Here is a 57,671-nt window from a genome sequence, read left to right as displayed (position 1 = left end):
CCGGTACTGGGAGTTATATATGGAAAGACTAAGGAACTATCTTATACAGTAACAATAAAAACGGAATCGTAAATTAATAAAAGACTAAAAATAAGAAACAGAGGGGTACAATTACCATGAAGAGAATTTATTTGATTGCACTTATAAGTGCATTGGTTGCAGGAATCGCAACATATATGTTTGCACAATCAGTTATAAGCAATAATGATCCAAATAAAGATAAGACAGAGATTGTGTATGCTATAGCAGATGTTCCAGCTGGAACACAGGTTACAGCTAATAATGTAAATAATTTTTTTAGTACTAGAATGATTGATAATGGTGCAATTGTAGATGGCGCAGTAAGAAGTCTTGATGAAGTTATAGGAAATACATCATCGGGTTATATTTATGCAGGTGAGCAGGTATCAATAAAACGATTTGGAACTGAACAGGAATCGAATGCCGGACTATCTTATAATCTTGCGGATGGAATGGTTGCATACAGTATGACAGCAGATGGTGTTACGGGTGTAGATGGATATATCCTCCCAGGAGATACAGTAAATGTTTTGGCAATGAAGACAGGCGATGGTAAGGCTACTGTAGATACAGTTTTGAGCGATGTTAAAGTATTGAAAATATCAACAAATGATGTAAATACAGATACAGCAAATGCAATAGTAACATATTCATCAATTACATTTGAACTGTCATATGATGATGCTAATATTTTATACGAAGTAGAAAATTCAGGAGAATATTCAGGTTATAAACTTATATTAAATAAGAGAACTGCGGAGGACGGAGAATAATATGGAAAGTATAAAAGTTGTTATTATTTCAGAAGATACATCAATTCGTGTTAATTTGAAAAAAAAGTTAGCGGATAGAGATATTCAAATTGTTGGTTATGCAGATTTTAAAGACGAGTCAAGATTGAAAGTAGATGGATTATTTCCGGATGTAGTTATTGTTGGTGTTAAAGTACCAATTGACCCGGAAGTATTTTCATTCGTTGAGAGTATGAAGTTCCAGAGTAAAGGATGTGCAGCAGTTGTAGCTACAGATGACGTAACCGTTGATTTAGTAAACTATGCAGCAAGATTTGGAATAAGACAGGTATTACCTTTGGATATGAAGGATAATGAATTTTATTCAAGAGTAGTACAGGTTAATGAATACGAAAAAGTAATTCAGGCACAGCTAAATATTCAGAAAAGAGTAAGATCAAAAGTAATTGCATTTTTCGGATGTAAAGGTGGTACAGGAAAGTCCGTAATGGCAACAAACCTTGCAGTTGCATTATCTAAGAGAGGAAGTAATGTTATTCTTTTAGATATGGACTTAAGATTTGGAGATCAGAATATTCTTTTAGATTTGGAACCAAAAGATACAATTGTGGAATTGGCACAGGATCCGGAAGGAATATCAATTGAAAGAGTTAATGCATTTAGTATAATGCATTCTTCAGGTGTAGTATTGCTTGCAGCACCAAAAAGTCCTGAATATGCCGAATATATTAAACCGGAACATGTTACAAAGGTTATACGTAGTGTAAGACCATATTATGAATATGTAATAGTTGATTTAGGAACGAATTTTAGTGATGAAACAATAGCTGCATTACAGGAATGTGATGAGATTATGATTGTGAACAATCCTGACATTTTATCACTTAAAGCAGCAAAAGCAGCTGTAAGTATATTAGAGCAATTAGGAATTAAAGAAAAAGCAAGGCTGGTAATGAATAAGAATGTTAATAGTTTAATCCGAATGAAGGATTTCGAATCAATGTTGGAGATACCATTTTACGCTTCAATATCATCGGATAAGATGTTTAACAGTAGTGTAAATAAAGGAGAACCGTTTGTATTAAGAACAAGTAGAACGGTGGCAGCAAAAGAATTCTCAAGTTTTATACAAAGGGTTATTGCGGATAAAGGTGAGTAAATAGTCGGAGGTTAATCGTATATGGGATTACTTGACATAATAGAAAAGAATAAGGAAGAAAATGGGGAAGAAACAACTACTCAACAACAGAAAAAGGTTGAAGAGGTAAAGGAAATAAAGGTTGAAGACCCATATGACGCTGTAAAGAAAAAAATTCACGGAAGAATTATTTTGACATTAAACAGAGCGGGAAAGGCTACTGTTGATAGGGATGAAATGGAAAAACTTCTTACGGAAGAAGTTGATAAGGATGAGTACAATATTCCGAGAGTTGAAAGAAAACCGATAGTAAAGACTTTATTAGATGATATATTAGGATATGGTCCAATTCAGGATTTAATTGATAGCGATAATTGTAGTGAAATAATGGTTAATGGACCAGATCATGTATATATTGAACAAAAAGGGAAATTGGTTCTTACAGATATAAAATTTAGAGATGAAGAACATCTTATGAATATTATTGACAGAATCGTTACTCAGGTTGGACGACATGTAGACGAGGCCAGCCCTATGGTTGATGCAAGACTTCCGGACGGTTCCCGTGTAAATGCTATTATTCCACCGATTTCACTTATTGGAGCAGTACTTACAATTCGTAAATTTAGCTCTACACCAGTAACAGCAGCACAGTTAGTTGAATGGGGATCATTAAACCCGGTAATGCTTTCATTTTTAGAAGCGTGTGTTAAAGGAAAATTAAATATAGTAGTATCTGGTGGTACCGGTTCAGGTAAAACAACATTGTTGAATGTATTATCATCGTATATTCCTGAAGACGAACGTATTGTAACAATCGAAGATGCAGCGGAAGTTCAGTTACATCAGGAACATGTTATTACACTTGAATGTAGACCGGCAAACCTTGAAGGAAAAGGAGCAATAACAATTAGAGCTCTTGTAAAGAATGCATTGAGAATGAGACCTGACCGTATTATTGTCGGGGAAGTTCGTTCTGAAGAAACATTGGACATGCTTCAGGCTATGAATACAGGTCATGACGGATCATTAACTACGACTCATGCAAACTCTCCGAGAGATGCTATGTCTCGTATTGAAACAATGGTTATGATGTCTGGTATGGAATTGCCGGTAAAGGCAATTAGAGATCAGGCTTCCTCAGCTATAGATTTAATAATACAGCAGAGCAGACTTAGAGATGGATCCAGAAAAGTAACATCTATTACTGAGGTTGTTGGTATGGAAGGTGATGTTGTAAGTTTGCAGGATATATTTGTATTTGAGACAGACGGAACAACAGATTCCAGAGGAAAGTTCAAAGGACAATTTAGAGCAACAGGTGTAGTTCCAAAATGTATTGAAAAGATTAGAGGAAATGGGGTTGTTGTAAAAAATGAATGGTTTGCTAATTAGTATGATTTTCTTAGTTGTGGTCATGATGGGAGTTACATTTGTGCTTGTTACAACTATAGTTGGTAAAATAACTGAAAACAGCAGAAATGTAAAACGAAGAGAAGATTACATCGTAGGAAAGAAAAAGGAAGAAAAAAAAGTTGCAAAAGTTGAGAAACAAAAAAATAACAAAAAGCAGTCTGTAAATAATAATGGAAGTGCATTTGCCAAAATTAATAAAATTTTAGCTGAAGAATTGGAAAAAAGTGATATTTCGAAAAAAACCGAAGATTTTATTATAATATGGATAGTAGTAACATTTGTTCCGGGATTATTGTTTATACTTATTTTTAAAAATCAGTTAATAGCACCGATGCTTATGATAATAGGAGCTATAGCACCAATCCTATATATGAAAAATAAACAAAAAAAGAGACGAGATATGTTTGAATCTCAATTGAGTGATGCTTTAATGATTGCAAGTAACTGCTTAAAATCCGGATTAACATTCAATCAGGCGATGGACACAATTTCAAATGAATGTGATGATCCTATAAAGTCAGAGTTTAAGAGAACTGTTAACGAAATAACTTTTGGTAGTTCGCAGGATGAAGCATTAGAGGCGATGGCTGAAAGAGTAAAGAGTGAAGATTTTAATCTCGTTGTTTCTGCGGTTAGTGTCCAGAGACAAACAGGTGGTAATTTGTCAGAGATACTTGATACGATAGCTGGAACAATTCGTGAACGATATAAGATTAAAGGCGAAATAAAAACAATGACAGGGCAAGGAAGAGTATCAGGAATGATAATTGGTATATTGCCTATTGCATTACTGCTAATAATGAGTTTAATAAATAAAGAATTGATAATGACTTTGTTTACTACAACGATAGGAAAAACTTTGATAATTATATCTGTTTGTTTAGAAACTGTAGGTGCAATTGTTATTAATAAAATTGTAACGATTAAGTTCTAAAGGAGAATAAGCATATGGAATTTATGGTATTAGCAATTAGTGCGTTAGTATTCTTTGTTGTTTCATCTATTGGATATAATAAAGGAAAAGAAGATGATGCAAAAGAAAGAAAAATAGAGTACATAAGTGGTAAAAAGAAAGTACAGAATGAAAAAGAAGGAGAGAAGTCTTCAAAAAGATTTCTCTCATCTCAAATACAGGCACTTAACAATATGGCAAATAGAAGTGCAGCAAATGTTAAGAAAAATGCTAAGTACAAACTTGTTGAAAAACAATTAAGATTAGCAGGACTTTCTATAAGCCCTGAAAATTTTTTGTTTTACAAAAAAGCGATTATGGTTTTAATAATAGTTGTGAGTGCATTTATAGCTATAATTACAAAGACGATATTTCTTATATTAATTGGATTATTAATAGCTTTGTTAATTCCAAATTTATATTTGAATAGTAAAGTGAAAAGTCACCAACAGGGGATAAGAGATCAGTTGCCAGATGCTATGGATCTTTTAGGAGTTTGTATTGAATCAGGATTAAGCTTTGATGCATCTTTATTGAAGGTGTCAGAAAGAATGGAAGGCCCATTTATTGAGGAATTGTTGAAATTATACAGGCAGATTCAGATGGGTGTTCCTAGAGGAGACGCATTAAAAAATATGGCAAATTCATCAGAAATACCAGAATTAAAGACATTTATCGCTGCTTTGGCACAGGCAACCCAGTTAGGTATTCCAATGAATAATATTATGAAGGTACAATCTGAAACATTAAGAGAAACAAGAATGCAGATGGCAAGAGAAAAAGGGCAGAAAGCACCAGTTAAGATGCTTTTACCTATGGTAGGTCTTATTTTCCCAGTACTATTTATTGTAATTTTAGGACCTGTTGTAATTAATATTATGAGTATGGGAGTTTTTTAAAGAAAAAGTAAAAATAATTTGAATTAATAATGCAAATTTATAAAAAAAGTGATAGAATCGAGGTATGGATATGGTTATAACGTGTGATAGTCAGATTATATGCACGAAAGCTGAATATGCAAATACATTTTTTAAGAGATTTAAAGGACTTATGGGTCGTAAATCTTTAGCGGAAGGAGCAGGACTTTTAATAGAACCGTGTAATCAGATACATACATTCGGTATGAAGTTTGCTATAGACACATTGACATTGGATAAAGATAATGTGATTTTGTATATAGACCATGAAATTCAACCGGGAAAAATAAGAAAAATGGTTTCGAAGGGCAGAAGGGTGTTAGAATTGCCAAGCGGAACTGCAAATAAATATATGTTACAGGTTGGACAAGTTATTTCAGTGGAGTAGGAAACATTGAAATTGGACTCCAGCATTTATACATTTCAATTGAAATGTAAAAAATCTAGGAAAAGGAGTTGAGAAGTATGGCTAAGTTGTCAAGAATAGCTAGACCACAGACCAGGTTTATGCAGAGCAACGAAATTGGGGAGGTTGCAGCAGAAGAGAATGCTTATGGATTTAATCATGCGGTAAGAGGATATGATCCTGAAGAAGTAGATGATTATATTAATAACCTTTTCGGCAACTACAAAAACACACAGAATGTTTTAAATAAACAGAAAGAAGAGTTTGAAACAGAACGAGAAATGCTTCAATGTGAAATCAATGATTTACATGGGAAAAATGGTGCTCTTCAAGAAGAGAATGATGAACTTAAAGCAACAATAGAGGAACTTAGAGAAGAAATATTAGCATTAGCAGAAGGAGCAGGAGATTCACAGCAGAGTGTAGCACCTGCCGCTCCAGTAGAAAAACCGGAACCTGAAATTGTATACGTTGAAGTGCCGGTAGAAAAACCATCTACAGACGATGGAAGTGCTGAGTATGAAGTTCTTTATGCCGAGAATAATGAATTAATTGGAAAGAACAGGACTTTAAGTATTGAGAATGCTAAATTGCAAAAGAGTGTAGCTACAAGTGCTATGGAAGCTAAAGAAGCAACGGACAAATTAGGTGAAATTCAAAGTAGATTAGACGAAAGCGAAAATAAATTAGCAGATAATCAGAATAAACTTGAAGAATGTCAGGCTCAATTAGAAGACAGTCAGGTTCAGTTATTGGAAACTCAGGAAAAGGTTGAAGAAGGTCAGACAAGAATTCAGAGCATGGAAGAAGAAATGACTAAGATGCGTAAGAAGATGGAAATTGTTGATAGTAAAGAATTAATTGATTCACTTATTTCATCTATGGGAAGTCTTGAATCTGTACTTAAACAAAGACAGGAATAATTAGTGGGGGTATGAATTTTTGTATAGAAAAGATCGACAAAAATTTTGTCGGTCTTTTTTTATGTAGATTAAAAATAGTGTATAAGAGGGAGGTACAGTGCATATTAAGCACATTGTGTTTAGAAAATCTAAATGCAAAAAAATAAAATGAATAAATTTAGAAAAATAATAAGTATATATATAACAATCACATTAATAATAACTAGCATACAAGTGTTTGCTACTAAAGCAGATACAGTTGACGAAATATTTGTGACGGGTGGAGTCAAGTATAAGATTACTTCAATTGAGAAAAAAGAGGTAGTGGTTGTAGGTGGACAAGATTCAAATACAAAACAGTTGTACATACCAGGGAAAATAAAAAATGGCGGAATTGAATATAATGTAAGGCAGATAGCAGATAATGCATTTAAGAACTGTAATGAGTTGGAAGAGGTAAGTCTGCCGGACACAATGGAAACAATAGGAGCAAATGCGTTTCAGAATGATAAAAAACTAACAGGATTAAAACTACCGAAGAATATTAAAACCATGGGGTATGGAGCATTTGGAGAATGTACAGGATTGACGGAAATAGAGATACCAAAAACATTGGAGAAAGTATGGTGTGCATACTATGATTCAAAAAGCGATGGAGCGTTCAGAGGCTGTAGCAATCTTAAAGATGTAAGGTTCGAGGAAGGAACAAAGACAGTAACAGAGTATGTATTTAAAAACTGTACGGGACTTGAAAAGATTACAATACCGGAGGGAATAGAAACAATAGGAAACGGAGCATTTGCCGGTTGCAGTAACTTAACAGACATAATAATGTCGGAAAGTGTAACTAAAATAGGAGAATGGGCATTTTCAGAATGTAAAGGTAATGAAGAAATTGTAATATCTGGAAAAATAGAGACAATAGGAAATGGAGCATTTGCAGGCACAAGAGAACTAAAAAGAATAGAAATAGGCGATGGAGTAAAAATAATAGGAGACAATGTATTTGAAAATTGTGAAAAGTTGGAAGAGGTAAGTCTGCCGGACACAATAGAAACAATAGGAGCAAATGCGTTTCAGAATGATAAAAAACTAACAGGATTAAAACTACCGAAGAATATTAAAACTATGGGGTATGGAGCATTTGGAGAATGTACAGGATTGACGGAAATAGAGATACCAAAAACATTGGAGAAAGTATGGTGTGCATACTATGATTCAAAAAGCGATGGAGCGTTCAGAGGCTGCAGCAATCTTAAAGATGTAAGGTTCGAGGAAGGAACAAAGACAGTAACAGAGTATGTATTTAAAAACTGTACGGGACTTGAAAAGATTACAATACCGGAGGGAATAGAAACAATAGGAAACGGAGCATTTGCCGGTTGCAGTAACTTAACAGACATAATAATGTCGGAAAGTGTAACTAAAATAGGAGAATGGGCATTTTCAGAATGTAAAGGTAATGAAGAAATTGTAATATCTGGAAAAATAGAGACAATAGGAAATGGAGCATTTGCAGGCACAAGAGAACTAAAAAGAATAGAAATAGGCGATGGAGTAAAAATAATAGGAGACAATGTATTTGAAAATTGTGAAAAGTTGGAAGAGGTAAGTCTGCCGGACACAATAGAAACAATAGGAGCAAATGCGTTTCAGAATGATAAAAAACTAACAGGATTAAAACTACCGAAGAATATTAAAACTATGGGGTATGGAGCATTTGGAGAATGTACAGGATTGACGGAAATAGAGATACCAAAAACATTGGAGAAAGTATGGTGTGCATACTATGATTCAAAAAGCGATGGAGCGTTCAGAGGCTGCAGCAATCTTAAAGATGTAAGGTTCGAGGAAGGAACAAAGACAGTAACAGAGTATGTATTTAAAAACTGTACGGGACTTGAAAAGATTACAATACCGGAGGGAATAGAAACAATAGGAAACGGAGCATTTGCCGGTTGCAGTAACTTAACAGACATAATAATGCCGGGAAGTGTGACAACAATAGGAAACAGTGCGTTTGAAAATACAGGAAAAGTTAAGAAAATAGAAATAGAAAGAGGAACAGTAACAATAGCAGATAATGCATTTAAGAACTGTAATGAGTTGGAAGAGGTAAGTCTGCCGGACACAATGGAAACAATAGGAGCAAATGCGTTTCAGAATGATAAAAAACTAACAGGATTAAAACTACCGAAGAATATTAAAACCATGGGGTATGGAGCATTTGGAGAATGTACAGGATTGACGGAAATAGAGATACCAAAAACATTGGAGAAAGTATGGTGTGCATACTATGATTCAAAAAGCGATGGAGCGTTCAGAGGCTGCAGCAATCTTAAAGATGTAAGGTTCGAGGAAGGAACAAAGACAGTAACAGAGTATGTATTTAAAAACTGTACGGGACTTGAAAAGATTACAATACCAGAGGGAATAGAAACAATAGGAAACGGAGCATTTTCTGATTGCGGTAACTTAACAGAGATAATAATACCGGAAAGCGTAATGAAAATAGGAGAGTGGGCATTTTCAGGGTGCAAAAATTTAAAGTCTGTAAATATTATGTCAGAAGTTAATGAACTAAAAAGAGGAGTTTTTGCTGATTGTACAGAATTATCGAAATTGAATATTGGTGATTCTATTGAAAAAATTAATGGTGAAGCTTTTAAAAATGTAAATGATGTAGTTGCATATGTTAATAAATATTCAAAATCTATGTTTACTTTTATAGATAAGAATATAAATGTTCAATTTAAGAATACAATAGATCAAAGTAATAATGATAGTATATTAAGAAAAGAAAAAACTACATATTTTGTAAACAGTGTGACTTCTGATGGACAAGTAGCATTAAATATAGATTTTTACTTAAAAAATAATGCATTAGAAAATAGTGAAGAAAGACAGCTTAAAGTAAAATTACCATTAAAATATTCAATAAAAGGAATAAAATACAATAATAAGATACTAGATACTAGTGAATTTACAATTTCAACAGATAATGTAGTGACGTTGCCAATAGAAGAGGAAAATGGAAGATATACTATATATACAAATTTAGGTAAAAGCTGTTTAATATCAAGCTATGCAAAATTAGAATACAAAAAGCAAAATAAGTTATATAACGAAAATATAGGGGCTATAAGTGAAAAATGTTTTAATATTTCTTTTGATACAAGTGATGAAATTAATTTCTCAGAAGGTGAAAGTAAAGTAAAAACTTTAATCAGAGGAGAAGGGCCTAAAAATGAAAATGTAGATGTATATGTGGATGGTAAGTTGGATAAGTCAATAAATATATCTAAAACAGGTCGATTTGAAACAAATGTTGAGTTGCTTAACCCAGAAGCTTATAAGGAATATGATATAGAAATAAAATCAACAAGTGCTGATGGTAAACAAAAGGTTGTTTCGAAAAAAGTGACAACTTTATTAGATTGTCCTAAATTAATAGAGGCATCTTTATATATTGAAGCACATGAATATAAAAATGGTTACAATGAATTTAATATACTTAATGCAGACAAAATAAAATATATTACATTTCAACCTGGGAAAAATTACAATTTTAAAATTAAGTATAAAAACAGAGAAAAAATAAGTCATGTATATGTTATAAGCAATAGGGATGGAGAAGAAAAAAAATTAGAAGCTAAATGGAACGAAAAAGAAAAAGCATATATTACAGAAGGATTTTTTGGTGATGATGCAAGGTATGTACCAGGTAATTTATCGATAATTTATACAAATAAATTAGAGGAAAAAACAAAAGTAAATAGTGATAGTAGTATTGAATTATCTAAATTTGATAAATTAAATATACCTGAACAATGGAAAAATGCTGAAGCAAAACAGGTAAAAGATTCTGATAGTGACTATGAGGCTAATATTACATTAGGTAGTGGTGATGAAATTAACTATAAATTTGATAAATTATCATTTGATGATTATGCGGAAGAGTTACAAGGTGAATTAAATAAATCTCCAAGCAATAGCTTGATATCAATGTATAGTAATGATGAAAATGAAATAAATACTCATTTAAGTGATAAAGATATTAAAGCAATAGGAGATATAATTAAGACTATAAATATGCATTCAGGGGATTCTGCATCATATACAAATGATGTATATGATGCTTTAACTAAATATGGATTTGAAAAATATGTAACGGGAGAAAGAGATTTTGTCAAGGATTTACTTATGATGAAAACAGAAGTCACTCCAGAAAGTATTATTACATATATGATAGATCCTTCTAGTAATGATAATTGCATTTATAAATATGTAGTGAAACAAGCAAACAAAAATGCAACAAGTTCAGTTTGTAAGGCAATAGGAATAGATAAAACATTAGTGGGATATGCAGCAAATGATATGTTTGCAACAGCTACTTTTGGAGTTGATTGTTTTGATTTAATGACAACCAAAATGGATATATATATGAATCCAAATTTAACATTAGCCCAAAAACAGGCAAAAAGTGCCCAACTACAAAAAATGGCAGCTATAAGTTTTGAAAAATTAATGTTTACATATTTATCAAATGCAATTGGAATTACTGCGTATATGTGTGCTGGAACCGGAGTTGGTGTAGGTTTATCATTAGCATTGTTAGCATTAAATTATTATGTACTTCCGTCTATAGAATCAGGAGATTTTGATGACTATTTGCAAGGGAAAATCAGTTTGAGTGATTTATTCCTGAAATGGATTATTGATCCAAGTGGATATGTGTATGAGGGAGTTACAAATAATAGAATTTCAGGGGTAAAGACCACTATTTATTATAAAAATAATTTGAAGGATGAGAAACCAATATTATGGAATGCAGACGAATATGATCAGTATAATCCAATAGTTACAGATGATTCAGGGTCATATGCATGGGATGTCCCGGAGGGATATTGGCAGGTTAAGGCAGAGAAAGCAGGATATGAAACTACATATTCGGAATGGTTGCAGGTACCACCAATACAAACAAATGTATTACTTAAAATGAAAAATTTAAATAAACCAAGTGTTATAAATTTTAAGGCATATGAAACCTTTGCTATAATAGAATTTGATCAATATATGAACCCTGAAACTGTAAAAAATATGACAATTACAGATAAGGAAGGAAAAGTAATAGAATCTAATTTATCATATGATACAGAAGAAAAGGATTCGATTGGAAATGTATATGCAAAAGAGTATAGAGTGGATTATTCGAGTACAAAAATACAAAAAGGAGATGAAATTAATCTATATGCCTCTGATGAAATTTTAAATAGCGATGGCATTGCTATAAATGAAAGGCATTTAAGAGATAATGCAAAAAGTGACATAATGTTAGAATGTATAGATTATTTATATCTTGGATTAAATACGGAACATGTTATAAAACTAAATACAAATGGTTCAACAAGAGATAATATAAAGATTTATGCTGAAAACAATAATATTGTTGCTATTGGAGAGTTATTAGAAGCAAATGATAAAAATAATTATGAAATACAAGTATTTGGTAAGATAAATGGAGATACAAATTTACATATTGAAATAGAAGGAACAAATATTGAAAAGATAGTACCTATATATGTTGGAAGTTCAACAGAAGAGGGAAAATTAAAAAAAGAAACAATTGTTGTTCCAATTAAAAATGACAGTAAATATATCATTAATGATAATAGTAATGATAGTAATCAGGTAACTAGTGAAGAAACAAATGTTAATAAAAGAAAAGATGATAGAAATAAAGCAGAAAATCAAGTGATTAATAGTGAACACAATAATGAACAAGTTTCTATAGAAACAGAAAAAAAGTTATGTGATATACAGAATACAAGTATAGTAAAAATATCTAGAAGAAAGAAATCATTGATAATATATTGGAAGAAAGCGAAAAATGTATCAGGATATCAAATACAGTATGGTTTAACTAAAAAATGTAAAGGCAAGAGAGTAAATGTTAAAGTAGGTAAGAAATGTTCAAAGAAAATAAATAAGTTGCGACCAAATATAAGATACTATTTTAGAATAAGAACATATGTAGTTAAAAATAATATTACATATTATTCAAAATGGTCTAAAGTTAAAAAGAAAAAAACAAAATAAAATATAAACAGGGTTGTCATTATGACAACCCTGTTTATATTTTTCTAATATTTAGATTCTAAATATTAATCGTCCGATTTTAAATTAGTCTAAAACGATTGAGTCTGTTGGGCAAGCTGCTGTGCAAGCACCACATTCGATGCACTGATCAGCGTTGATTACGCAAGCACTACCGTCGTTTGAGATTGCTCCAACTGGACAAGCTCCTTCACAAGCACCACATCCGATGCAACCATCTGTAATTTTGTAAGCCATTATGTATGCCTCCTTTATAGTTTTATACAGTAATAATAATACAAATAATTACATATTGCAACATCTAAGTGATGAGAAAAATAAACATTTTAGGTAAAAAATGGACCTATAAAATATATGAAAAAATGTGCATATATTAAAAATAATATTCATATCCGGATAGAAGTAAAAGAATACTCATTTATTGTTATAAATCTGGGAATTACTGCTTGTATTTAATTTATTTGCAATTATAAAAACCTACCTTATAACCGTTAGTACGCGTCCGAATACATACCATTCAGATGGGTCAGTAGCAACAATATCTTTTCCAAAACCATTTACAGGTTTAAGCACGGAAGGAGTGCCATACTCATATTTTCTGATATAAACATGACGTCCTTTAAGAAAAATACCGGTTTCTCCGTAGGCAGGAGAACGGTCATTTGCAATAATCAAAACATCGTCTTTAAGGTATGCCGGATGAAGTGATTTATTAGTGACTTTTATTCCGCACATCATAGATGAACCGAATTCCTCCTCATAAGATGAAACATCTATGTAATCGGCATAAAAACTGTCAAATAACATTTCGTCTCCCATGCAACCGGTTGGAACAATGACAGGAATATAGGTTTTGCCCTGAAGTTGATTTAAGTTGTACAATTTTGTTTCAAAATTTGCTATTTCAGAAATTAGATTACATGCTCTTTCAGGGAGCTTTGTGTAATCTATATTTAGATGTCTGTCAAGTCCTAATAGATAATCTATTGAGACACCTAATGCTTGAGATAATTTTATTAAGTTATATGTTGTAGGACATCCGGTATGACCGCTCATCAGTTTTTTTAGAGTGTCATATGAAATGTTGGAAACATCAGATAATTTCTTTAAAGTCCAATTTCTTTCATTGAGAATCTGATTAATTGTCTCTACAACAGTGTTAGTATATTGTAATAAGTCAAATTGTTTAAGATTCATTTTGGTTCCTTCGATGGCACTTTTTAAAATTTTAGAAAATTAAAATAGTGCAATTTAAGTTCTTTTAAATAACTTTGGTTACAGTTATATTTTATTATAAGAATTAAATAAATTCAAGTTAGCTGTAGGTGACAAGCTTGGGGTGTGGCTTATCATATAGCAGAATAAGGCGAAAATACGACTTATTCATTAATAAAATATTATGAGAGCAAGGGGTGTTTTAATGAGTAAAACCAAGATTGTAGTAATTGACAATGACAAGAAGGCAGTATGGGAGCTTAGTAAAAGCTTAGAGTGTGAAGAAAACATTGAGGTAGTATCAGTTGAAGAAAATGGAATAGACGGATTGGAAGCAATTAATAAATATAATCCGGATATAGTCATAATGGAACTACTGCTAACAGGAATAGATGGATTTAGTATTATTGATTATATAAAAGAATGCAAATATGATATAAAAATAATTCTTACATCTGTAATTAATCAACAAAATATAGTTAGGGAGGCCTTTGATAAGGGAATAGATTATTTTGCTGTTAAGCCATATGATGTAAACACAATAGTGAACAGAGTTAAGCGTATAATCGGAGAAAATAAAAATAGTGAAACATTTAGTGCAATTTATAGTGTAGATTCTATAATTGCAAATTCACTGATTCAGTTAGGTATTCCAGCAAGTTTAAAAGGATACAGATATGTAGCGACAGGAATAAAAAGAGCAACAGAAGATCAGGGAGTGCTAGAGGGAGTTACAAAAATATTATATCCTGACATTGCAAAGGAATATGATTCAACACCGCAACGAGTTGAAAAGGCAATTAGACATGCAATTGAAGTTGCTTGGAATAAAAATAGTGACTGTGATTTAAAAAACAAATTTTGCGTTAATTTAGATAAAGGAAGAAAAAGACCAACAAATTCAGAATTTATTGCAACAATGTCACAATACATAATTAATTCATATAGGTAGTTAGGCAAAACTCTATATGGGGAATGCTTTAAGCTATATTGGGGTAAAAGACAAAAAAGAACTGCTATTATTAAAAAGAAATGCGATGTATGTGTAGCATATTTGATAAATTACTTTGTAAATTTACACCGAAGTAATTTATCAATTCTTTAAAATAATAGTGGTTCTTTTTTTATATAATTATTAGGTAATTATGTCTGTTTTTATAATTAAAATTATTTTTTTGCGAGTGATAATGAGAAAATAAATTCTGTTCCCACTCCTTCGGTGCTTATAACATCAATAGTTTCATTGTGCGCTGAAATAATTTCTTTTACAATGGAAAGCCCAATCCCGGAACCGGTTTTATCCATACCTCTTGAAGAGTCTGTCTTATAAAAACGCTGCCAGATTTTATTAATATTATCATGGGAAATACCAATTCCATTGTCTTTGATAACGCAGAATAATTTACCGCGATTGTTGTATAGTCTGATAATAATTTCAGAATCATTAAAACTAAATTTAATGGCGTTATCAATGAGATTATATATAACCTGTTCAATCTTACCTTTATCGGCAGTGACAATAGTTTTCTTTGCTTCATTAACAATAGTTAATTTTATATTTTTCTTTGAACTTACAGCTTCGAGAGTTTCAATAGAACTATGTATAAGCTCAAGTATATCAAAATCTTCTAAAATAAGTTCAGGACCTTTATTGCTCCAAACATTTAAATCTCTTAGACCGTTAGTTAAATGCTCTAGTCGGTTTGCTTCAGATAAAACAATTCCAAGGTATTTATTTTGCATTTCAGGTGGAATGGTTCCATCCATAATAGCCTCAATATAACCTTTTATAGAAGTAAGAGGAGAACGAAAGTCATGCGAAATATTTGATATAAATTTTTGCTGATATTCGTTGCTGTCTCTTAATTGGCTTGCCATATAATTTAATGAGTTGGCAACATCACCAATTTCATCATCTGAATATATTTTTATAGGATCAAAATCAAAATTACCTTGAGCATATTGCATTGCTGCAGTTCTTATATCCTTTAAAGGTGCATATATAAACCAAACAAAATTGAAGAAAATAATTAACGACAATAATAAAATTATAAAATATGTTAAATAAAAAATCTTTGTTATGGTGTAACTTGAAGATTTTATTGATGCTGTGGAAACATGTACAAGCATATAACCGTAAGGGCTTGATGAACCGGATTTAATCGGGTGGACAACATGAAGCATGTCGGTTTTAAAAATGTTGTACATATTGCTAATCTGATAATGACCTCCGTTCTGGTAATCTGAAGGGTCAAAGTTTGAAATAATAATTGACTTTGAAGAGTCAGAATTTAAATCAGAGCCATCACTTGAATACTTTAAGTTAAAATCAGAGCCTAAAATCCAAACTTCTGCATTTAAAACTTTATTAAAATCTTCTACATATGGTTCAAAATCAGTAATATCTGAAATTGAATATTTGCAATCGTCTGCAATATTTTTGGAGGCAACAGTAGCGTAGTTGTATAATTGAGACGCTGTAGTTTCAACCAAATGATTGTAGGTTATATTTGTTGACCAATAGGTAATAATAAGCATACCTAAAATCGCAAATGAAATATAACCAATAAAAAATTTCTCAAGAATAGAATCTTTCATAGTAATCTCCAATTTGTAAATAGCAACATAATCTTTATTTGTTATAATGGCGGGTCACAATGTCCTTTACCCACTCATGAGCAAGCTCATGTGGGCTTAGACCTTTTGACCCTAGCATCTTGATAAATTATGCTTTGCTGTGTACTTCAAATTTGTAGCCGATACCCCATACAGTGGAAAGAGCCCATGTGTCGCTGTCGTGAATTTTTTCACGAATTCTTTTAATGTGTACATCGACAGTTCTGGTGTCTCCGGCATATTCATATCCCCAGATATTGTCTAATAACTGTTCTCTTGTAAATACCTGATTTGGAGAGGAAGCAAGGAAATATAAAAGTTCAATTTCCTTAGGTGCCATTTCAAGAGTTTCACCTTTATAAACTACTTCATAATTAGAAAGGTTAACTGTAAGGTCTGGGAATTTAACGACTTCAGCTCCACCGGTAGTAGTAGAAGTTGTCTGGTTTGCGCGACGTAAAAGAGCTTTGACTCTTGCGACGAGTTCCTTAGAATCGAATGGTTTAATCATATAGTCATCTGCTCCAAGTTCCAATCCAAGAACCTTATCAAAAACTTCTGTTTTGGCAGAAAGCATAATAATTGGTACATTTGACTCCATTCTTATTTCACGGCATACCTGATAACCGTCTTTTCCGGGAAGCATAATGTCTAACAAAACAACATCAGGCATATATTCCTTAAATGCTGTGATTGCAGACTGTCCGTCATGCTCAATACGGGTATCAAAACACTCTTTTGTCAAATAAAGAGAGATTAATTCTGCAATATGTTCATCATCATCTACTATTAAAATTTTCTGTTTACTAACCATAATATCCTCCAATTATATTCACATAAATATTTGAAATTATTTATACATATACGGTTGCTTTCGCAAAGAAGCAACATTTTCATATGCATAAATTAACATAATAAAGTGTAACATACATAAATGAACAAACATTGTATATATTTTTATTTAAATGTAACGGCAGAAACTTAAAAAATAATATTCATTGTTACATTCGATTATTGTTATTATTTAAATGTAACAACAGTAGCTCCGGCACCGCCTTCGCCATGCTCGCCGTTTCTGTATGATTTTACATAACTCAGATTTTTCAAATGATTCTGGATAGCACTTCTAAGAGCACCGGTTCCCTTTCCGTGAATTATGTAAACCTGAGGCAAATGTGCTATATAAGCGTCATCTAAATATTTGTCTAATTCAAATATAGCTTCATCTACAGTTTTGCCAATTAAATTTAATTCCATTTTTACGTTTTTAGCCTTGTCCATTTTTATCTTACCTGTGTTGCTTCGGACAAGACCAGGTGCTTTTACATCAGGCTCATCTAGAATCTCTAAATCAGAAATGTTAACCTTGGAATTTAAAATACCCATTTGTACATTAACGTCTCCATTGGCATTTGGTAAAGTAGAAATCGTTCCTTTTAAATTAAGACTAAGAACCTTAACTCCTGTTCCGATTTTAAATTCAGAAGGCTTGTGCTTTTTCTTTGCAGCGGAAGCTTTCATGGAAAGACCGCTTTGGTTTTCCTTTAATTTGCTGCCGAGTTTGCTTCTGGATTTTTCCATAGCCTTTGTATTATGAGATTTAGAGCCCTGATTAATTGTTCTTATTGACTCGTCAGCTAATTCTTTTGCATCCTTTAAAATATCAACCGCTTCTTCACGGGCTTTAGTAATAATTTTTTCACGTTGTTCATCTAAACGTTTATTTTTTAATTCATAATCCCGCTTTAATGATTTAATTTGCGATTTATAGGCTGCAATTTCCTCACGGTCTTTTTCAATTGTAAGTTTGCTCTCTTCTAATTTTGCAATGACATCTTCAAATTTTTCATTTTCTGAATCAATACGTTTCTTTGCATCATCAATAATGTAATCAGGAAGTCCGAGCTTTGAAGAAATGGCAAAAGCATTACTTTTTCCGGGAATTCCAATTAACAGTTTATATGTTGGACGAAGAGTCTCAACATTAAATTCGCAGCAGGCATTTTCTACACCGTCAGTAGAAAGGGCAAATAACTTCAATTCACTATAATGTGTTGTTGCCATTGTGCGTGTTCCGATATTTTTTAAGAATGACAAAATGGAAATTCCAAGAGCAGCACCTTCTACAGGGTCAGTTCCCGCGCCTAATTCATCAAACAAAACGAGAGAATTTTCGTCAGCTTCGTTTAAAATATTTACAGTATTTACCATGTGGGCAGAGAAAGTACTAAGACTTTGTTCAATACTTTGTTCATCACCGATGTCGGCAAATACATCATTAAATACAGCTAACATACTTCCTTCAAATGCAGGAATGTGAAGACCGGACTGTCCCATTAATGTAAGTAAACCTACAGTTTTTAAAGAAACTGTCTTACCACCGGTATTTGGTCCGGTTACTATTAATAAAGTAAAATCTTTTCCTAAATGTATATCAATAGGAACTACTTTATGTGGGTCAAGCAATGGATGACGTCCCTGTTTAATATTAATTTGCTTATTATTACTAAATATAGGTTCACTTGCTTTCATATTCTTAGCAAGTATAGCCCTTGCAAATATAAAATCGAGTTCAGCAAGAGTATCCATATCTGTTTTTAATTCGTATAAATGCTCAGCACATAAAATGCTTAAATTTGCTAAAATAACCTGAATTTCATCAGCTTCTTTTGATGCAAGTTCACGAAGTGTATTATTCAAATTGACAACCGCCATAGGCTCAATAAAAAGAGTAGAGCCTGTTGAAGACTGGTCATGTATCATGCCGGGAATTGCACTGCGGTATTCCTGCTTGACCGGTACACAGTAACGACCGTCACGCATTGTAATTAATGCATCCTGCAAATAAGTACGCCCTGACTGAGAATTAATTATTGAATTCAATTGAGAATGAATTCTATCATTAGTAATCTTTATCTGTCGACGGATATTTTTCAAATTAGCTGAAGCGTCATCGGCTATCTCATCTTCTGAAAGAATACAACCTGTAATTTCAGAATTTAAGTTTGACAAAGGTTCAATGCTGTCAAATAATTGGTCAAGACTGTTGGGTTCACCATCTGCATCTTCTTTACGTGCAAATGTTTTTACGCGCAAGGCAATTTTTAACAAAGAACTAATTTTTAAAAGTTCTCCGACACCAAGTGCACTGCCAATTTCAAGTCTTTTAAGACTTGCACTTATATCATGTAATCCGGAAAATGATACGCTTCCCTTTTGCCACACGAGTGATAGAGCGTCAGCAGTTTCCTTTTGTAATTTTTTTATTTTATTTAAATCTGATATCGGCTCAAGCTTGCGACATTTTTCTTTTCCAAGCTCAGAGCACGCACAATCTGAAAGTCTGTCTATAATTTTGTTATATTCAAGAGTTTTTAAGACCTTTTTGTTCATGATAATACTCCAATTCTTGTATTTAAATTCATAATCAATTATAATAAAGAACAGTTGCAAGGTAAAGGGAAAAATGCCTTAGTAAAATTAGTGTAGTGGCCATTTGGCTTAGAAAGAGGAAGAAATGAAATATATTGAAGCATTGAGAGAAGGCGAAAGGATTCAGGAAATCTATTTATGTAAACAAAAGAATGTCGCAATGACAAAGACAGGTAAAGAATATGAGAATGTAATCCTTCAGGATAAGACAGGTTCTTTGGATGCCAAAATATGGGATCCAAGATCAATGGGAATAGATGATTTTGATGCATTAGATTACGTCGAAGTAAGTGGTGACGTAACTGTATTTAATGGTCAGACACAGTTATCGATTAAAAGAGCAAGAAAGGCAAAAGAGGGAGAATATGATCCTTCTGATTATTTGCCTGTTTCAGATAAGAATCTTGAGGATATGTTTAATGAATTATTAGGATTTATTTCAAAAGTTGAGAATACATACTATAAGCAGTTGCTTAGCAAATTATTTATAGAAAATCAGGAATTTGCTAAAGCATTTAAAAATCATTCAGCAGCAAAAAGTGTTCATCATGGATTTATTGGTGGCTTACTTGAGCATACAGTTTCAGTAACAAGATTGTGTGAATTCTACACAAAGCAGTATCCAATGTTAAATAAGGATTTGCTTATAACTGCAGCAATTTGTCATGATATTGGAAAAGTATATGAATTATCTTCATTCCCATTAAATGACTACACAGATGTAGGACAACTTTTAGGTCACATAGTTATGGGCTCAGAAATGGTAGGAGATATTGCCAGAACAATTAGTGGATTTCCAAAAACTCAGTTAGTGGAATTAAAGCACTGTATTTTGGCTCATCACGGAGAACTTGAATATGGTTCACCAAAGAAACCGGCATTAGTTGAAGCTATGGCTCTTAATTTCGCAGATAATACAGATGCTAAGATGGAAACAATGGCAGAATTGTTTAAGGCTAATGCAAATAAGTCTTCAGATGAATGGTTAGGTTATAACCGCTTACTGGAAACAAATATCAGAAAGACAAGCGAGTAAAGGAATATTCATGGTTAAAAAGAACGACATTATAGATTTAACAATTGAAGATTTAGGAGTAAACGGAGAGGGTATAGGCAAGGTTGATGGCTATACTCTCTTTGTTAAAGATGGGGTAATTGGTGATGAAGTTACTGTCAAAGTAATGAAGGCGAATAAAAATTTTGGATTTGCAAGACTTATGGAGATTAATAAACCATCAAAAGATAGGGTGACTCCACGTTGTAGTGTGGCAAGACAGTGTGGTGGATGTCAGATTCAATGTTTAAGCTATGAAGAACAGCTTAAGTTTAAACAGAATAAAGTGTATAACAATCTTGTGCGAATTGGTGGGCAGAATGATTTTGTAATGCAAGATATAATTGGAATGGAGGAACCGTTTAATTATAGAAATAAAGCACAGTTTCCTGTGGGCATAGATAAAGAAGGAAATATTGTTTCAGGATTTTATGCCGGAAGGACACATTCAATTATTGGAATTGACAGTTGTGATTTAGGACTTAAATTAGATGGCAGAGACATTAATAAAGAAGTTATGGATATTGTAAAAAAATTCATGACTAAATATCAGATTGAACCATACAACGAGGTTACGCATAAAGGATTAGTGCGTCATGTCCTTATAAGAATAGGTGCAAAAACAAAACAGATAATGGTATGCATCATTATAAATGGTAGAAAGTTACCAAATAAAGATGAATTAGTAGAAAAGTTATGTAAACTAGAAGGTATGCACAGTGTGTCCTTAAATATTAATACAAATAAGAGTAATGTAATTTTAGGTAACAAAATTATAAATTTGTATGGACCGGGATATATCGAAGATTATATTGGAGATGTAAAATTTAGAATTTCACCATTATCATTTTTTCAGGTAAATCCTGTTCAGACAGAAAAGTTATATAATAAGGCTTTGGAATATGCTGATTTGTCAGGAAATGAAATTGTATGGGATTTATACTGTGGAATTGGAAGCATTTCCTTATTCCTCGCAAAGAAGGCAAAGAAAGTGCTAGGTGTAGAAATTGTACCTGAAGCAATTGAAGATGCAAGATTAAATGCAAAAATAAATAAAATAGATAATTCGGAATTTTTCGTAGGAGCAGCGGAAGATGTTGTTACAGAGTATTTTTCTAAACACGAAAATGAAGCTGAGTGTAAACCGGATGTTATAGTTGTTGACCCTCCGCGAAAAGGGTGTGATGATAAATTATTGTCTACAATTGTAAAAATGAATCCAAAGCGTGTTGTGTATGTAAGTTGCGACAGTGCAACACTTGCAAGAGATGTAAAATGGCTTAGCGAGAATGGATATAAATTAAAGGAAGCAACGCCATGCGATATGTTTGGTCAAACCGTTCATGTGGAGACGGTCTGCTTGCTCAGCCGAAAAGAACCTAACTAAGGGGCAGGTAATGCTAGATAAAGATTTGGCAGAAATATATGGCTATAAAGGCCAAAAGTTAGAGGCTGACATTTTGATATGTACCCCTTTTACTGGACATCCAATGAAAGGGATATATATCATTTTGTACAGTTGCTAAATAAAAACAGAATCTAAAATACATAGGTGTTCATTGAGAAAGATTTAGTGCTACAATAAAAGAAAAACTGAAAGGCTGAAAAATGAAAATAAAACTATTACATACTTTAAAAAATTATGATAGAAAAAATCTTATAAAAGATATAATTGCCGGAATTATAATAATGGCCGTGTCTATTCCTATATCAATGGGATATGCTCAGATTGCGGGATTGCCGGCAGTTTATGGAATATATGGTTCAGTATTTCCGATACTTGCATTTGCACTTTTTTCCACATCACCACAATTTATATTTGGAGTCGATGCGGCTCCAGCGGCTCTTGTTGGCTCTGCTTTATTAAGCCTTAATATAGAGTTAGGTTCAGACGAGGCAATTGCAGCAGTTCCGGTAATGACATTTTTTGTGGCAGTATGGTTGCTTGCATTCTATTTTATGAAGGCAGGAAAGCTGGTAAATTATATTTCAGCACCTGTAATGGGTGGATTTATAACAGGAATATGTACAACGATTATATTAATGCAGATTCCGAAAATAATGGGTGGCAGCTCCGGAACAGGAGAATTTTTTGAGCTGGCAGAGCACATATTTGAAACAGGAAAACACATAAATATTCCATCTGTAATAATGGGGGTGATAGCTCTTGTTATATTATTAGTTTCAAAAAAATTAATACCAAAGTTTCCAATGGCAGTAGTGCTTATGTTTGCGGGAACAATAATAACATTAAATATGCCAATAAGAGATTGGGGAATAAATACTTTAAGTGCCGTGGAACCGGGGCTCCCAAAGTGGAGCATTCCGGATTTTTCTATTATTTCGATTCAGCAGACAATAACAATAAGTTTATCTGTAGCAGTAGTAATAATGGCAGAAACCTTATTGGCAGAAAATAGTTTTGCACAAAAAAATAATTACCGCATAAATGATAATCAGGAAATTCTGGCTTTTTCGGTTGGAAATTTTATGGCGGCATTTACAGGATGCTGCCCAATTAACGGTTCTGTTTCACGTACTGCAATGGGAGAACAATATCAGGCAAAAACTCAACTTACAGGAATTGTTGCAGGACTTACAATGATAGTGTTGCTTATTTGTGGAACAGGGTTTATAGGTTATTTGCCAATACCAATTTTAACAGCAATTGTTATTTCAGCACTTTTGGGAGCAACAGAGTTTGACCTTGCAGCACGACTTTGGAAATTGAGCAGAACAGAATTTCTTATTTTTGTAGGAGCATTTTTAGGCGTACTCTTACTTGGAACAATAAATGGAGTTTTAATAGGAATAATTCTTTCGTTTACAGAAATGATTATAAGAACTTCAAAACCATCAAGATGTTTTCTTGGAATACAGCCGGGTCATAGACATTTTAGAGATTTAAAAGAAGGAAACCAGATTCACGCCATTGAAGGTGTAATTATTTACAGATTTAGCAGTAATTTGTTTTTCGCAAATGTTGGAGTGTTGCAGCGTGATATAGAAGATAGTATAAAACCTGATACAAAGGCAGTAATTTTAGATGCAAGCGGAATAGGAAGCATAGATATAACAGCAGCAGACAGACTTGCAATGTTATATAAATCTTTGAAGGAAAAAGGAATACGATTTTACATGACTGAGCATATAGCAAAGGTAAATGAACAGTTAAGAACTCTTGGGCTTGGATATATGATTGAAGAGGGAAGGGTAAGAAGAACAATACATATAGCATTAAAAGATATGGGAATCGCAAGACCATATCCGTTAGAGGGTGGAATTGAAAACGAAGAAAGAAGTGCTTCAAGAAAGCGTGCGGATAACAAAGTACAGGAATTCGTATGGGCGTTTGGAGCTGAAAGCGAGGAGCAAATAGAAAAACAGATAGTTTTACAGATTCAACAGCTAAAGAAAACGGGAGATATCGAAAAACTTTTCCACGGAAGCTGGTCACACATGGATGCATTTGACGAGGATGAATGGTTAGAACATTTAGAAGAACATTTGAAGGAAATCGTTAATATTTCAGGAAAAGATGAAAAGAGCATTGCTACCAGATTTGAGGAACATAGAAAAGAAATCCATGAGAGAATCAAAAATGAGCATCCGGAAATGGCAGAGCGATTCAAGAAAAGAAGGCATATTATTGATGAACATTTAAGACAAAGACATCCTGAAGTATTTAATCTTATTGAGCATTTAAGGGAAAGTGATGATAGTAACTAAATCGTTCATATACCGGATTTCTAATATTCGGTCTGTATTTTTTATAAAATGATGATAGCAACTTAATTTTTCCTGTACCCAGTATAACAGAATCGGGTATAGGAAAAATTAAATGTATTATTTTAATCTAATACACAATACAACTAATAGCGAATCTGTTTAACTAACCGCAATTATATAAAATCATCAATTTCGCATAAGCAGCTTCGCAAGAAATATTGTAAAGAGGAGTTACACCGGTATCTATAATTTTTGCACTGCTGTCGTATAAGGCTGCATCTTTGCTTTTAAATGATGCACAGTAAAAATCTATTCCTAAATCTATACATTTTTTTGCAAAATCAATAATAGAATAACTGTCAGTTGTACATGCCGTTGCTGAATGATACATATAATGAAGGACAGCTTTTGGCTTTGCACTTAAATCAATGTTGCCATATTTTAGACCCGGATAAGGACGAATTAATAATATCCCATTGTTAAAGTTCCCACTCCATAAAGCAGAGTGAGCGTCTGTAGTTTTACAGTGCTCCGAATTATTGCAAATATTATTAAAATCAGGTGCATTTTTAAATGATATATTTAATTTATGGGATTCTGACAAATGAGGATAGCTCTCGTTAGCAAAAAATCTTTCATCAATCATTTGGCCAAAATATTTGCCTGTAAAACTGCGAAACTGGTCCGTAAATGGGTCAGATTCCACAATATGAGTAGAAAGATAAACAGGCATTTCCCCCTTATTATTTTCAAAAATAGTGAACGCACCATGCATGTGAGATTCTTTAATAAAACATACAGCATTTCTGAAATTGTTCATGCCATTACTGCCGGGAAGTCCCAAAGCAAGATTGCTTGCAACAAGTACAATTGGAATAGAACAATTTTCAAACATTGTTCCAATTAAAGCTGATGTATAGGAAAGTGTATCAGAACCATGTGTTATAATGATTCCCTGATATTTTTCAAAATCTAATTCCAAAAGGCAATTGCATAAAACGCCCCACTCTACAGGAGTAAGATTTTCACTTAAAATATTAATCGGCTGAATTACTTCAAATTCAGTATCATCAGCATATTTCTCATTATATAACTGAAGAAGTCTATAAGAGGAAGCAGCAGTGGTATTGATAATTTTTCCCTCGACTTTGCTTCCAATAGTTCCTCCGGTTAAAATGACTAAAATTTTCTTCATAAATTGCTCCTAAGTATTGGAAGCGTTGCAAAATTATGTACGAACCTTAATAATTTTTCCATAGTTTATTGCAGGAACTCCCATTTTATATGGACGGATTCTAAAATAATATGTTTTCTTCTTTTTCAAATGTTTTTTATATGTAGATGTCTTGCCGCCTGATGCACGGACGGTTTTGACACCTTTTTTAAATGACTTATCATAGGAATACTGAATAAAATATCCGTCACAATTTTTATCAGTTTTCCATGTAAGCTTGAGTTCTTTAGACTTGTTTAGTTTCTTCTTTGCAAATTTAACGGAATCAAGTTTAGGTTGCTTTTTAGTTTTTGCTGAAACTGTTTTACTCCAATTCCCAATTCCTACATTATTAGTATAAGCACGCATACGTATATAATATTTTGTATTATAAGGAAGCTTTTTGATGACGGTTTTTGAATCCTTTCCGTCAACCTTAATAGTTTTTACGTGCTTTTTAAATTTTTTGTCTTTAGAATATTGTATAGTGTACCCGCTTACTCCGTTTTGGGTAGTCCATTTTAAATTAATTTCATTGGAACGGCTAATTTTAGCTGATGTAATTTTAGCTTGCTTTGGTAAAATTAAAAAATCAGCGGAACATGAACTTAAATATTTAATCTCATTTCCTATTACTTTAACAGAACCTACGCCGGAATATACATTGTCTGAATAATCGACAGTGTAATTGTCAGGAGATACAACCTGTCCGTTATAAGTTACTGTTACGTCAGGGCGTTGCTCTGAGCCGTTGCACGTATAAATGTTTTGGCTAAGAGTTACAGAAGCATTTTTCAAAGAAACATATGGATTATTTTCCTGGGCATCTGTAGTTATTTCGCCATTTACAAAGTTAATTTTAACATTACCGTCTGTAGTACGGTAAGTTTTAATAAATCTTCTAGCCAATCGTTTAAGAACAGATGGTTTTGGAAGAGTAGTCTCATTGCCCCTTTCGGATGAAATAACAGCCATTGATGGTGCACATGCATCTAAAAAATCCGCACATGAAGATAATGCGGCACCATGATGACCAACTTTTAATACATCGCATTTAAAATCAATTCCCATTGCCAATAACTTTTCTTCCATCGTAGAAGGCAAATCTCCGGTCAACACAACTGATCTGTCATCGCAGGTAACTTTTAAAACAAGACTACATTCATTATAAGTTGAGCCCATGGTTCCATCATATAAGCATGTGACTGTGGCATCGCCAAATGACCAGCTTTGAAGATATGAAGGGTTAGAATAAGGGCATCCTTCAGCTTTTAAAGCTTCCATAAAGGCATAAAATACATCTAAATCTTTTGAGCATGGAGAACAAAAAGTTTCTCCGATTTCAAATTCTTTAAAGATACGGGCAAATCCACCGACATGGTCTCCATCAGGATGCGTGGAAACAACATAGTCAATTTTTGAGATTCCGAGTGATTTAAGATAAGTAACAATATTTTCAGTTTCTGTATTAACACCTGAATCAACAAGCATATAATGTCCTTCACTTTCCATTAAAATGCAATCTCCACGTCCGGCATAAATGGCAGTCATTGACATTTGTCCTGCGTTAGCATCAACAATAAATTGAGGCAGATATAATTGTAAAATAAAAATCAGGCATACAAAAAATATATGCCTGACAGATTTTTTCATTCGTAATGAAAAATTAATACTCATAATGTTAAACCTCGGCTTTAATATTATTTTTGTGAATTATAATTTTCATCAATATAGTCTAAACACCTTTTCGCTAATAAATAGTATACAACAATAAGACAAATAATTACAAACGTAAAAAGATTGCCGGTTACAATTAAAGCATGATAATCGGAACCGAGCCAGTAAACAAAAGTTGCCAATACAAATCCCACTACGCTTACATACCATGTAGCTTTTATCCAACCACGCTCATCACGACATGCAATTCCCGGAGCTAATTTAAGAAAGCCGTGAGTGTAAAAAAATGTTGTTATAACACCAGCGAACAAATATGCAAAACCAATAGCAAATACTAAATTACAAAGTAATATTCCATTAACGAAAAATGGCAGAATATAAATAATAATGCTGAGAATTAAAGAAATAATACTGAGTAATATAGCATAATTAAATTGACGGCTGCCTTTGTTCTTGAGAAGAAAAGCGGCGATTGCAATTAAAATAAATCCGACAATATCATTAAAAATATCTATATGAATATTGTCAAAAAATACTTTGTCAATTACTTTGGCCTCGTTAGTTGAAACTGCATCTGAATTATCATCAGACAAAGAGCTGTCATGCTTGTCTTCTATCATTTTATAAGTACAGGAAGCTCCATAAGTTGATTTAATATTATAATATTGAAATTCGCCAATAACGTTGTCAGAGTTATTGTAATTGTTAGGATATGCTATTCCTGTGTCGATATTAACATCTAAAACAATAAATAAGAAACCAAGTAAAAATAAAATTATACTAAGTTTACCACGGGATAATTTCATAGAATCCTCCTTATTAATATGTACAAAATTAATATGTATAAACTAAAAAAATAATACAAACGTCATATTTTTTTAAAGTGTATCCATTGATGTCACCAAATGAAATTTTAAAGAGATAACATTTGTAATAAATATTAATAATATAATATGTGTGATGCCGGTAGGAGTACGTAGTACGTAACAATCCATGGGCGTAAAAATCGGGACTTTTGCCACAACATCATATGTGTATGATGTGAATTGAAACAATTTTAATAAGTCGATTATAACCTATTTAAAATTAAAATCCAATAGTATTTGATTATTCAAAATTTAAAGTGTATAATATTTTACGATTATAAATAACCCTTATATTATAGGAAAGGAATTATGGAAACAATGAAGAAAAAATTAATGATGTTAGTACTTTCATTAGTACTTTGTGTTACTACAGTTGGTCAGTTTAGTACACCGGTACAGGCTGAAGAAAGAACAGATTACGTTATTAAAGTTAATAAAGGGACAAACTGTGTTACAGTCTATGATAAAGACGGGAAGCCGGTTAAGGCTATGATTTGTTCTCCAAGTAATGAAACACCTGTAGGAACATTTTATACTCCTGTAAAATATAAATGGCATGAAATGATTGGTAACTGCTATGCACAGTACTGTACAAGAATTACTTGGGATGGAATACTTTTCCACTCAGTTTGGTATTACAAAAATGGTGATAAGTCAACAATGTCAGTATCAGCATACAACGTAATGGGTAACAAAGCATCTCACGGATGTGTTCGTTTACTTTGCAAAGATGCAAAATGGATTTATGACAATTGTGCATTAAAAACAAAGGTAGTTATTTTTAACGGAACAAAGAAAGATGATCCATTAGGAAGACCATCATTTACACCACTTTCAACAAAATCACGTACTTCATGGGACCCAACAGACCCAGACCCAAAGAATCCATTCAGAGGAAACAAGCCAACAATAACAGCTAAAACAGCTACAGTTAAACTTGGTTCAAAGGTTAATGTAAAAGACTTAGTTTTAATTAAGGATTCAGCTGGAAATGAATTAACAGCTAAAGAAGCAAAGGTTAAAGTAAAAGGAAAAGTAAATACAGCAAAAGTTGGTAAATATAAAGTTACATATAGAATAACAGATAAACTTGGAAAGAAGACAAGCAAGACATTTAAATTTAATGTTATTGATAATAAGAAACCTACGATTTTAGTTGATAAAAAGAAAAAGACAGTTGCGATGACAACAACTCAGAATCTTTTAAATGGTGTAACAGCACAGGCAGCATCAGGAAAAGATTTGACTCAGAAAATCAAGGTAAAAGTTATTGATGAAGCAGGCAACAAAGTAAGAGTAAAACAGGGAAATGTTACATTTGATAAAGCAGGAACTTACAAAGTTGTATACAAAGTAACAGGAAATAATAAGAAAACAAGAACAACAACAGTTAAGTACAATGTTGTTGACAGAGGAGTTAAATTAACTGTAAACACTAACATTACAATTAATCAGGGTGAAATATTTGAACCATTAAAATATGTTTCAGAATTAAAGACATTTAAGGGCGTTGCTATTGATATCGCTAAGAATGTAAGCATTACAGGTACAGTTAATTCAAATGTTCCCGGAACATACAAGGTAGTATATGCAGCAGCTAACAGAGGAATTGCTTATACAAGAAGAGAAGTTGAAGTAACAGTAACAGTAGTTGCTAAGACACCTGAAACAACTACTGTACCGGAGACAACAAAGGCTCCAGAAACAACTACTACACCAGAAACAACAAAGCCTGCTGAGACAACAAAGCAGGAAGAAACAACTGCACCACAGACAACAAAAAATTCAGCTAATCAGGATAAAGATTGGTCAGAAAGATATTAAGATATGTATACATTTGAAACAATGATAAGCTACAGTGCTGTTGACAGAAATGGAAATTTGCCACTATATGGAATTTTAAATTTGCTGCAGGATTGCACTAATATGCAGTCTTCAAGCATAGGAATGGGAGTTGAGCATATGAAACAGGTTAACAAAGGATGGATACTTGTTTCATACAAAATCTCATTAAAAAAGAAGTTAAGATATGGCGAAAAAGTCCGTGTTGGAACGGCAGCAAGTAGTTTTAGCAGCTTTTATGGAGACAGAAAATTTCAAATAGAATCGCTAGATGGTGAAAAATTAGTAGAAGCCGATAGTATATGGGTTTTAATGGACATGGAAACACGCCATCCCATAAGAGTATCCGAGGAAGAAAGAAAAGGATATGTAATTGAAGAAGGAATAAATGATTTGAAGGCTGACAGAAAAATCAAATTCTCTTCTGAAAGGGAAAAAGTTGGTGAATTTAAAGTCCTAAAGACTTATATAGATAATAATGGTCATATGAATAATGCTGATTACTTAAGGGTTGCAGCAGAATTTGTACCTGCAGATTTTGAATACTATGAGGTTGATATTATCTATAATAAGGAAGCTATGGAAGGCGAAATGATGACAGCATATTTGCATCGTGAGGAAAATGAAATTGAAATTACATTTGAAGATAAAGATGAGAATGTACTGGCAAAGGTAAGACTGCAAAATAAATAGCATTATAAAATAAAACAATTCATTACTCAGGAATAATGATAAATGATTTTAGACTAACATTTTAGGAATAATGAATAAAAATATTAAGGCGGGAGTAGAAATCTCCCGCCTTATAAAATATAATAAAGTCGTAAATAATTAATAAAATGTCTGATTAAAATTAAAAAATAGTTAGAAAATATCTTATGGCAGGCATTTAAATATTTATAAATAAAAACAGATACAGAAAGGACGGAAACACATGATTGAATTAGGAAAATATCAGATATTAAAGGTAGTTAGAAAGTCAACAATAGGAGTATATCTTGGGGATGAAAGAGAACAGGTATTGTTACCAAAGAAACAGGTACCACAGGATATTAGTGTTGACGATTCAATAAAAGTATTTATATACAGAGATTCAGAGGACAGACTGATTTCTACTGTAAATCAGCCACTATTAACATTAGGTGAAGTAGCAATGCTTACAGTAAAAGATGTTTCAAAAAATGGAGCATATCTTGACTGGGGACTTGAAAAAGATTTGTTCCTTCCATATAAAGAACAGACAACGCAGGTAAGACCGGGTGAAAGATACTTGATAGCTTTATATATTGATAAGAGTAGCAGATTATGTGGAACCATGAATGTATACGATTATTTGGAAGATAATCCGCCATATGTGAAAGATGATCAGGTTTCAGGTATAGTTTACAATTATAATGAAAGATTTGGAGCATTTGTAGCAGTAGATAACAAATATCACGGAATGCTTTTAAAAAGAGAACTCCACAGAAATGTTCAGATAGGTGAGCAGATTGAAGCAAGAGTTATAAATGTAAGAAAAGATGGCAAGATGGATTTGAGCCTCCAGAAGAAAGCATATTTGCAAATGGAAGACGATGCAAAGAAAATATATGAAATAATAGAGGCAATGGGTGGTGAATTGCCATATACAGATAAGGCAAAACCGGAAGTTATTAAAAATGATTTTAATATGAGTAAAAATGAATTTAAGCGTGGTATCGGCAGATTGCTCAAAGAACGTAAGGTGTCAATTGGGGTAAATTCAATAAAATTAACAAAAGAATAATGCCGATATACAATTTAGCCAAATTATAAAATTATATTTTGGCTATTTACAATATAGAATTTTCTCTGGGGCTGATTTACAATAACCACTGTAATAAAGAAGAGTACGGAGGCGTGATTTGCGGAGTATGTTGCGCCAGGCACTAGATATTAGAGGAGGAACTTATGGCAAGTTTATCATTAAAAAACATTAGCAAGGTATATCCTAACGGATTTGTTGCAGTAAAAGATTTTAACCTTGAAATCAAGGATAAGGAATTTATCATTTTCGTAGGACCATCAGGTTGTGGTAAGTCAACAACACTTCGTATGATTGCAGGTCTTGAAGAAATCTCATCAGGAGAATTATATATTGGAGACAAGTTAGTTAACGATGTAGAACCTAAAGATAGAGATATCGCAATGGTTTTCCAGAACTACGCTTTGTATCCACATATGACAGTATATGATAATATGGCGTTCGGTCTTAAGTTAAGAAAAGTACCTAAGGCTGAAATTGAAAGATTAGTTAAAGAAGCAGCTAAGATTCTTGATTTGGAACACTTACTTGACAGAAAGCCAAAGGCTTTATCAGGTGGTCAGAGACAGAGAGTTGCTATGGGTCGTGCAATCGTTCGTGATCCTAAGGTATTCTTAATGGATGAACCTCTTTCAAACTTAGATGCTAAGTTAAGAGTTCAGATGCGTGTTGAAATTGCTAAGATTCATAAGAGATTAGGAGCAACAATCATTTACGTTACTCATGACCAGACAGAAGCTATGACACTTGGTACAAGAATCGTAGTTATGAAAGATGGTGTAGTTCAGCAGGTAGATTCACCTAAGAACTTATATGATAATCCGGTTAACTTATTCGTAGCAGGATTCATGGGATCACCACAGATGAACTTCATCGACGCTGAAGTTGAAAGAGATGGAGAAGATGTTAAACTTCACATTGGTCAGGCAAGACAGTACATCACAGTACCAGCTGATCAGGCTAGAGCTTTAGTTGAAGGCGGATATGTTGGAAAGACAGTTGTTATGGGTATCAGACCAGAAGATATTCATGATGAAGAAAGCTTCATTGAAATGTCACCTGAAAGTGTATTTACAACAACAATCAGATTATACGAATTATTAGGTGCTGAAGTTTACTTATACTTCGATGTAGAAGGATTCGATTGTACAGCAAGAGTAAATCCTCGTACACAGGCTAGACCTGGTGATGAAGTAAGAATGGCAATGGATCTTACAAAGTTGCATATCTTTGATAAAGAAACAGAACAGGTTATCACAAACTAGTAAAAATGAAATAAATGTGAAAAAAAGAGGAAATGCACAAAAAAAGTGTATTTTCTCTTTTTTTTTAATGAAAATTATATTAAACTATAGAATAAGAATGTGTTGAGTTTATTTTGATGGAAATAAAAAGATAAACTCTAGTCAGAAAAGATTTACGTACACATAAAATTTATAATTTTAAATTATAATTTCTTAGAAAACAAAATGTTGGGATGCATTAAATTAAAAAGAAATAGAGGTATACAGAATGATTTCAAATCAGATACTACAATCAACAATCAAAGGAGTAAAAGACATATCAAGAGTTGACTTATATGTTGCTGATACAGATGGAAAAATAGTTGCCAGTACTTCCCAGATTGGAAACCAGTTTAAAGATGCTATAATTGCATTCGCAGGTTCACCGGCAGATAGCCAGTCTGTTCAGGGATACCAATTTTTTAAGGTATATGATGAGAACCAGTTAGAATTAATTTTAATAGCTCAGGGAGCAAATGATGATGTATTTATGATTGGAAAGATGGCAGCCTTCCAGATACAGAATCTTTTGGTAGCGTATAAAGAAAGATTTGATAAAGATAATTTCATAAAGAATCTTTTGTTAGATAATCTTTTGTTGGTTGATATTTATAACAGAGCTAAGAAATTGCACATAGACATGGATACAAGAAGAGTTGTGTGCATTATTGAAACAAAGAATGAAAAAGACAGTGTTGCATTAGAAACTGTCAGAACATTATTTGCAACACAGAAGAAAGATTTTATTACAGCAGTAGATGAAAAGAGCATAATATTAATTAAGAATCTTGAAGAAAAACAAGGATATGAAGATGTTCAGAAGATTTCAGAAACAATTGTTGATATGTTAAATACAGAAGCAATGGTTAAGGCAACAGTTGCATATGGTACAATTATTTCAGAATTAAAAGAAGTGTCACGTTCTTATAAGGAAGCAAAGATGGCTTTAGATGTAGGAAAGATTTTCTATAGCAATAAGAGTGTTATTGCATATAACAACTTAGGAATTGGACGTTTGATTTATCAGTTACCTATTCCTCTTTGTAAGATGTTTATAAAGGAAAACTTCAATGGAAAGTCACCTGATGATTTTGATGAAGAAACACTTACAACAATAAATAAGTTCTTTGAAAATAATTTGAATGTATCTGAAACATCAAGACAGTTATATATTCATAGAAATACACTTGTATACAGATTAGATAAATTACAAAAGAGCACAGGACTTGATTTAAGAGTGTTTGAAGATGCAATAACATTTAAGATTGCATTAATGGTAGTAAAATATATGAATTACATGGATAGTATGAATGAATTCTAAATACGGCTATAATGGAATGCGCAGTTTTTCTGCGCATTTCAAATGCTTTTAGGAGTCACGGCAGGGTGAGAGGACAAAGAAAATGATTACTTTTGAAAATGTTACTAAGTCGTATGGTAATGGTGCACCGGCGCTAAGTAACCTTAATATAGAAATTGAAGATGGAGAGTTTGTATTTGTTGTAGGAACAAGCGGTTCAGGCAAATCAACATTTATTAAATTACTTTTGAAGGAATTAGAACCGACAGAAGGAAAAATTATCGTAAACGATACTGAATTAAGAAAACTAAGATCAGGAAAGACTGCAAAATACAGAAGAAAAGTAGGAGTTGTATTTCAGGATTTCCGTCTTTTGAAAGATAGAAATGTATATGAAAATATCGCATTTGCACAGAGAGTAATAGGTGTGTCCACAAGAGAAATAAAGAAAAATGTTCCTAGAATGTTATCTTTAGTTGGGCTTTCTGAAAAATATAAGTCATTTCCAAATGAGTTATCAGGTGGTGAACAGCAGAGAGTTGCACTTGCAAGAGCGTTGGTAAATAAGCCGGCATTGTTATTGGCAGACGAGCCAACCGGAAACCTGGATCCGGGAAATTCATGGGAAATCATGAAATTGTTGGATGAGATTAACAAACAGGGAACGACGGTAGTTGTAGTTACGCATAATATGGAAATAGTTGAGCGAATGCAAAAAAGAGTAATTACAATGAAAAAAGGAATAAAGGTAAGCGACAGTAAGGTGGATTAAAGATGAAAATTAGAACAGCATTATATTGCCTTAAGCAAGGGCTTGTAAATATAAAGAGAAACAAATTATTTTCACTTGCTTCGATTAGTACAATAGCTGCCTGTGTATTTCTGATTGGTATGTTTTATACAATTGTAGTAAATTTCCAGTACATTGTAAAATCAGCAGAAGACCAGGTAGGAATTACTATATTTTTTAACGAAGGAATAGATCAGGCAGGAATTGATGCCATAGGGGCGCAGATAGCTGCAAATGATAAAGTGGCAAATTACACATTTACTTCAGCAGAAGAAGCGTGGGATATTTTTAAAGTAGAATATTTTAAACAGAATGAAGATTTAGCAGAAGGATTTAAGGATGACAATCCGTTGGCAAATTCAGCATCTTATACAGTATATTTGAAAAATATAGAAGACCAGAAAAGCTTTTCAGATGAGATGTCTCAGGTAGAGGGTGTAAGAGCAGTAAATTATTCAGAAGGAACAGTAAGCGCAATGACAAGCTTTGGAAGGCTTGTTGGATATGCATCTGTAGCCATAATTGTTGTATTGCTTGCTGTAGGTATTTTCCTTATTAGTAATACGGTAATGATTGGTATTTCTGTTCGTAAGAAAGAAATAAAAGTAATGAAGTTAATTGGTGCTTCAAATATTTTTGTAAGAGCACCATTTATCATAGAAGGTATAGTTATAGGTTTAGTAGGAGCAACAATTCCATTAGTACTTATTAAAGTGTTATATGAAAAGGTTGTCGAATTCGTAATGCAGCAGTTTAGCGCATTATCTTCTATAATTGTATTTTTACCACAGAGCACAATTTTTGCAGTATTGGTTCCTATGGGATTAGGAATCGGTGCAGGAATTGGATTTGTAGGAAGTATTTTATCAATTAGAAAGCACTTAAAGGTTTAAGGAGGAGGAAACAAAATGAACAAAGTTCATTTTCTATAAATGTTTCCGACGAATAGCCGCCGACCGAAGGGAGGGGGCAACACATATATGAGGAGAATGTTCATGAAAAAAAGAAACAAGATATTGTGTGGATTTCTTGTCCTTAGCTTAATAATAGGAACGGCAGTGCCGTCTAGAGCTACAATTAAGGACGAAAAAGATAAATTAAATAATTTGCAGAATGAGCAGGAAGATGTTCAACAGCAGATTAATGGTTTGGAAAAATCAAAGGCTGACGCAAAAACATTTATTAATACAGTGGATTCTCAGGTTTCAGCTATTTCAAAACAAATGTATGACAACGAGAATGAACTTGATAAAACTGAAAAGAAAATAAAGAAAAATGAGAAAAAATTAGAGAATGCTCAGACAAGCATAGAGAATCAGTATGCTGCGATGAAACTTAGAATACAGTTTATGTATGAAAATGGCGATACACAGATGTTGGATTTGATTTTGTCATCAAAGAGTGTTGGAGATTTTCTTAATAAGGCAGAATACATATCAGAAATTTCATCATATGACAGAAAAATGTTAAATAAAATGAAAGAGACAAAGCAGGAAATTGCTGATACTCAAGTTGCGTTAGAAGACAGTAAAACTAATTTAGAGAATTTGCAAACAAAGCTTTCAAAACAAAAGAGCGATTTGCAGATATTGTCTGATGCAAAAGAAAAAGAAATGGAAGAATATAATAACCTGATTGCTGCAGGAAAGAAAAGCAAAGATAATATAGATGATGAAATCAGCAATCAGAAACAGGTTATTCAGGAAATGGAAAGCATTGAAAAGGCAAGAGAAGAGGCAGCAAGAAAAGCAGCACTTGCAGCTCAGAATGCTAATAAAAGTACAGGACAGAGTTCTGCTTCAACAGGAGTAACTCAGACAAAACCAAATACTGACAGCAATGCAGGAAGTACACAAAATACCGTAAATTCTGCAACAGGATATATTTGGCCTTTGCCTGGATATAGCACAGTATCATCTGATTTTGGATACCGTTCAGATCCATTTACAGGCAAACAGTCATATCATTCAGGTATAGACATACCGGCTCCGGCAGGAACAAGAATTGTGGCAGCCGCATCAGGACAGGTTGCGTGGGCAAACTATAGTACAACAGCAGGAAACTGGATTGGAATAGATCACGGCAATGGTGTATATACTGTATATATGCATTGTTCTGCATTAATTGTATCAGCAGGACAAAATGTAAGTGCGGGAGACGTTATAGGGCTTGTAGGAACAACAGGTTCGTCAACAGGAAATCATTTGCATTTTAGTGTACGATTAAATGGGGCATATGTAAGTCCTTGGAATTACGTGAGCAAATAAAGAAAACGAAGGCACACTACTAAGATAAAATAGTGGGTGCCTTTGTTCTGTTATATACGGCAAAAATATAAATAACTATTATAAGGAGACATATAAATTATGAAAAAAAAGAAAGCTGCTAAAATAATAGGCGTAATTTTGGTTGTTGTGTTTGTATTTGGAGGTGGATTTGCAGCAGGTACAATTTCAACAATAATTAAGACAAATAGCTCAGATAACATTGCATCACAAGTACAGACAAAGATGAATTATCTAAATAAATTGATTGATGATTATTATTTGGATTACAATGACAATAAGAATGATGAAAAAATAAAAGACAGTATTTATAAAGGTCTTTTAAATGGATTAGATGATCCATATTCTGTGTATTATACAAAAGAAGAATATCAGTCATTGCTTGAAAGTACTAGCGGAAGCTACTGTGGAATAGGTGTTGTTGTTAGCCAGAATAATGATACGGGAGTAATTACTGCAGTTAGAGTATTTGACGGAGCACCTGGAGATAAAGCGGGTGTTAAAGCTAAGGATATTATATATAAAGTAGAAGATGAAGAAGTAACCGGTGAAGATTTAAGCTCCGTTGTTGCAAAGATGAAAGGAGATAAAGGAACTAAGGTTAAAGTCACAGTATATCGTCCATCTACATCAAAGTATATTGATATGGAAATTGAAAGAGATGAAGTTAATGTTCCTACAATAGAAACAAAAATGCTTGATAATAATATAGGATACATGCAGATAACAGAATTTGATGAGGTTACATACAATCAGTTTAAAGAGGGCTTGGAAAGTTTAAAGAAGCAGGGAATGAAGTCTATTATTTTTGATGTTAGAGATAATCCGGGTGGAATGTATAAAACTGTAGTAAATATGTTAGATGATATTTTGCCTGAGGGAGTTTTGGTGTACACTGAGGATAAAGATGGCAATAAAGAGGAACAAAAATCTGATGCAAATTGCCTTGATATGCCTATGGTTGTTTTACAGAATGAAAACAGTGCCAGTGCAGCAGAGATTTTTGCAGGGGCAATTAAAGATTTTAAGGCAGGTACAATAATAGGATATACATCATTTGGAAAAGGAATTGTACAGACAATAATGCCATTATCTGACGGTTCGGCAATAAAACTTACGATACAGAGATATTTTACACCAAGTGGAGTTAATATTCAGGGAACAGGCATTGAACCGGATATTAAAGTAGAAGAAAATTCTGAGACAGAAAGAGATGACCAGTTACAAAAAGCAATAGATACATTGTCAGAAGAATAAAAAATTGTTAAAAGCGTACAGAACAAAAGTTCGATTTTGTTCTGTACTTTTTTTTGCCTGAATGATATACTAATCAGGTAGCAATACTAAGAAGATATCGAATAGAGTAAAAGTTTTATAATGAAATAATATGATGCTAGGGCGAAAGCCTCTATTTGTGAGCAAATAATGCTATTTATCAACTCTTTATAAAATTCGTTTGCAGGGCGACCCCTATTTGTGGGCAAACTCATGTGGACTTAGACCTTTTGACTCTGGCATCACATAAAATAAGGGGATAAATATAACAGAGGTATTTTATGGATCATTTTGAATTAGTATCAGAATTTAAGCCGACAGGGGATCAGCCCCAGGCAATAGAAGAATTAGTTGAAGGATTTAAAAAAGGTAATCAGTGTGAAACCTTATTAGGTGTAACAGGTTCAGGTAAGACATTTACAATGGCGAATGTTATACAACAACTTAATAAACCAACGCTGATTATTGCTCATAACAAGACTTTGGCAGCTCAGTTATATGGTGAATTTAAAGAATTTTTTCCAAATAACGCAGTGGAATATTTTGTCTCCTATTATGATTATTATCAGCCGGAGGCGTATGTGCCAAGTACAGATACTTATATAGAAAAAGATTCGGCAATAAATGATGAAATAGATAAATTAAGACATTCGGCAACAATGGCTTTGATGGAAAGAAAAGACGTTATTATTATTTCGTCAGTTTCCTGTATTTATGGCTTAGGAGATCCGATTGATTATAAGAATATGGTTGTTTCCCTAAGACCGGGAATGATTAAGGATAGAGATGAAGTAATAAGAAAATTAATAGAGATACAATATGATCGCAACGATATGGATTTTAAGCGTGGTACTTTTCGCGTAAGAGGGGATGTTGTTGAGGTATTTCCGGCTTCATATGGCGACACGGCAGTCCGTATAGAATTTTTTGGAGATGAGGTGGACAGGATAACGGAAATTGATACATTAACAGGTGAAGTTAAGAACAGACTGGAACATGTGGCAATTTTCCCTAATTCTCATTATGTTATTCCACCTGAAAAGATGGAAGGTGCGATTGCGGCAATTGAGAAGGAACTGGCAGAACAGGTAGCTTATTTTAAGAGTGAGGATAAGCTGATTGAAGCACAAAGAATTGCCGAGCGTACTAATTTTGATATGGAAATGCTTAGGGAAACCGGAATTTGCTCAGGCATAGAGAATTATTCAAGACATATGGCAGGATTAGAGCCGGGTGCGACACCTCATACATTAATGGAATATTTTGGAGATGATTTTCTAATAATAATAGACGAATCGCATATTACAGTTCCACAGATTAGAGGAATGTATGCAGGCGATCAGTCAAGAAAGACAACACTGGTGGATTATGGATTCAGACTTCCATCAGCAAAAGATAACAGACCACTTAATTTTGATGAATTTGAAAGCATGATTGATCAGATTATGTTTGTTTCGGCAACACCGGGAGAATACGAGAGCCAGCATGAGTTATTAAGAGCACAACAGGTTATCAGACCTACAGGTCTTTTGGATCCTGAGGTTGAAGTGAGACCGGTTGCAGGGCAGATAGATGATTTAATTTCTGAAATTAATAAAGAAGTAGAAAAGAAGAATAAAATATTAGTTACTACTTTGACTAAGAGGATGGCAGAGGATTTGACTGACTATATGAAGGAAGTTGGAATCAGGGTTAAATACCTTCATTCGGACATAGATACATTGGAGCGAGCAGAAATTATAAGAAATATGAGACTTGACCAATTTGATGTACTTGTAGGAATTAACCTTTTAAGGGAAGGTCTTGATATTCCGGAAATTGCATTGGTAGCAATATTAGATGCAGATAAGGAAGGATTTTTAAGATCGGAGACATCGCTTATCCAGACGATAGGACGTGCCGCAAGAAATGCTGAGGGTCATGTAATCATGTATGCGGACAAGATTACTGATTCAATGAGAGTTGCCATAGATGAGACAAATCGTCGTAGAGATATACAGATGAAGTACAATAAGGAGCATGGAATTACGCCAAAAACTATTATTAAAGCAGTGCGTGACCTTATTAGTATTTCAAAAGAAGTGGACAAGAAGATTAATGATATTGAGAAAGATCCAGAATCAATGGATCCGAAGGAAATTCGCAAATTGATAGATAAACTTACAAAGAAGATGCAAAAGGCTGCAGCTGATTTTGATTTTGAGTCAGCAATAGAATTTAGAGATAAGATAGCAGATTTGCGAAAATATTTGAATTAAACAGATTTGAATATAGGCATAGTGTAAGAGGTTTGAGAGAAAATATAATTATAATAATTGTAGTGAATTTACAGTTTGTTATTTTTAATTAATATTCAGAACACCCTGCATGTAGAGAGGACAGACAATTGGATAATAAAAAATATATAAAAATCAGAGGTGCAGCAGAGCACAATTTAAAAAATATAGATATAGATATTCCAAGAGATGAATTTGTCGTATTGACAGGTCTTAGTGGCTCAGGTAAATCGTCTCTTGCATTTGATACAATTTATGCTGAGGGGCAGAGAAGATATATGGAATCATTATCTTCTTATGCAAGACAATTCCTAGGACAGATGGAAAAACCACAGGTAGAAAGTTTAGAAGGACTTCCTCCGGCAATTTCAATAGACCAGAAGTCAACAAATAGAAATCCACGTTCTACAGTTGGAACTGTTACGGAAATATATGACTATTTAAGACTCTTATTTGCGAGAGCAGGTATTCCGCATTGCCCGAAATGTGGCCGCGAAATAAAAAAACAGACTGTTGATGAAATGGTGGATAAGATAATGGCACTTCCTGAAAGAACAAAGATTCAGGTTCTTGCACCAGTTGTTAGAGGAAGAAAAGGACGCCATGAAAAAGTGCTTGAAGGAGCGAAAAGAAGTGGATATGTACGTGTTCGTGTAGATGGAAATATGTACGAACTAACAGAAGACATAACATTAGATAAGAATATAAAGCATAATATTGAAATAGTTGTAGATAGACTTGCAATTAGAGAAGGAATGGAAAAGAGACTTAATGACTCTATTGATAATGCGCTTAAATTAGCAGATGGTTTAATGATTATCGATGTAATTGATGGAGAACCAATGACATTTAGTCAGCATTTTTCATGCCCGGATTGTGGAATTAGTATTGATGAAATTCAGCCGAGAAGTTTTTCGTTTAATAATCCGTTTGGTGCGTGTCCTGATTGTTATGGATTAGGATATAAGATGGAGTTTGATGAGGATTTAATGATTCCTGACAAAAGTTTAAGTATTAATCAGGGAGCGATAGTTGTTCTTGGGTGGCAGAGTGCAAATGATGGTAAGAGCTTTGCAAATGCCATTCTTAAGGCTTTAGGTAAAAAATATAATTTTGATTTAGATACACCATTTGAAGACTATCCACAGGAAATTCATGATATTTTGATATATGGAACAAATGGAGTTTCCGTGCCTGTTCATTATAGAGGACAGCGTGGAGAAGGTGTTTATGATATTGCATTTGAGGGGCTTATAAGAAATGTTGAAAGACGATATAGAGAAACAAGTGCAGAATCAACAAAGGCAGAATATGAGACATACATGAGAATTACACCGTGTAAGAATTGTGGCGGACAAAGATTAAAAAAAGAATCGCTTGCTGTAACAATTGCAGATAAGAATATTTATGAGATGACAGAAATGCCTGTTAGGGATTTAAGAGAGTTTTTGGAAAATGTTGAACTGTCAGAAATGCAACATAAAATCGGCGATGAAATTCTTAAAGAAATAAAGGGAAGACTCAAGTTTTTGGTTGATGTAGGATTGGACTATTTAAGTCTTTCAAGAGCAACGGGAACATTATCCGGTGGAGAAGCTCAGAGAATACGTCTTGCAACCCAGATAGGGTCAGGGCTTGTTGGAGTCGCTTATATATTAGACGAACCAAGTATAGGTCTTCATCAGAATGACAATGATAAGTTACTTGCAACACTTAAACATTTGCGTGATTTGGGTAATTCATTGATAGTAGTTGAGCATGACGAAGATACAATGAGAGCAGCAGATTTCATAGTAGATATAGGTCCGGGAGCAGGAGCCCACGGAGGTGAAGTTATAGCTACCGGAACGGCTGAAGATATTATGAAGAATCCAAACTCAATTACAGGAAAATACTTAAGTGGTGAAATAAAGATTCCTGTTCCAAAAACAAGAAGAAAACCGACAGGTTGGCTAAAAATCGTTGGAGCAAAGGAAAATAATTTAAAAAATATAAATGTAAAAATTCCTACAGGAGTACTTACATGTGTAACAGGTGTTTCAGGTTCAGGTAAGAGTTCACTTGTAAATGAAATTTTATATAAATCTCTTGCAAAACAGTTAAACAGAGCAAGATATATTCCCGGAAAGCATAAGACAATAGAGGGAGTAGAGCAGTTAGATAAAATTATTGATATTGATCAGTCTCCAATAGGAAGAACTCCACGTTCTAATCCGGCAACTTATACAGGGGTATTTGACACTATTAGAGATTTATTTGCAAATACAATGGATGCTAAGGAGCGAGGTTACAAGAAAGGTCGTTTTAGTTTTAATGTTAAAGGCGGCCGTTGTGAAGCTTGTTCAGGTGATGGTATTTTAAAGGTAGAAATGCATTTCCTTCCAGATGTTTATGTGCCATGTGAAGTATGTGGTGGAAAGAGATATAATCGTGAAACATTAGAGGTTAAGTATAAAGGAAAGAGCATATACGATGTACTTGATATGACAGTTGAGGAGGCATTGGACTTTTTCAAAAATGTACCAAAAATTCATAACAAGATACAGACTTTATACGATGTTGGATTGTCATACATTAAATTAGGACAGCCATCAACTACATTATCCGGTGGAGAAGCTCAGAGAATTAAACTTGCTACAGAATTAAGTAAAAGAAGTACGGGAAGAACAATTTATGTACTTGATGAACCTACAACAGGACTTCATTTTGCAGATGTACACAAGTTAGTAGAAATTCTACAAAGGCTTGCAGCCGAAGGAAACACGGTAGTTGTAATAGAGCATAATCTTGATGTTATTAAAACCGCAGATTATATTATTGACATGGGTCCTGACGGAGGAGACAGAGGTGGAACTGTTGTAGTTTCGGGAACTCCTGAGGAGGTAGCAAAACACCCTACATCTTATACTGCAAAATACGTAAAGCAGTATTTAGAAAAAGACAAAAAATAATAAAGTTGACATTTTAAAATATTGTGTATTTTTCATAAAAAACAGGAAAATAAAAAGGATTTAAAAAGGCCAAAAACAGCAATGGTTACAAAGATTAAAAACATGTTTTTAAACCCTTTAAAACTGCATAAAAATGTGCTAGATTATAGTTACAAGTTAAAGGAAAAGTACATTAAAACTTAATAAGAAATTAATACCGTAAAGCTTCTAAAAATTATCATTAGAACGTGTCATGAGATGAAAATTAAGTAAGTATCCAAGAGGAATGTTTAATGGGAAAAAGTCCTATAGGAGAAAACGAGAGACTCCAATATTTATTTAATCCGTACTAGGAAAACAGAACAATTGGAATCGAGTGAATATTAGTCAAATATAGGTAAGAAAGGAGTTACCGGATTATCTACATAAGGTACAACGGATCGGAAGAGTTGTAAGAAGAGAGTGGATTGAAGGATGGTTATTGATCTCCAAGTGGCAAAGTTGTTACAGAGATTTGAAAGATAACATCTTTATATATGTAGATATATTAAATTATTTGCAGATGGTATTTTTGAAACACGATTTTGATTAGGTATGATAAATCGAAAGTAAAGTAAGGGAATATAGTTTCATATAAGATTAATGATTAATGAAGTTTGATCTGCAGCTAATGAATCAATTTTAGAAGTAAGGTATTTAAATACGAGCACCTGATATTAATAAATGTCAGGTGCTTTGTTAATTTAAGAAAAGGTTTATATTGTTATGGTTTTAACAATAGCCTACTTGTTTTAATATTAAAAATAATGTAGAATTGTTAATGATTTGAAAAAAATACAATTAATGATATTAATAGCATTTATCGTATTTTACAATAAATTGGTTAAAGTCATTATAGGAGAAAACAAAATGAATAAAGTTTAGTTTTAATAAATGTTTTCGAAAATTAGCCAACGATTTAAGTGGAAACACATATTAATTAGGAGGAATTATAGTGAAGAAAGAATTAGTAATCGTACTTGATTTTGGTGGCCAGTATAATCAGCTGGTTGCAAGACGAGTTCGTGAATGCAATGTATATTGTGAGATTTATTCTTATAAGACTGACATTGAAAAAATAAAAGCTATGAATCCAAAGGGAATTATTTTAACCGGAGGACCTAATAGTTGTTATGAAGCTGATTCTCCAACATATTCAAAGGAATTATTTGAAATGGGAGTTCCTGTTTTAGGACTTTGCTACGGAGCACAGCTTATGATGCATGTTTTAGGAGGAAAGGTAGAACGTGCAGACGTTCGCGAGTACGGTAAAACAGAAGTAATCGTAGATAAAACAAATTCACAGATATTTGAAGGCGTTTCACCTAAAACAATTTGTTGGATGAGTCATTTTGATTATATATCAAAGGTAGCACCTGGATTTGAAATATCATCTCATACAAAGGACTGCCCTTGTGCATCAGCAGAAAATGCAGATAAGAAACTTTATGCAATACAGTTCCATCCTGAAGTACTTCATACACAGGAAGGAACAAAGATGCTTTACAATTTTGTTCGTGGAGTATGCCAATGCTCAGGTGAATGGAGAATGGATTCATTTGTAGAGGAATCAATTAAGGCAATCCGCGAAAAAGTTGGAGATGGAAAAGTATTGTGCGCATTATCAGGTGGTGTAGATTCATCTGTTGCAGCAGTAATGCTTTCAAAAGCAATTGGAAAACAGCTTACATGTGTATTTGTAGACCACGGTTTACTTCGTAAAAATGAAGGAGATGAAGTAGAAGCTGTATTTGGTCCTGATGGTCCATATGACTTAAACTTTATTCGTGTAAATGCACAGGAACGTTACTATAGCAAATTAGCAGGAGTAACTGAACCTGAAAAGAAGCGTAAAATTATCGGAGAAGAATTTATCCGTGTATTTGAAGAAGAAGCAAAGAAAATCGGAGCAGTAGACTTTCTAGTACAGGGAACAATTTATCCTGACGTTGTAGAAAGTGGATTGGGTGGTGAATCAGCAGTAATCAAGTCACATCACAATGTAGGAGGATTACCTGATTGCGTAGATTTTAAAGAAATAATCGAACCACTCCGTGACTTGTTTAAGGACGAAGTAAGAAAAGCCGGCTTAGAAATGGGCATACCTGATTATCTTGTATACCGCCAGCCATTCCCGGGACCGGGACTTGGAATCCGTATCATCGGTGAAGTAACAGCCGAAAAAGTTAAAATGGTACAGGATGCAGATGCAATTTATCGTGAAGAAATTGCAAATGCCGGACTTGATAAAACAATCGGCCAGTATTTTGCAGCACTTACAAATATGCGAAGCGTAGGTGTAATGGGTGACGAAAGAACATATGACTACGCCATTGCACTCCGTGCAGTAAATACTGTAGATTTTATGACAGCAGAAGCTGCAGAAATACCTTACGAAGTATTATCAAAGGTAATGAGCAGAATTATAAATGAGGTGCGAGGAGTCAATAGAGTAATGTATGATTTGACGAGTAAGCCACCTGGAACTATAGAGTTTGAATAAGCGAACATACGTTTGAATGCCCCGCAAACAAAGGGAAAGCACCGAATATAAGTCTCTTATGAGAACATTTTGAGAACAAAATCAAGAATAAGAAGAGTTATTTTGACTAATAAGTTGAAATAGCTCTTCTTTTTTGCTTGAAAAGCCGATAAATAAAGGAATCTGGAACTTTAAACTTGATAAAAAGACAAATTTGTTTAATGTTGGTTACAAGAGAAAGAAGAAGTTTATTAAAGGAAAAGGTATAGTGCCACTAACTCCTATTTGGAAAGTAAAAGGACTAAAGTAGAACTACGGTCAAACAAAAACAATTTAATCAAAAGAGAGAAAGGAGATTACAAATATGACAGACAGGATGTTTATGGAAGTTCAGGATGTAACAGAGATGTTAAATGTTTCAGAAGGAAAGGCATATGAAATCATAAGAATGCTTAATGCTGAACTAAAAGAAAAAGGATATATCGTAGTTCGAGGAAAAGTAAATACAAAGTACTTTTTTAAGAAACTTATTTACAACGAGGAGTAGGAGGAAAAAATGTCAGTTTACAAAGATGAAAAAAGAAACAGTTGGTATGTAAAGTTTCGTTACGTTGATTATTACGGAGTGAAGAAACAGACAACTAAACGTGGATTTGCAACAAAGAGAGAAGCAAGTGAATGGGAAAATGCTGAAAAGCTTAAAAGAAATTTTAATCTGGATATGACATTTTCAAAATTTTATGAAATCTATGAGGCTGATGTAAGGCATAGGGTTAAGGAGACAACCTGGGAAAACAAGGAAACAATGGTAAAAACAAAAATTATACCATTCTTTGGAGAAAGAAAAATGATAGATATATCTGCAAAAGATGTAAGACATTGGCAGAAAGAAATGATTGAGTTTAGGGATGAAAAAGGAAAGTCATATTCCCAGTCATATCTTGCAACATTACACGCACAGTTAAGCGCAATATTCAACCATGCTGTAAAATTTTATGATTTGAAAAATAATCCTGCAAAGATTGCCGGCAGTATGGGAAGTAAAAGAGGAGGCAACATAATGTTTTGGACCCAGGAACAATATAAAGCATTTATTGAATGTGTGATGGATAAGCCATTATCATTTTATGGATTTGAAATGCTTTATTGGTGTGGATTAAGAATTGGAGAATTATTGGCACTAACTCCAGAGGATTTTGATTTTGAAAAGAAGACGGTTTCTATTACTAAAAATTATCAGGTAGTAAGAGGTGAAAAGCTAATATTAACTCCTAAAACTGCAAAAAGTGTAAGAACAATATATATGCCAGAGTTTTTAAATGAAGAAATGGAAGACATGATTAATAGTATGTATGAGCCTGACGGAAAAGAAAGAATATTTCCATTATCAAAAAGATATTTTCAACATGAAATGGAAAGAGGCAGTGAAATGTCAGGAGTACCAAAAATCAGATTGCATGATTTAAGACACAGTCATGTTTCACTTCTTATAAATATGGGATTTTCAGCATTGGAGATTGCAGAACGAATGGGGCATGAAAGTGTAAGAATTACATATCACTATGCACATTTGTTCCCATCAAAGCAGTTGGAGATGATTAATAAACTGGATGAAATTAAAGGAGAATTAGGAGATGTCTGATAGAAAATTGGATAGCAAAGGAAGATGGCGCAGCAGAGTAGTTGCATTTAGAGTTTCTAATGAAGAAGCAGAGTTATTAAACAGACTTGTAGACATATCAGGACTTACAAAGCAGGATTATTTAATAAAGAAAACAACAGACCATAAAGTAGTTGTAAAGGGTTCCATTCGTGTGTTTGGAGCCCTTAAGGCGCAACTTACATATGTGTATGAAGAATTAAAAAGGCTGGATAAAGTTACGCCTAAAAATGATGAATTAATTGAATTGATTAAAGTAATTTCAATGATTCTTTTAAAGATAGAAGAAAACGAGAACCTAAAAGAGCAGCAGAGAGTGGAGAACTTTGAAAAGAAAATGGCAGAACAAAAACGACTTAAAAACAGTAGTATGGGAAACAGAAAGTTAAAAAGTTTTAGAGACGAAGGAGAGAAAACAAATGTGTAAAATAATAGCAATAGCAAATCAAAAGGGTGGAGTAGGAAAGACTACAACAACATTAAATTTAGGAGTGGGTTTGGCAAGAGAAGGGAAGAAGGTCCTTTTAATAGATGCGGATCCTCAGGGAAGTTTGACAATTAGTGTAGGTGTAAATGAACCGGACCAGTTAGATTATACGCTTGCAAATGTGCTTATGGACATAGTAAACGAAGAAAAATTGCCAGCCAATAGAGGAATAGTTAAGCACGAAGAAGGGATAGATATATTGCCATCAAATATTGAATTATCAGGAATAGAAGTTTCTTTGGTGAATGTTATGAGTAGAGAATTGCTAATGAGAGAGTTTATAAGAGAAGTAGAAGATGATTACGATTATATTTTAATTGATTGTATGCCTAGTCTTGGAATTATTACAATTAATGCCCTTGCCTGTGCAGATACAGTATTGATACCAGTGCAGGTTTCATATCTACCGGTAAAAGGTTTACAACAGTTGATAAAGACAATCGCAAGAGTAAAAAGACAGATTAATCCCAAACTAGAGATTGAAGGAATTTTGCTTACAATGATGGACTATAGAACCAATTATGCAAAGGACATTTCAACAGCAATCTATGAAACATATGCAACAAATATTCCAATATTTAAGAGCATAGTGCCAATGTCTGTTAGAGCAGCAGAAACGCCAATTAAAGGTACAAGCATATTTAAACATAATCCAAAAGGAAAAGTAGCACAAAGTTATGTGAAAGTTACAGAGGAGGTTTTAGAACATGGCAACAAGAGAGAAAATTAAATTAACAAGTTACAATGAGTTACTTGGTGTAAACAACGATATGATTAGTGAAATAGATATAAACAAATTGCATCAATTTAAAGATCACCCATTCAGTGTGATTGATAACGAAAAAATGCTTGAGCTGGTTAAATCAATAGAGAACAATGGAATATTATCACCTTTATTGGTAAGACCTTTGGGCAATGGTGAATATGAAATAATTTCAGGGCACAGAAGAAAGAGAGCCTGTGAAATTGCAGGAAAGGAAAAAGTTTCAGCAATTATAAAAGATATAAGTCATGAAGAGGCTATACCACTTATGGTTGATGCAAACTTTCAAAGAGAAGATACATTGCCAAGTGAAAAAGCAAAAGCTTATAAAATGAAAATGGAAGCCTTAGCACATCAGGGAAAAAGTTCAGATGAAATGTCATCGGCAAAACAGATAGGACAGTTGGCAGGAATTTCAGACAGACAGGTTCAAAGATACATAAGACTTACGGAACTAATACCAGAGTTAAGCAAATTGGTGGATGATAAACAAATAACATTTGTACTAGGTGTAGAGATTTCATTTTTAAAAACGGAATATCAACAATTAATTTATGAAAACATTTGTAAAGGTAAAAAGGTAAGTAAAGACAATGTACGGATGATTAGAGAAAATCAGGAAAATTTGTCATTAGAAGAGGTAAGTCAAATACTCTTTGCTGACAAGGTAAAGGTACAAAAAAAGATATGCAATGTGACGCTTAAAGAAAACAAGTTGTCTCAATTTTTTGATTCGACTTACACAAAAAAAGAAATGGAGAAAATAATCTATTCACTGCTAAAGGAATGGAAGAAAGGAAAGGATTAGTGTATGGCATTTGAATATTATTATGGAAAACAAGCCGACCAATATAGTTTCATAAAAGTACCTAAATTGTTAGTACATGATAAGGCGTTCATTGGATTATCAGTGGACGCTAAGATGCTATATGGTTTGCTTTTAGACAGAATGAGTTTATCTATGAAAAATGGATGGCTGGATGAAGAAAATAGGGTTTATATTATTTATCAAATAAAAGATATTATGAGCGATATGAATATGGCAAGAGCAACAGCTGTGAAATATCTGCAGGAGCTGGTAGATTTTGGATTGGTTGAAAAAAAGAAAAGAGGTTTGGGGCTTCCAAACATATTATATGTTAAAAGTTTTCTTGTGGAAAAAGAAAGCACAGAACAAGAAAAAACTTTTGGTGGAAGGTATACAAATACACCAGAAACGCCGAAGAATACACAGAAGTTCAACAATTATACTTCAAGAAGTTCAAAAATTGAAACTCAGGAAGTTCAAAAATTGAACTACAAGGAGTTCAATAATTATACTTCCGGCAGTTCAGAAAATGAAATTCAAGAGGTTCAAGAATTAGACCCTAATAATACTAATATAAATAATACTAAAAATATTAATACTAATATCTTATCTTATCCGCTAACAGAAGTCGAAGAGCCAGATATGACAGGTGCAGATAATTGGATGCATAAAAAAGGGCTTAGTATAACTATGCCTAAAGCAGATAGGATGGGATTCGATAAGAAAAAATCTGAATATGAACTTTATATGGATTTGATCAAAGATAATATTGAATACGATGCATTAAAAGAACGTTATCCACTTGATGCAGAACTTATAGATGGAATAGTTGAAATGATGACAGAAGTTACAGTTAGCACGAATGATTATATTGTCATAGCGAGTAATTCGTTTCCGAAGGAAGTTGTAAAATCAAGATTTCTTAAACTTAATTTTTCACATTTAGAGTATGTTATGAGTTGCTTTAAATCAAATACAACTAAAGTGAAAAATATCAAAAAATATTTGCTGGCATCATTGTTTAATGCACCATCAACAATGAATGGGTATTATACAGCAGAAGTAAATCATGATATGCCACAGTATGCATCTAGGAGGTAAGGCTATGGATAGAGCAAAAAGTTTAGTGAAATACATAATAGCAATTATAATGTTTATATGCAGAGTGACAATTGCGGTACTGGGAAGTTTACTAAAGATATTTTTAGTATTGACTATAGCAGTATTTAAAATTGTGTTTTCTTTAATAAGAGTTGTAGAGTATAATTAAAGACAGTTATTTATAACTTGGGAGGTTTGCCAAATGATAAAAAAATTAAAAAGAACGCTTATAATTGTGGGAATATTTGTATTGATGATGGGAATTGGCACAAATATTCAGGTAAAGGCTGATACTTTGGGACAAGTAAAATCAATAAAAACAAAAACTAATTATAAGTATTATAAAGGCATAGTTAGTGCCAAGGATATGAGAAAAAAGAAAATTAAATACAAATATGGAATTAAAGCTTCATGGAAAAAGGTGAAGAATGCAAATGGATATGAGATATATGTTTACGGTGTTGCATCAAAGAAGTGGAGAAAAATTAAAGATACAAAAAAGACAAGTTATGTATTCACCAATTTATTAGAAAAGGACAAATTTAAATTTAAAGTACGGGCTTATAGGAAAATAAATGGAGAAAGAGTTTACGGTAACTGGTCAAAAAAGAAGACAATAAAAACAAATTCGGCACTTTATAAGATAAATAACAACTTTAAATTGCCGGGAAAATATTATGATAGATATGCAGCAGAACAGGCTTTTGTATTGCAGAATGAATATAGAAAAAGTGCTGGAAAACAAAGTATTGTTTGGTCAGATGTTTTATATGAAATATGTAAAGTAAGGGCAAAGGAACTTGTTAATGATTTCAGTCATAATAAATTTATAAGTACATCGACAGAGTTATTAGAAAAAAAGTATGGACTAAAAGATGGTGGAATACCATATGAGGGAGACGATGGTTATATACATTATCATATGTATGCAAATGCAGAAAATATTGCAATGGGGTATTACACATATAAGTCTGCTATGGAAGGATGGAAAAGTAGTCCGGGACATTATAGAAACCTCATAGACGAAGAACATAGAGCAGGTGCCATTGCTTGCTATAAACAAGGTGGAAAAACATATTGGGTAGCAATATTTGGTGGAGTGGATTTAGATAAGGAAATAAAAAAGTAATTAAAAATAACTTTGCGACATAATGTCGTGAAGTTATTTTTTGCTTTTACACTCCTGCTGAAATATAAATTTAATTTTAACAGCATGACTTTTAGGTAAAGTAGATAATCAATGTTAAAATATAATTGTCAGTAACCGGGAATGACAAAAAACAAATTAATAGATTAACGCCAAGATGAACTCATTATATGTGAGTTTTAGTCTTGGCGTTTTTTATTTTATCAGGAGGAAAGTAAATGTTAGGTAAATTAAAAAGAATTACAGCAACAATATTAGCAATTGCAACGGTAGTAACATCAATTCCTATAATTAATGTTGCAGCAGCAGGCAATGGAGAGAAGAAGCAGGCAGGTATAGTAACTCTTGGGAAACTTGGAACAGTAAATATCGGATCAAAAAGTGAAAGTGGAACATGGGTAAAAACATTAGTGGATGGAAATGATGTGTTTTGCTTAGATTTAGGAAAGGCATGTCATACCGGATACACCTACATTGCATCCAACAGTACAATATCAAGTGATAGTTCTAATAAGAAAAATGCTTTGGAGGCTAAAATAGGATATTGGTATGATCAAACAAAAACGCGTTCAAACAAGGCATGGGTGTATGCACAGTGTCTTATATGGGCTGTTGAAGAAGGCATTACAAGTGAAACCGGATTAAAGGATATCATTAAACAAGTTAAAAACAATACAGGATATTATGCAAATGATAGCCTTTATGCTGATATTTTTGAAGGGACAAGCGTAGTTAAGTGTACAATTACAAAATGGAAATATAGTGGAAAAACTGATAGTGATGAAGTTCAGGAACTAATGGAAATTGTAGGAAATACAAAAGAATACAAGTATACACCTATTAGTAAAAAAGATTACTACCGTCAGAGAATTACATTACAAAAGTGTGATGAAGATGGAAAAGAACTTCCACAGGTCACTTTTAGATTTACAGCAAAGAATATAAAACAGTTATATTCTTATCAGTACAATGGCTGGGGAGATTCTGTTAAGGAAGATGTAGATGATGATGCTAACAAATTTAGTCAGGAAGTAAAAACAGATTCAAAAGGAAAAATCGTATTTCGTTTTACATACGAACTAAATTCTAAGAGTTATTATTATGTAGCAGATGAAGAGTTAAAGGATATGTCATCAAGTGATAAAAAACAAATTAAGGACGAATTAGATGATAAGGGATATGATTATGCATCAGATTTGTCAAAAGCAGGAGCAGAAAAGTTAATAAAGAATGACATCAATGATCAGATGGATGATATCTCAAACAATTACGTAATTGAAGAAATCTCATCAGGTAACAACAACATTCTTACATCGTTTGTTGTTGATGCAGGTTTAAATAAGATTACCAGTCAGTCATCAAACAAGGTTACAGTAACACTTACAAAGTCTGATTCATGGAAGAAGAACAGTGATGGAAAGTGGCCCGAGACTGCAGAAGAGTCATACAGTAATTACAAGCTTGCATACAAGCCTGTTCTTAAGGACAAATACAAGAAAGTAAAAATGACTGTGTGGAAAAAGGATTCTGAAACAGGCAGTACACCACAGGGAGATGCAACATTGGAAGGCGCAGTGTATGGAGTATATTCAGATGTAGCATGCACAAAACTTGTAAAGTTATACAAGACCAATGCCAAGGGTACATTTGAAACAGACTATTACAGATGTGGTGTAAACATGTACTTAAAGGAAATTACACCGCCTGAAGGCTACCTTAAAAATGACAAGGTATACACAATCACAAAGGATGGTCAGCAGTTTACCAACGAATACAATTCGGCAGAAACACAGGTTGATGACGACGTGGTAAAAGGTGACGTATCAATTATTAAGGGAATGGGAAATGGTCTTGCAGGTATTGTTGCACCTGAAAACAAGGCACAGTTTCAGATTTACCTTGCAAGTGCAGGTTCATATGACAAGGCAAAGGCAACAGAAAGAGACATTCTTACAACAGATTTAACAGGTTATGCAAAGTCAAAGAAGATGCCATATGGAACATATGTGGTTCATCAGACTGTTGGAGCTGCAAACACTGAAAAGTGTCCTGACTTTTACGTGAATGTGAAGGAAAACGGAAAGACATACAAGTATCTTTTAAACAATCCGGAATTCAACGCATATCTAAAAATTGTAAAGAAGGATTCAAAAACAAATCAGACAGTTTTAAAGGCTGGAACAACATACCAGATTTATAAGGTAAATGAGGATGGCAGTGAAACTCTTGTTACACAGACATACAGCAATGGAAATGCAATTGAGGTTGTGGACAGATTTGTAACAGATGAAACAGGAGAAATCATTACTTACGAAAAGTTAAAAGCCGGTACATACAAGGTTTATGAAATTGAAGGTCCGGAAGGATACAGGGTAAACAGACAGCCGGTGATGGTTGAGATTAACAGTAACTCATACAAGACAATGGTAGACAAACTTGGTAAGGAATATCTGTATGCAGAATGTGAGTATTATAATGATGTGACTTATGGAAAATTTACAATAAATAAAATTGGTCCTGAATTATGCAAGAAGGAAGATGAAAATGATTCTGCAGATGAAAATACGGATGGTATAGCAAAGACAGATTTAGTAAATAAAAATGGTAGTGAGGGTGAAACAACAGGAAATGATGGCAATAAGTCAAATGACATTGTTGTAAATCTATTTAACTATAAGGACACATTGCTAAATGGTGTTGTATTTGAACTTACTGCAAGAGAAGACATCATGTCACAGGATAATCAGGGAACAGTATTGTTTAAGAAGGATTCAGCTGTTGCAAAAATTACAACAGGTGAAAAGGCAGAGTTTACAAACGATTGTAATGGTATCTGTAATTTTGTGTTAAACGATGACGGAACAATCACACTTAATGTCCCACTTGGAGAATACACTTTAAAGGAAGTAAAGACAAAGTATGGTTATGTTCTTCCAGAACAGTCATTCTGTGACTTAAGTTTTAAGTGGAATAACAAGGATGATGAGTATGTGTTTGACATTTCTGAAAACTCAAAGGATGGAAAGATTGACATACACAATGACATGGTAAAGACAGACATTACACTTGAAAAGCATGATTCAAAGACAAATGAGCCTGTTGAAAATGCAAGATTTGGATTTTATTCAAGGGACAACATTTACGATAAGAATGGGAATGTGATTGTTGCTGCAGGTGAAAAGATTGCAACAGTAACAACTGACAAGGAAGGAAAGGCGAAAATCCCATTCGATGTACCTGTAATGGATGAAGGTTATGGAAAGACGGAAGGCAACTTAAATTCAGGAGATTACTATTTCCTTGAAGAAAGTGTTAGCGACAGTTATTACATTAACAGGGAAAAACATCAGGTACATCTTGAATACAAGGATCAGGAAACCGCAGTTGTATCAGCCAAGGCAGTAGTTAAGGAAGACCAGACTGAAACAGTAATCAGTAAAAAAATGATTGCATCATCAGTTGAGATTAAGGACTGCCATTTAAAAATCAGTGATGAAAATGGTAATGAAATCGTAAGCTGGATAACAGGTGAAATTTCATCAGTTAAGTTAAATGAAAAGATTGATGAGATGGGATATGATAACGTTCGTGTAGAAAACGGTGACGGTTATGCAGTTAAGATATACGGATTGCTTCATGACAGGGAATACACATTAACAGAAACAAAGCCGGCAGACGGTTTTGCAACTGCAAATGACATTACATTTAAACTTGTGGAAAGTGATGATGAAAATGCAAAGACAAAAGTACTTGTTAAGAATGGAGACAGTTTCACGGAGAATGTTGACAATCAGGTGATAATGTATGATGACACAACAAAGATTGAATTTTCAAAGACAGACATTACCAACGGAAAGGAACTTCCGGGATGCCACATGCAGGTAACTGAAAAGGATACAGGAAAGGTAATGGATGAATGGGTTTCATCAAGACAAAGTCATGTGATTGAAGGAAAGTATGCCGTGGGAAAAACTTATATTTTAACAGAAACAAAACCAAGAGACGGATACGCAACAGCAACAAGTATTGAGTTTGCAGTAGCAGACAATGGAGATATCCAGAAAGTAAATATGGTTGATGACACCATCAAGGTTGAATTCAACAAGATTGCATCAGACACAAAAAAACAGCTTGGTGGTGCAAAGTACAAGGTATACGACAGCAAGGGCAAGAAGGTATATGAGTTTATAACCGGAAAGAAAGCTGAATTCATAGAAGGAATGTTTAAGGCAGGAGAAACTTATAAATTCAAGGAAGTGGATGCACCAGAACATTACAAGGTTGCAAAGGATAAGAAAATAAAAATTAAGGATACGGGAAAGGTTCAGAAACTTACAGTTACGGATGAAAGAATCCCTGTGGTACCTGACACACCACAGACAGGCATTAATGGAAGGACTGCAGGAATGGCAGTTTCAGTTATTTCATTATTACTTGCACTTGGATGTTTTGCATGCGTAAGAGCAAAGGACAAGTCAAAATACAATTTCAAAAAGGAGAAGGACGATGAAGAGGATAATTAAAATATCTCTGATACTTCTTTTAGTGGGGATGGCTGTGATTGCAGCTGTCCCTTTTTTAAAGGAAAAAAGAGCAAAGAGAAAGTATGAGAATGATTTTAAGAAGATATGGGAGAGCGTGACAGAAAAGAAGTCTGATGTAAATGGTCTTGTAAAGAAAAACAAGGACTGCATAGGATATGTGGAAATACCGGGAACAACCATAAATTACCCTGTTATGCAGACAAAGGATAATCCAGATTTTTATTTAAATCATGATTTTAACAGGAATTACAGTTTTTATGGAATACCTTATTTAAGTGCATACTGTGATGTGAAAAAATCAGACAGCCTGATTATTTACGGACATAACATAAACGGAGGAAAAATGTTTGGAGCATTGGAACAGTATAAGAATAAAGAGTTTTTTTACAAGCACAAGAAGATATATTTTACAACGGATAAAAAGAGGGAGTATGAAGTGTTTGCAGTGATGAG

At 33.4% G+C, this 57,671-nt stretch carries 43 protein-coding genes (2 of these 43 cut by a window edge); 35 read left to right on the top strand and 8 right to left on the bottom strand.

Annotation, left to right across the window (positions count from 1 at the left end; genetic code table 11):
* From CCC31_RS07050 to CCC31_RS07010, 9 genes are all read left to right on the top strand, one after another.
* Nucleotides 1-72 carry the end of a TadE/TadG family type IV pilus assembly protein gene (locus tag CCC31_RS07050; protein ID WP_022088724.1) on the top strand. The gene continues 324 nt to the left of window position 1, outside the view, so only the last 72 of its 396 coding nucleotides appear in the window; the start codon falls outside the window, past its left edge; its stop codon occupies nucleotides 70-72.
* A gap of 44 nt (nucleotides 73-116) precedes the next feature.
* Complete coding sequence (gene cpaB / locus CCC31_RS07045; protein ID WP_022088723.1) at nucleotides 117-794, top strand: Flp pilus assembly protein CpaB; 678 nt, start codon at nucleotides 117-119, stop codon at nucleotides 792-794.
* Between the two features lies 1 nt (nucleotide 795).
* Entirely contained in the window at nucleotides 796-1,932 is a 1,137-nt protein-coding gene (locus CCC31_RS07040) for a P-loop NTPase (protein WP_022088722.1), read from the top strand.
* Between the two features lie 21 nt (nucleotides 1,933-1,953).
* Entirely contained in the window at nucleotides 1,954-3,306 is a 1,353-nt protein-coding gene (locus tag CCC31_RS07035) for a CpaF family protein (RefSeq protein ID WP_290850573.1), read from the top strand.
* Complete coding sequence (locus CCC31_RS07030; RefSeq protein ID WP_022088720.1) at nucleotides 3,287-4,261, top strand: type II secretion system F family protein; 975 nt, start codon at nucleotides 3,287-3,289, stop codon at nucleotides 4,259-4,261. The genes CCC31_RS07035 and CCC31_RS07030 overlap by 20 nt, the downstream gene beginning before the upstream one ends.
* A 14-nt stretch (nucleotides 4,262-4,275) precedes the next feature.
* Nucleotides 4,276-5,178 carry a type II secretion system F family protein gene (locus CCC31_RS07025; RefSeq protein ID WP_290850571.1) on the top strand — a complete coding sequence of 301 codons (903 nt, stop codon included), beginning with the start codon at nucleotides 4,276-4,278 and terminating at the stop codon, nucleotides 5,176-5,178.
* A gap of 70 nt (nucleotides 5,179-5,248) precedes the next feature.
* A complete protein-coding gene (locus CCC31_RS07020) occupies nucleotides 5,249-5,584 on the top strand; it encodes a DUF192 domain-containing protein (RefSeq protein ID WP_022088718.1) in 336 nt (111 codons plus the stop codon).
* A 77-nt stretch (nucleotides 5,585-5,661) separates the two neighbouring features.
* The gene (locus CCC31_RS07015) at nucleotides 5,662-6,525 is read left to right on the top strand and encodes a hypothetical protein (RefSeq protein WP_022088717.1); all 864 of its coding nucleotides are present in this window, start codon (nucleotides 5,662-5,664) and stop codon (nucleotides 6,523-6,525) included.
* A gap of 147 nt (nucleotides 6,526-6,672) precedes the next feature.
* A complete protein-coding gene (locus CCC31_RS07010; protein WP_290850566.1) occupies nucleotides 6,673-12,603 on the top strand; it encodes a leucine-rich repeat protein in 5,931 nt (1,976 codons plus the stop codon).
* 84 nt (nucleotides 12,604-12,687) lie between these two features.
* Here the strand turns inward: CCC31_RS07010 and CCC31_RS07005 are convergent, their stop codons facing one another.
* Together CCC31_RS07005 and CCC31_RS07000 are read right to left on the bottom strand one after the other, a co-directional pair.
* Complete coding sequence (locus CCC31_RS07005; RefSeq protein WP_022088715.1) at nucleotides 12,688-12,858, bottom strand: 4Fe-4S binding protein; 171 nt, start codon at nucleotides 12,856-12,858, stop codon at nucleotides 12,688-12,690.
* Nucleotides 12,859-13,098: 240 nt separating this feature from the next.
* Nucleotides 13,099-13,818, bottom strand: coding sequence for a helix-turn-helix domain-containing protein (locus tag CCC31_RS07000; RefSeq protein WP_022088714.1), 720 nt, complete (start codon nucleotides 13,816-13,818; stop codon nucleotides 13,099-13,101).
* 223 nt (nucleotides 13,819-14,041) lie between these two features.
* On the opposite strand from CCC31_RS07000, the gene CCC31_RS06995 reads away from it, so the two are divergent.
* Nucleotides 14,042-14,788: a sporulation initiation factor Spo0A C-terminal domain-containing protein gene (locus CCC31_RS06995; RefSeq protein ID WP_158562672.1), complete on the top strand. Its 747-nt coding sequence runs from the start codon at nucleotides 14,042-14,044 to the stop codon at nucleotides 14,786-14,788.
* A 215-nt stretch (nucleotides 14,789-15,003) separates the two neighbouring features.
* Here CCC31_RS06995 and CCC31_RS06990 read toward each other — a convergent pair whose 3' ends face one another.
* The 3 genes from CCC31_RS06990 to CCC31_RS06980 form a co-directional block, all read right to left on the bottom strand.
* Complete coding sequence (locus CCC31_RS06990) at nucleotides 15,004-16,434, bottom strand: HAMP domain-containing sensor histidine kinase (RefSeq protein ID WP_290850563.1); 1,431 nt, start codon at nucleotides 16,432-16,434, stop codon at nucleotides 15,004-15,006.
* 127 nt (nucleotides 16,435-16,561) lie between these two features.
* Entirely contained in the window at nucleotides 16,562-17,266 is a 705-nt protein-coding gene (locus tag CCC31_RS06985; protein WP_022088711.1) for a response regulator transcription factor, read from the bottom strand.
* A gap of 206 nt (nucleotides 17,267-17,472) precedes the next feature.
* Nucleotides 17,473-19,845, bottom strand: a complete 2,373-nt coding sequence (locus CCC31_RS06980; protein ID WP_290850561.1) for an endonuclease MutS2 — start codon at nucleotides 19,843-19,845, stop codon at nucleotides 17,473-17,475.
* A 124-nt stretch (nucleotides 19,846-19,969) separates the two neighbouring features.
* Between CCC31_RS06980 and CCC31_RS06975 the strand changes: the two genes are divergently transcribed.
* From CCC31_RS06975 to CCC31_RS06965, 3 genes are all read left to right on the top strand, one after another.
* The gene (locus CCC31_RS06975; RefSeq protein WP_117910103.1) at nucleotides 19,970-20,920 is read left to right on the top strand and encodes an HD domain-containing protein; all 951 of its coding nucleotides are present in this window, start codon (nucleotides 19,970-19,972) and stop codon (nucleotides 20,918-20,920) included.
* Between the two features lie 10 nt (nucleotides 20,921-20,930).
* The gene (gene rlmD / locus CCC31_RS06970) at nucleotides 20,931-22,325 is read left to right on the top strand and encodes a 23S rRNA (uracil(1939)-C(5))-methyltransferase RlmD (RefSeq protein WP_290850558.1); all 1,395 of its coding nucleotides are present in this window, start codon (nucleotides 20,931-20,933) and stop codon (nucleotides 22,323-22,325) included.
* Between the two features lie 221 nt (nucleotides 22,326-22,546).
* Complete coding sequence (locus CCC31_RS06965; RefSeq protein ID WP_290850556.1) at nucleotides 22,547-24,667, top strand: SulP family inorganic anion transporter; 2,121 nt, start codon at nucleotides 22,547-22,549, stop codon at nucleotides 24,665-24,667.
* Between the two features lie 163 nt (nucleotides 24,668-24,830).
* Here the strand turns inward: CCC31_RS06965 and CCC31_RS06960 are convergent, their stop codons facing one another.
* From CCC31_RS06960 to CCC31_RS06950, 3 genes are read right to left on the bottom strand one after another with little or no spacing between them, the layout of a single operon-like run.
* Nucleotides 24,831-25,862, bottom strand: a complete 1,032-nt coding sequence (locus CCC31_RS06960) for an asparaginase domain-containing protein (RefSeq protein WP_290850554.1) — start codon at nucleotides 25,860-25,862, stop codon at nucleotides 24,831-24,833.
* Between the two features lie 33 nt (nucleotides 25,863-25,895).
* Nucleotides 25,896-27,557 carry an MBL fold metallo-hydrolase gene (locus CCC31_RS06955; protein WP_022088705.1) on the bottom strand — a complete coding sequence of 554 codons (1,662 nt, stop codon included), beginning with the start codon at nucleotides 27,555-27,557 and terminating at the stop codon, nucleotides 25,896-25,898.
* Nucleotides 27,558-27,580: 23 nt separating this feature from the next.
* A complete protein-coding gene (locus CCC31_RS06950; RefSeq protein ID WP_290850552.1) occupies nucleotides 27,581-28,363 on the bottom strand; it encodes a hypothetical protein in 783 nt (260 codons plus the stop codon).
* A gap of 369 nt (nucleotides 28,364-28,732) precedes the next feature.
* Between CCC31_RS06950 and CCC31_RS06945 the strand changes: the two genes are divergently transcribed.
* From CCC31_RS06945 to CCC31_RS06840, 22 genes are all read left to right on the top strand, one after another.
* Nucleotides 28,733-30,247, top strand: a complete 1,515-nt coding sequence (locus tag CCC31_RS06945) for an immunoglobulin-like domain-containing protein (protein WP_022088703.1) — start codon at nucleotides 28,733-28,735, stop codon at nucleotides 30,245-30,247.
* A 3-nt stretch (nucleotides 30,248-30,250) separates the two neighbouring features.
* Nucleotides 30,251-30,958 (top strand): acyl-ACP thioesterase domain-containing protein, encoded by a 708-nt coding sequence (locus CCC31_RS06940; RefSeq protein WP_022088702.1) that lies wholly within the window; start codon nucleotides 30,251-30,253, stop codon nucleotides 30,956-30,958.
* A 241-nt stretch (nucleotides 30,959-31,199) separates the two neighbouring features.
* A complete protein-coding gene (locus CCC31_RS06935; protein WP_290850549.1) occupies nucleotides 31,200-32,030 on the top strand; it encodes a S1-like domain-containing RNA-binding protein in 831 nt (276 codons plus the stop codon).
* Nucleotides 32,031-32,194: 164 nt separating this feature from the next.
* Nucleotides 32,195-33,313, top strand: coding sequence for a sn-glycerol-3-phosphate ABC transporter ATP-binding protein UgpC (ugpC, locus tag CCC31_RS06930; protein WP_022088700.1), 1,119 nt, complete (start codon nucleotides 32,195-32,197; stop codon nucleotides 33,311-33,313).
* A gap of 247 nt (nucleotides 33,314-33,560) precedes the next feature.
* Nucleotides 33,561-34,652 carry a helix-turn-helix domain-containing protein gene (locus CCC31_RS06925; protein ID WP_022088699.1) on the top strand — a complete coding sequence of 364 codons (1,092 nt, stop codon included), beginning with the start codon at nucleotides 33,561-33,563 and terminating at the stop codon, nucleotides 34,650-34,652.
* A gap of 82 nt (nucleotides 34,653-34,734) precedes the next feature.
* Entirely contained in the window at nucleotides 34,735-35,403 is a 669-nt protein-coding gene (gene ftsE, locus CCC31_RS06920) for a cell division ATP-binding protein FtsE (RefSeq protein ID WP_022088698.1), read from the top strand.
* Between the two features lie 2 nt (nucleotides 35,404-35,405).
* Nucleotides 35,406-36,314: a permease-like cell division protein FtsX gene (gene ftsX / locus CCC31_RS06915; protein WP_022088697.1), complete on the top strand. Its 909-nt coding sequence runs from the start codon at nucleotides 35,406-35,408 to the stop codon at nucleotides 36,312-36,314.
* A 102-nt stretch (nucleotides 36,315-36,416) separates the two neighbouring features.
* Complete coding sequence (locus CCC31_RS06910) at nucleotides 36,417-37,688, top strand: M23 family metallopeptidase (RefSeq protein ID WP_158574544.1); 1,272 nt, start codon at nucleotides 36,417-36,419, stop codon at nucleotides 37,686-37,688.
* A 99-nt stretch (nucleotides 37,689-37,787) separates the two neighbouring features.
* Complete coding sequence (locus CCC31_RS06905; protein WP_118565897.1) at nucleotides 37,788-38,963, top strand: S41 family peptidase; 1,176 nt, start codon at nucleotides 37,788-37,790, stop codon at nucleotides 38,961-38,963.
* A 299-nt stretch (nucleotides 38,964-39,262) separates the two neighbouring features.
* Complete coding sequence (gene uvrB / locus CCC31_RS06900; protein WP_290850544.1) at nucleotides 39,263-41,239, top strand: excinuclease ABC subunit UvrB; 1,977 nt, start codon at nucleotides 39,263-39,265, stop codon at nucleotides 41,237-41,239.
* Nucleotides 41,240-41,367: 128 nt separating this feature from the next.
* Nucleotides 41,368-44,208, top strand: coding sequence for an excinuclease ABC subunit UvrA (gene uvrA / locus CCC31_RS06895; RefSeq protein WP_290850542.1), 2,841 nt, complete (start codon nucleotides 41,368-41,370; stop codon nucleotides 44,206-44,208).
* 973 nt (nucleotides 44,209-45,181) lie between these two features.
* Entirely contained in the window at nucleotides 45,182-46,729 is a 1,548-nt protein-coding gene (guaA, locus tag CCC31_RS06890; protein ID WP_118565900.1) for a glutamine-hydrolyzing GMP synthase, read from the top strand.
* Nucleotides 46,730-47,072: 343 nt separating this feature from the next.
* Nucleotides 47,073-47,255 carry a DNA-binding protein gene (locus CCC31_RS06885; protein ID WP_290850539.1) on the top strand — a complete coding sequence of 61 codons (183 nt, stop codon included), beginning with the start codon at nucleotides 47,073-47,075 and terminating at the stop codon, nucleotides 47,253-47,255.
* Between the two features lie 9 nt (nucleotides 47,256-47,264).
* Nucleotides 47,265-48,350, top strand: coding sequence for a site-specific integrase (locus CCC31_RS06880; RefSeq protein WP_118029938.1), 1,086 nt, complete (start codon nucleotides 47,265-47,267; stop codon nucleotides 48,348-48,350).
* The gene (locus CCC31_RS06875) at nucleotides 48,343-48,795 is read left to right on the top strand and encodes a mobilization protein (RefSeq protein ID WP_243004866.1); all 453 of its coding nucleotides are present in this window, start codon (nucleotides 48,343-48,345) and stop codon (nucleotides 48,793-48,795) included. Before CCC31_RS06880 ends, CCC31_RS06875 begins: the two co-directional genes overlap by 8 nt.
* Nucleotides 48,788-49,585 (top strand): AAA family ATPase, encoded by a 798-nt coding sequence (locus tag CCC31_RS06870; RefSeq protein WP_290850534.1) that lies wholly within the window; start codon nucleotides 48,788-48,790, stop codon nucleotides 49,583-49,585. The genes CCC31_RS06875 and CCC31_RS06870 overlap by 8 nt, the downstream gene beginning before the upstream one ends.
* The gene (locus tag CCC31_RS06865) at nucleotides 49,563-50,426 is read left to right on the top strand and encodes a ParB/RepB/Spo0J family partition protein (RefSeq protein ID WP_290850532.1); all 864 of its coding nucleotides are present in this window, start codon (nucleotides 49,563-49,565) and stop codon (nucleotides 50,424-50,426) included. The genes CCC31_RS06870 and CCC31_RS06865 overlap by 23 nt, the downstream gene beginning before the upstream one ends.
* Nucleotides 50,427-50,429: 3 nt before the next feature.
* Nucleotides 50,430-51,527 carry a DUF6017 domain-containing protein gene (locus tag CCC31_RS06860; protein ID WP_290850530.1) on the top strand — a complete coding sequence of 366 codons (1,098 nt, stop codon included), beginning with the start codon at nucleotides 50,430-50,432 and terminating at the stop codon, nucleotides 51,525-51,527.
* Between the two features lie 4 nt (nucleotides 51,528-51,531).
* Nucleotides 51,532-51,696 (top strand): hypothetical protein, encoded by a 165-nt coding sequence (locus tag CCC31_RS06855; RefSeq protein ID WP_178516037.1) that lies wholly within the window; start codon nucleotides 51,532-51,534, stop codon nucleotides 51,694-51,696.
* A gap of 33 nt (nucleotides 51,697-51,729) precedes the next feature.
* Nucleotides 51,730-52,656: a CAP domain-containing protein gene (locus CCC31_RS06850; protein WP_290850528.1), complete on the top strand. Its 927-nt coding sequence runs from the start codon at nucleotides 51,730-51,732 to the stop codon at nucleotides 52,654-52,656.
* Between the two features lie 236 nt (nucleotides 52,657-52,892).
* Entirely contained in the window at nucleotides 52,893-57,197 is a 4,305-nt protein-coding gene (locus CCC31_RS06845; protein ID WP_290850526.1) for a SpaA isopeptide-forming pilin-related protein, read from the top strand.
* Nucleotides 57,181-57,671, top strand: the 5' portion of a protein-coding gene (locus CCC31_RS06840; RefSeq protein ID WP_290850523.1) for a class B sortase. 220 nt of this gene lie beyond the right edge of the window; only the first 491 of its 711 coding nucleotides appear in the window; its start codon is at nucleotides 57,181-57,183; its stop codon lies beyond the right edge, outside the window. The genes CCC31_RS06845 and CCC31_RS06840 overlap by 17 nt, the downstream gene beginning before the upstream one ends.

Origin of the sequence: Eubacterium sp. LMAG:50, assembly GCF_008680265.1 — a bacterium.
Lineage (GTDB): Bacteria > Bacillota > Clostridia > Lachnospirales > Lachnospiraceae > Eubacterium_U > Eubacterium_U album.
Note: the sequence above shows the minus strand (reverse complement) of the source record. Positions and strands in the feature narration are given on the sequence as shown.

Excerpts from the sequence above, each read along its gene's own strand:
- cpaB (WP_022088723.1), top strand. The coding sequence starts at position 117 with ATGAAGAGAATTTATTTGATTGCACTTATAAGTGCATTGGTTGCAGGA.
- CCC31_RS07040 (WP_022088722.1), top strand. The coding sequence starts at position 796 with ATGGAAAGTATAAAAGTTGTTATTATTTCAGAAGATACATCAATTCGT.
- CCC31_RS07035 (WP_290850573.1), top strand. The coding sequence starts at position 1,954 with ATGGGATTACTTGACATAATAGAAAAGAATAAGGAAGAAAATGGGGAA.
- CCC31_RS07030 (WP_022088720.1), top strand. The coding sequence starts at position 3,287 with ATGAATGGTTTGCTAATTAGTATGATTTTCTTAGTTGTGGTCATGATG.
- CCC31_RS07025 (WP_290850571.1), top strand. The coding sequence starts at position 4,276 with ATGGAATTTATGGTATTAGCAATTAGTGCGTTAGTATTCTTTGTTGTT.
- CCC31_RS07020 (WP_022088718.1), top strand. The coding sequence starts at position 5,249 with ATGGTTATAACGTGTGATAGTCAGATTATATGCACGAAAGCTGAATAT.
- CCC31_RS07015 (WP_022088717.1), top strand. The coding sequence starts at position 5,662 with ATGGCTAAGTTGTCAAGAATAGCTAGACCACAGACCAGGTTTATGCAG.
- CCC31_RS07010 (WP_290850566.1), top strand. The coding sequence starts at position 6,673 with ATGAATAAATTTAGAAAAATAATAAGTATATATATAACAATCACATTA.
- CCC31_RS07005 (WP_022088715.1), bottom strand. The coding sequence starts at position 12,858 with ATGGCTTACAAAATTACAGATGGTTGCATCGGATGTGGTGCTTGTGAA.
- CCC31_RS07000 (WP_022088714.1), bottom strand. The coding sequence starts at position 13,818 with ATGAATCTTAAACAATTTGACTTATTACAATATACTAACACTGTTGTA.
- CCC31_RS06995 (WP_158562672.1), top strand. The coding sequence starts at position 14,042 with ATGAGTAAAACCAAGATTGTAGTAATTGACAATGACAAGAAGGCAGTA.
- CCC31_RS06990 (WP_290850563.1), bottom strand. The coding sequence starts at position 16,434 with ATGAAAGATTCTATTCTTGAGAAATTTTTTATTGGTTATATTTCATTT.
- CCC31_RS06985 (WP_022088711.1), bottom strand. The coding sequence starts at position 17,266 with ATGGTTAGTAAACAGAAAATTTTAATAGTAGATGATGATGAACATATT.
- CCC31_RS06980 (WP_290850561.1), bottom strand. The coding sequence starts at position 19,845 with ATGAACAAAAAGGTCTTAAAAACTCTTGAATATAACAAAATTATAGAC.
- CCC31_RS06975 (WP_117910103.1), top strand. The coding sequence starts at position 19,970 with ATGAAATATATTGAAGCATTGAGAGAAGGCGAAAGGATTCAGGAAATC.
- rlmD (WP_290850558.1), top strand. The coding sequence starts at position 20,931 with ATGGTTAAAAAGAACGACATTATAGATTTAACAATTGAAGATTTAGGA.
- CCC31_RS06965 (WP_290850556.1), top strand. The coding sequence starts at position 22,547 with ATGAAAATAAAACTATTACATACTTTAAAAAATTATGATAGAAAAAAT.
- CCC31_RS06960 (WP_290850554.1), bottom strand. The coding sequence starts at position 25,862 with ATGAAGAAAATTTTAGTCATTTTAACCGGAGGAACTATTGGAAGCAAA.
- CCC31_RS06955 (WP_022088705.1), bottom strand. The coding sequence starts at position 27,557 with ATGAGTATTAATTTTTCATTACGAATGAAAAAATCTGTCAGGCATATA.
- CCC31_RS06950 (WP_290850552.1), bottom strand. The coding sequence starts at position 28,363 with ATGAAATTATCCCGTGGTAAACTTAGTATAATTTTATTTTTACTTGGT.
- CCC31_RS06945 (WP_022088703.1), top strand. The coding sequence starts at position 28,733 with ATGGAAACAATGAAGAAAAAATTAATGATGTTAGTACTTTCATTAGTA.
- CCC31_RS06940 (WP_022088702.1), top strand. The coding sequence starts at position 30,251 with ATGTATACATTTGAAACAATGATAAGCTACAGTGCTGTTGACAGAAAT.
- CCC31_RS06935 (WP_290850549.1), top strand. The coding sequence starts at position 31,200 with ATGATTGAATTAGGAAAATATCAGATATTAAAGGTAGTTAGAAAGTCA.
- ugpC (WP_022088700.1), top strand. The coding sequence starts at position 32,195 with ATGGCAAGTTTATCATTAAAAAACATTAGCAAGGTATATCCTAACGGA.
- CCC31_RS06925 (WP_022088699.1), top strand. The coding sequence starts at position 33,561 with ATGATTTCAAATCAGATACTACAATCAACAATCAAAGGAGTAAAAGAC.
- ftsE (WP_022088698.1), top strand. The coding sequence starts at position 34,735 with ATGATTACTTTTGAAAATGTTACTAAGTCGTATGGTAATGGTGCACCG.
- ftsX (WP_022088697.1), top strand. The coding sequence starts at position 35,406 with ATGAAAATTAGAACAGCATTATATTGCCTTAAGCAAGGGCTTGTAAAT.
- CCC31_RS06910 (WP_158574544.1), top strand. The coding sequence starts at position 36,417 with ATGAAAAAAAGAAACAAGATATTGTGTGGATTTCTTGTCCTTAGCTTA.
- CCC31_RS06905 (WP_118565897.1), top strand. The coding sequence starts at position 37,788 with ATGAAAAAAAAGAAAGCTGCTAAAATAATAGGCGTAATTTTGGTTGTT.
- uvrB (WP_290850544.1), top strand. The coding sequence starts at position 39,263 with ATGGATCATTTTGAATTAGTATCAGAATTTAAGCCGACAGGGGATCAG.
- CCC31_RS06885 (WP_290850539.1), top strand. The coding sequence starts at position 47,073 with ATGACAGACAGGATGTTTATGGAAGTTCAGGATGTAACAGAGATGTTA.
- CCC31_RS06880 (WP_118029938.1), top strand. The coding sequence starts at position 47,265 with ATGTCAGTTTACAAAGATGAAAAAAGAAACAGTTGGTATGTAAAGTTT.
- CCC31_RS06875 (WP_243004866.1), top strand. The coding sequence starts at position 48,343 with ATGTCTGATAGAAAATTGGATAGCAAAGGAAGATGGCGCAGCAGAGTA.
- CCC31_RS06870 (WP_290850534.1), top strand. The coding sequence starts at position 48,788 with ATGTGTAAAATAATAGCAATAGCAAATCAAAAGGGTGGAGTAGGAAAG.
- CCC31_RS06865 (WP_290850532.1), top strand. The coding sequence starts at position 49,563 with ATGGCAACAAGAGAGAAAATTAAATTAACAAGTTACAATGAGTTACTT.
- CCC31_RS06860 (WP_290850530.1), top strand. The coding sequence starts at position 50,430 with ATGGCATTTGAATATTATTATGGAAAACAAGCCGACCAATATAGTTTC.
- CCC31_RS06855 (WP_178516037.1), top strand. The coding sequence starts at position 51,532 with ATGGATAGAGCAAAAAGTTTAGTGAAATACATAATAGCAATTATAATG.
- CCC31_RS06850 (WP_290850528.1), top strand. The coding sequence starts at position 51,730 with ATGATAAAAAAATTAAAAAGAACGCTTATAATTGTGGGAATATTTGTA.
- CCC31_RS06845 (WP_290850526.1), top strand. The coding sequence starts at position 52,893 with ATGTTAGGTAAATTAAAAAGAATTACAGCAACAATATTAGCAATTGCA.